Below are 57,397 nucleotides of genomic sequence, written 5' to 3'. Positions count from 1 at the left end.
ACTGTGACCACGCCCGTCGTCGCCATCGCCTACCACTCCGGCTTCGGCCACACCGCCGTCCTCGCCGAGGCCGTCCGCACCGGCGCCGCCGACGCCGGCGCCACCGTCCACCTGGTGAACGTCGCCGAGATCACCGACGCCGAGTGGGAGCTGCTCGACGCCTCCGACGCCATCGTCTTCGGCTCGCCCACCTACATGGGCACCGCCTCCGGCGCCTTCCACGCCTTCGCCGAGGCCTCCTCCAAGCGCTGGTTCACCCGTGCCTGGCAGGACAAGATCGCCGCCGGCTTCACCAACTCCGCCTCCAAGAGCGGCGACAAGCTGCACACGCTCCAGTTCTTCTCGGTGCTGGCCGCCCAGCACGGCATGCACTGGGTCTCCCTCGGCGCGCTCCCGGGCTGGAACAGCTCGACGGCCTCCGAGAACGACCTCAACCGCCTCGGCTTCTTCCTGGGCGCCGGCGCCCAGACCAACAACGACCAGGGCCCCGAGGGCGTGCACAAGGCGGACATAGCCACCGCCGAGCACCTCGGCCGCCGCGTGGCCGAGCAGACCCGCGTCTTCGTCGCCGGCCGCGCCGCCGCCTGACGGACGGCATGCCCGCCGCCCCCCGGCCGTGCGCCGGGGGGCGGCGGTGCTGTTCCCGCTCCTTGTTCTCCCGGGGTTGTCTCGTCAGTAGCCGAAGTCCTGGGTCCACCAGGGCCCGTTGCTCCCCTGGTGGACGCCGACGCCGATGCGCTTGTAGTCGCAGTTGAGGATGTTGGCGCGGTGGCCGCTGCTGCGCATCCAGGCATCCACCACGCTGCGGGGGTCGGGGTGGCCGCGGGCGATGTTCTCCCCGCCGAGGTTCCGGACGCCGCGCCGGGCGGCGCGGTCCCAGGGGGTGCGGCCGTCGGGGTCGGTGTGGTCGAAGAACTGCCGCCGGGCCATGTCGTCGCTGAACGACTGGGCGAGGCGGGCGAGCCCGGCGTCGGCCCGCAGCGGGCGGCAGCCGGCCTTGGCCCGTTCCGCGTTGACCAGGGCCACCACCAGGTGCGCCGCCGCCGACCGGCTGTCGGCGAGGGCGTGGACGGTGGCCGCCGATGCGTCGCTGTCGCCGTCCACGTGGGTGCGGGAGTGCCGGGCCGCGCCCTTGCGGGCGGCGGCCTCCCGGCCGGCGGCGGCCCCGGCGGCAGCGCCGGCGGCCCGTGCCGCCCGCGCCTCGGCCTTCGCCTCCGATTCCGCCTCCGCCCGGGCCGCCGCCTCCGCCTCCGCTTCCGCGGTGGCCTGGGCCGTGTCGGAGGCCGCCGCCCGGTCGGCGTTCCTGCCCGCCCGTGCGTCCTCGCGCACGGTGGCCGCGGCGGCCTCCATGTGCACGACGGTCTCGGTGCCGTCGCTCCCGTCCCCGGTCCCGTCGTCGTCCCGCCGCAGGCCCACCGTCGTACGGGCGGTCCCGGGGCGGCTGCCCGGGTGGTCGGTGGGCGTGGGCACGGCGGGCCGGGAGCGCTGGGGCGGTGTCTCGACGAGGCCGTCGGCGCGGACCTGGCCGCCCGTGCCGGGGCCGGGGACGGCACCCGGGCCGCCGGTGGTGAAGACCCCCGCGGGCAGCAGCCCGGAGACCATGGCCGCCGCGCTCATGGCGACGGCGGCCGAGGCCCCGAGGAGCCCGGCCCGGCGGGCGGGCGCCGGGATGCGCGGGCCGGCCTTGGGCAGGAGCTGGGTGCCGCCGGGCAGGGGGGCGGCGGTCGCGGCGGTCCCCTTGCGCCGCCGGGCGCCGCGGTGCGGGCTGCGGTGCCGGCCGGCGCCGGCGGGGCCGGGGCGGACGACGGGGAGGGGCTGGGTGACGGCTTCGGAGGGGTCGTCGGTGGGGGTCCCGGTGGGCTGGCTCGTCAGGGGGGCCCGGAGCGTCCGGGCGTTCGTCGCCGCCTCGTCAGCGGTCGCACGGGCAGAGCGTCGATGGCGACCCATCCGCTGTCTTCCTCACATGGTCGGGGCGGGTGCGAAGCAAAGAAGTCATGAAGGGTGAAGACCTGGAGTGTGAAGAGCTGGCCGTGAAGCGTGAAGAATCGTGAAATCTGCGAAGAAATACGAAAAGCCGCCGATGGCGCCACCCGGCGGGGGTGTCGTCACTCGTAAGGGGGGTCCTATTGCCGGGCGCGACTGTACGGCACGGGACACCGGGTCGATGTGCTGCTTATGCAATTGGCCGGTTAACGTGCAGACATGAACGAGAATGTCCGTCTCACGGCGTGGGTTCGTGGGCATGTGCAGGGTGTCGGCTTTCGTTGGTTCACTCGGGCCAACGCCTTGCGGATCGGTGGTCTGACCGGCTTCGCCTCGAACCTCGCGGACGGCCGGGTGCAGGTCGTGGCCGAGGGGGAGCGGGGGAACTGCGAACAGCTGCTCGACTGGCTGCGCAACGGCGACACGCCCGGCCGCGTGGACGGTGTCACCGAGATCTGGGACACACCCCGGGGTGGGTACGAGGGCTTCGAGACGCGCTGAGCGCGCACCCGGAAAACCGGAATGCGCCGCCGTTCCGGGCGGCGGAGGAGTACGGCGCATTCTTTTTTATATGCCGTTGGCATATGCGTCGTCCGGAAATTGCCTGATGGTTGCCAACCGCGCCGCGGCATGCAAGGCTGCCTGTCAACGGATGATCTCCACGAGACCCCCGGGCCCCGGGAGCGGAATGCGGCGCGGATTGCCCGCCCGCACCCCCGGGACGCCTGCCGATACGGGGTGTGATCGTGTTGACCGTCAAACCATTTGGTGAGACGCTGGAAGCCCCGCGCACCTTAGCTGTTTGGCATTGGAACACACCGTCGTGGCGATGGCAGACACCGCGGGTGCGAATCCCTCACGACCCACACCGCTTCGGTCGGTCACTCAGTGTGGAGGACCATCCATCATGGCAAAGGCGCTTCTCGGTTACGTCGGCGGCTCCGACCCCCGAGTCCTCGCCGAGATGCGACGGCTTCAGCAGCGTGTCCAGGACCTCGAATCCGAGCTCATCCGGATGCAGGCCGAGAACGACGCGCTGACTGCCGCCGCTCACCCCGGCGACTCGCTGCTCGACAGCATCGACGTATCCAAGGCGGAGCCTGCGCTCGCCTGACCGGGTCCGCCTCATCCCGGGGGCCCGGCGGGCTGCACCGTCAGCCGCAGAGAGCCGCAGCTGCTAGAGCTGCAAGGGACGCTCCGGCGTCCCTTCGTCGTATCCGCAGCAGCCGGCGCCTCCCGGCGGAGCACCCGGTCCTTCACCCGGTTCGCCGGACGGTCCCCGCGACCGCCGCGTCCTCTCCCCGTTTCCCCCCGGTTCTTCCGCTTTCACCCCGTCGTCGCCTTAACGCTTGATGTGCCCTGCCCTCTCCGGGATCAAACCCTGACGACGACCCGAAGGTGATCCCGAGCCGCACCGGAGCGGGCGCGGGGGCGGCGCGGCACGCCCGTACGCCCCGCGCACCCCGGCGGGCCGGGACCGGCCGGTAGAGTCCTCCTGCGTGCACCTCAAGAGCCTGACCCTGCGCGGGTTCAAGTCGTTCGCCTCCGCCACGACCCTGCGCTTCGAACCCGGCATCACCTGTGTCGTGGGCCCGAACGGCTCCGGGAAGTCCAACGTCGTCGACGCCCTCTCCTGGGTGATGGGGGAGCAGGGCGCCAAGTCGCTGCGCGGCGGCAAGATGGAGGACGTCATCTTCGCCGGCACCACCGGCCGTCCCCCGCTCGGCCGCGCCGAGGTGTCCCTCACCATCGACAACTCCGACGGCGCGCTGCCCATCGAGTACGCGGAAGTGACCATCACGCGGACCATGTTCCGCAACGGCGGCAGCGAGTACCAGATCAACGGCGACACCTGCCGCCTGCTGGACATCCAGGAGCTCCTCTCCGACTCCGGCATCGGCCGCGAGATGCACGTCATCGTCGGCCAGGGCCAGCTCGACTCCGTCCTGCACGCCGACCCCGCCGGCCGCCGCGCCTTCATCGAGGAGGCCGCCGGCGTCCTCAAGCACCGCAAGCGCAAGGAGAAGGCGCTCCGCAAGCTCGACGCGATGAAGGCCAACCTCGCGCGGGTCCAGGACCTCACCGACGAGCTGCGCCGCCAGCTGAAGCCGCTGGGCCGGCAGGCCGCCGTCGCCCGCCGCGCCGCCGTCATCCAGGCCGACCTGCGCGACGCCCGGCTGCGTCTGCTCGCCGACGACCTGGTCGGCCTCCGCGAGGCCCTGCGCGCCGAGATCGCCGACGAGGCCGCCCTCAAGGCCCGCAAGGAGGCCGCCGAGGCCGAGCTGCGCGCCGCCGCCCGGCGCGAGGCGGCGCTGGAGGAGGAGGTGCGGCGGCTCACCCCGCGCCTGGCCCGCGCCCAGGAGACCTGGTACGAGCTGTCCCGCCTGGCCGAACGCGTCCGCGGCACCATCGGCCTCGCCGACGCCCGGGTGACCAGCGCGACCAGCGCCCCCGCCGACGAGCGCCGCGGCCGCGACCCCGAGGACCTGGAACGGGAGGCCGCCCGCGTCCGCGAGCAGGAGGCCGAGCTGGAGGCCGCCCTGGAGGCCGCGTCCCGCGCCCTGGAGGACACCGCGCAGCACCGCGCCGACCTGGAGCGCCGGCTGGCCGAGGAGGAGCGGCGGCTGCGCGACGCCGCCCGGGCCCTGGCCGACCGCCGCGAACAGCTGGCCCGCCTCCAGGGCCGCGTCACCGCCGCCACCGGCCGGGCCGCCGCCGCGGAGGCCGAGGCCGTCCGGCTGGCCGCGGCCCGCGACGAGGCCCGGGAACGCGCCGCGACCGCCCAGGAGGAGTACGAGCGTCACGCGGCCGAAGCCGACGGCGCGGCGGCCGGCGACGCTGAGCTGGCCGCCCGGCACGAGGCGGCCAAGGCCGCCCTGGCCGCCGCCGACGCCGCCCTGACCGCGGCCCGCGAGGCCGCCACCGAGGCCGAACGCCGCCGCGCCGCCGTCACCGCCCGGCACGACGCCCTCGCCCTCGGCCTGCGCCGCAAGGACGGCACCGGCGCGCTGCTCTCGGCGAAGGAACGATTGGGCGGCCTGCTCGGCCCGGCCGCCGCGCTGCTCACCGTCGCCCCCGGCCACGAACTGCCCGTCGCCACCGCCCTCGGCGCGGCGGCCGACGCCCTCGCCGTGACCGGCCCCGCCGCGGCCGCCGAGGCCCTGCGGCTGCTGAAGAAGGAGGACGCCGGCCGCGCGGTGCTCCTGCTGGCGTCCGCGCCCGACGACACGCCCCGGCCCGTACCCGGCGGCCGGTACCGGCCCGCGGCCTCGCTGGTCCGCGGCCCGGACGAGCTCATGCCGGCGGTCCGCCGCCTGCTGCGCGACGTGGTCGTCGTGGACACCCTGGAGGACGCCGAGCAGGCCGTCGCCGCCGACCCGCGGCTCACGGCCGTCACCGCCGAGGGCGACCTGCTCGCCGCCCACCTCGCCCAGGGCGGTTCGGGCGGAGCGCCCAGCCTGCTGGAGGTGCAGGCCGCGGTCGACGAGGCGGCCGCGGAACGCCGCGCCCTGGACGCGCGGTGCACGGAGCTGGCCGCCGCGCTGGCCGGCGCGGCGGAGGAGCGGCGGGCCGCGGCCGCGCTGGCCGAGGAGCTGGAGGCCCTGCGCAGCGCCGCCGACCGGGAGAAGTCGCAGGCCGCCGGGGCGCTGGGCCGCCTCGCCGGCCAGGCCCGCGCCGCGGTGGGGGAGGCGGAGCGGGCCGGGGCCGCCGCGGCCCGGGCGAAGGAGGCGGCGGAGCAGGCCGGACGGGAGGCCGAGGAGCTGGCCGCACGGCTGGCCGCCGCCCAGGAGATGGGCGAGGAAGAGGACGACGGCGAGCCCGACGCGTCCGTCCGCGACCGGCTGTCCGCCGACGCCTCCAACGCCCGGCAGACCGAGATGGAGGCCCGGCTCCAGGTCCGTACGCACGAGGAGCGCATGAAGGCGCTGGCCGGGCGGGCCGACGGGCTGGAGCGGGCGGCGCGCGCGGAGCGCGAGGCGCGGGAGCGCGCCGAGCGGCGCCGTGCCCGGCTGCGGCACGAGGCGGAGGTCGCCTCGGCGGTGGCGGCCGGCGCCCGGCAGCTGCTGGCCCACGTCGAGGTCTCGCTGGCCCGCGCCGACGAGGAGCGGCGGGCTGCCGAGGAGGCGCGGGCCGGGCGCGAGCGCGAGCTCGCGGAGGGCCGGGAGGAGGCCCGCCGGCTCAAGACGGAGCTGGACAAGCTCACCGACTCGGTGCACCGCGGCGAGGTGCTGGGCGCGGAGAAGCGGCTGCGCATCGAGCAGCTGGAGGCGCGGGCGCTGGAGGAGCTGGGCGTCGAGCCGGCCGCGCTGGTCGCGGAGTACGGCCCCGACCAGCCCGTACCGCCGTCGCCGCCCGCGGAGGGCGAGGAGCTGCCCGACGACCCGGACCACCCGCGCAACCGGCCCGTGCCCTACGACCGGGCCGCGCAGGAGAAGCGGCTGCGGGCCGCGGAGCGCGCGTACCAGCAGCTGGGCAAGGTCAACCCGCTCGCGCTGGAGGAGTTCGCGGCGCTGGAGGAGCGGCACCGGTTCCTGTCCGAGCAGCTGGAGGACCTGAAGAAGACGCGCGCGGACCTCCTTCAGGTCGTGAAGGACGTCGACCGCAAGGTCGAGGAGGTGTTCACGGCGGCGTACCACGACACGGCGCGCGAGTTCGAGGGCGTCTTCTCGCGGCTGTTCCCCGGCGGCGAGGGCCGTCTGGTGCTCACCGACCCGGACGACATGCTGGCCACGGGCGTGGACGTGGAGGCCCGGCCGCCGGGCAAGAAGGTCAAGCGGCTGTCGCTGCTCTCCGGCGGCGAGCGCTCGCTGACGGCGGTCGCCCTGCTGGTGGCGATCTTCAAGGCGCGGCCGAGCCCGTTCTACGTGATGGACGAGGTCGAGGCGGCGCTGGACGACACGAATCTGCAGCGGCTGATCGGGATCATGAGGGAGCTCCAGGAGAGCTCGCAGCTGATCGTGATCACGCACCAGAAACGCACGATGGAGGTCGCCGACGCGCTCTACGGAGTGTCGATGCAGGGCGACGGAGTGTCGAAGGTGATCAGCCAGCGCCTGGGCCCCCGGCCATAACTTCAAGTATTGAACTCAATGCGAACCGAACAGGCCGGAAAGCTGCCGGATACTTCTTGGTCACAACCTATTGACTTAGAAAAATGAAGACATAGGGTTCCCCACGTTGCTGACGCCTTCACGTGGTGGCTCAATTGATCTTGTGGCCCGCGGAAAGCGTCCTCCCCCCACCCCCGGCGACGATGCCGGGTCCCAGGAGAAAACCTTGACCAGCTCTGCGACGGCGCAGCAGGTGGCGGAGGGCCGCAAGGCCCAGCCGGACCACCTCGGCCACGTCATCTTCATCACCGCGGCCGCGGCCATGGGTGGCTTCCTCTTCGGCTACGACAGCTCCGTGATCAACGGTGCGGTGGAGGGCATCCGCGGCAAGTACGACATCGGGTCCGCGGCCCTGGCGCAGGTCATCGCCATCGCGCTGATCGGCTGCGCCGTCGGTGCCGCCACCGCCGGCCGCCTGGCCGACCGCATCGGCCGCATCCGCGTCATGCAGATATCGGCCACGCTGTTCACCATCAGCGCCGTCGGCTCCGCCCTGCCCTTCGCCCTGTGGGACCTGGCCCTGTGGCGCGTCCTCGGCGGCATCGCCATCGGCATGGCCTCCGTCATCGGCCCCGCCTACATCGCCGAGGTCTCCCCGCCGGCCTACCGCGGCCGTCTCGGCTCCTTCCAGCAGGCCGCGATCGTCGTCGGCATCGCCGTCTCCCAGCTGGTCAACTGGGGCATCCTCAACGCCGCCCACGGCGAGCAGCGCGGCAAGCTCCTCGGCATCGAGGCCTGGCAGCTGATGCTCGGCGTCATGGTCGTCCCCGCCGTCCTCTACGGCCTGCTCTCCTTCGCCATCCCCGAGTCCCCCCGCTTCCTCATCTCGGTCGGCAAGACCGACAAGGCCAAGAAGGTCCTCGCCGACGTCGAGGGCTCCGGCATCGACCTCGACAAGCGCGTCGCGGAGATCGAGCTCGCCATGACGAGCGAGCAGAAGTCCACCTTCAAGGACCTCCTCGGCGGCAAGGCCGGCTTCCTCCCGATCGTCTGGATCGGCATCGGCCTCTCGGTCTTCCAGCAGTTCGTCGGCATCAACGTCGCGTTCTACTACTCCTCGACGCTGTGGCAGTCCGTCGGCGTCAACCCGGAGAGCTCGTTCTTCTACAGCTTCACCACGTCGATCATCAACATCGTCGGCACGGTGATCGCGATGGTCCTCGTCGACCGCGTCGGCCGCAAGCCGCTCGCCCTCGTCGGCTCCGCCGGCATGGCCCTCTCCCTGGCCCTCGAGGCCTGGGCCTTCGCCTCCAAGTCCGGTGACGGCACCCTGCCCACCACCCAGGGCACCGTGGCCCTCGTCGCGGCCCACGCCTTCGTGCTCTTCTTCGCCCTCTCCTGGGGCGTCGTGGTCTGGGTCTTCCTCGGCGAGATGTTCCCCAACCGCATCCGCGCCGCCGCCCTGGGCGTGGCCGCCTCCGCCCAGTGGATCGCCAACTGGGCCATCACGGCCAGCTTCCCCAGCCTCGCGGACTGGAACCTCTCCGGCGCGTACGTGATCTACGCGGTCTTCGCCGTGCTCTCGATCCCCTTCGTGATGAAGTTCGTGAAGGAGACGAAGGGCAAGGCGTTGGAGGAGATGGGCTAACCCCCCCGCCGCCCACTCCTCAAGAGGCGCTGCCCCGGCTCGACCACGAGCCGGGGCAGCGCCCTTTTGGTTCCCTCGGCGTCAGGCGCCGAGGCACTCGAGCAGACGACGGGCGGCCAGTCCCAGCTCCCGCATGTGCAGGACCGCCGAGCACAGGCCGGGACCCGGACCCCGCCCGAGCTCGTCCCGTGAACGGGCGATCACGCCCTCCAGGACGCACCAGTCGGTACTGTGCCTCGGGAGCTGGTCACGACAGCGCTCGGCATCGCGGACGAGGCCGTCCAGGTGCAGGACCAACGTGGCGGTGAGCTCGCGGACCTCGTCGCTACGAGGCAGAGCGGGCCGCTCCACAACGCCGTCGCCTGACGCAGCAGGAGTTCGGAGCGCTGATGGGCAAGTCCCGCCGGTGGGTCCAGGACCTGGAAGGCGGCCGGCGCCAGGCCGATCCGCGACTCTCCGTGCTGGAGAACGCCGCTCGCGTGCTGGGCGTCCCGCTGGAGCGCCTCCTGTCGGACTCCACGACGGGCGGCGACTGCGTGGACGCCGACGAGATCGAGGCGATCCGGTCCGCCCTGCAACGGCACGACGTCATCACTGGTACCTGCGACGAGAGCTGCGCCGACCCGGTGCCCCTCGGCGAGCTCCGCCGCCAGGTCTCCTACGGCAGGGCCGCCTTCCAAGCCGGTCACTTCGCGAGTCTCGGGCGGCTGGTGCCCGACCTGCTGATCGACACGACGCGTGCGGCCGCGTGGCACACCGGTGACGACAAGCTGGTCGCTCACCAGCTGCTCGCCTTGGTGCTGGAACTCGTCGAGGGGGCTGCCGTCAAGTACGGTGCCACGGACCTCGCCCTCCTCTCGGCCCACCGCGCGGTGACCGCTGCCGAAAGAAGCGGTGATGTCGTCACCATGGGCAGCGCGGCACGCCATCTCGCCGACGCGATGACCCACCACGGCCGGCCCCAGGCCGCCCACGACTTCGCTCTCGCTGCGGCCGCCCGCCTCGAAGAGGAGCTCCTGACCCGAGGGGCGGACGGTCTGAGCGTCCTCGGCATGCTCTACCTCAAAGCGGCGATGGCTGCCGCCGCCATCGGCGAGGGCGGCGGCCACCGCGCCGTCTCGGCTGCGGCTGATGTGCCCGTCCTTCTGGGCCGGGCCGGTGAACAGGCCACCCGGCTCGGTGCCGACGGGAACGCCCTCTGGACCGCGTTCGGCCCGACCAACGTCTCCCTCTATCGCGTCGCCGCGCACGTCCAGCTGTCCGAGGGCGCCGACGCCGTGGCCGCCTCGCGGGGCATTCCGGCACCGGCTCTGGCGGCCCTGCCGCGTGAACGCCGTGCCCACCACTTGGCGGACCTGGCTCGCGCCCATACTCTCGCCGGCCGCCGCACGGAAGCCGTCGACACGCTTCTCGACGCCGAGCGCGAAGCCCCCGAGGAGGTCCGCTGCCGCCCCCGCACCCGGCAGCTGATCGAGGACCTGTGCCTGCTCGGCGCCGGCCCGGCCGAGGGGCGGTTGCGGGCGCTGGCGGGGCGTTGTGGACTGCCCCGGTGACCACCAACCGAACGCTCTACCTGATCGCGTGCGCAGCGCCGCCCGCCCGCCGCCTCCACGTGCCCATTCGTGCCGCGCAGGCCATGGGCTGGGACGTCTGCGTCGTCCTCACCCCGTCCGCCCACCGGTGGGCCACCGAGGACGCCCCCGGTGGGACCGACGCGCTGCGCGAGCTCACCGGCCACCCCGTCCGCCACCAGTACAAGCTCCCCTCCCAGCCCGACGTCCTGCCGCCCCCGGACGCCCTGCTGGTCGCGCCGCTCACGGCCAACACGCTGAACAAGTGGGCGCTCGGCATCAGCGACACGCTCGCCCTGGGGCTCGTCACCGAGGGCATCGGCCTCGGGCTGCCCATCGTCGCGCTGCCGCACTGGAACGACGCCCAGCACCGGCACCCCGCCGTCGCCCGCAGCGTCGAAACGCTGCGGGCCGCCGGCGTGACCGTGCTCCTCGGCGCACCCGGGTTCGTACCGCACAAGCCCCAGCAGGGCGATCCCGACGCCTACCCCTGGCAGGCCGCCCTCGATGCCCTGCCCGCCTGACACAAGGAGGAGGGCCCCCGAAGGGGCCCTCCTCGAAACAACTGCCGGGTGCGGCGTTACGCCGGGACCTTCTCCGGCTCGCGCTCGCTCTGCGCGGCGCCCTCCGGCGCCGCCGTGGCCGTGCCCGTCTCGCGCGGGGTCGGCAGGACCGCCATCACCAGCGCCGAGATCACGATCGTCGCCGCCCAGCCCAGGCCGTACTTGCCGACGAACGTCGACGCCAGCGGGCCGGAGAACCAGGCGCACTCCGTGAAGCAGATGCCCGCCGCCAGCGCCACCGTCCAGGCCGTCATGGCCTGCCAGCAGAAGCCGCCCACGTACCAGTAGCGGCTGGTGGGGCCCGTGTCCATCAGGGCCTCCGCGTCGTAGCGCACGGCACGGGACCGGCGGCGGGCCATGTCCACCGCGTACACGCCGATCCACGCGGAGAACGACACCGCCAGCAGGATCAGGAACGTGATGAAGGAGCTCAGGAAGCTCTTCGCGACCAGCATCAGCAGCAGGCCGCCGACCAGGGAGATGATCGCGTTGATGCTCACGGCCATGGCGCGCGGCAGCTTGACGCCCATCGTCTGGGCGGTGAAGCCGGCCGAGTACATCGACAGGCTGTTGATCAGCAGCATGCCCACGATCGCCGTCACCAGGTACGGCACCGCCAGCCACGTCGGCAGGATGTCACCGAGGAACGACACCGGGTCCGGCGCCTCGGCCAGCTTGGGCGTGGCCACCGCCATCACGCCGCCCATCAGCACCATCGGCACCATGACCAGGCCCGCGCCCGACACCGTCGCGCCGACGATCTTCTTGCCGGAGGCCGCGTGCGGCAGGTAGCGGGCGAAGTCCGGGCCCGTGGGGACCCAGCTGATGCCGCCCGCCGCGATCGTGCCGATGCCGGCGATCATCATGGCCGTGGTGCCGGCCGGCTTGGAGAAGACCTCGCTCCAGTCGATGGTGGCGACCAGGTAGCCCAGCACCAGCACGCTGAAGACGCCGAACAGGTACGTCGACCACTTGTTGCAGACGTTGAGCGCCTTGCGGCCCATGCCGCTGACCAGGAACGTGCACGCGACGAACGCGAAGAGCGTGACGACGATCAGCGCCGTGTTGCTCTTCACACCGAGCACCAGGTCGAGAACGGTCAGCACGGCGTACGCGCCGGTGACCGCGTTGATCGTCTCCCAGCCGAAGCGGGCCACCCACAGGATCGCGCCCGGGAAGAGGTTCCCGCGCACGCCGAACGTGGCGCGCGAGAGCATCGCGCCCGGGGCGCCGCCCCACTTGCCCGAGACCGACAACACACCGACGAGGCCGAACGAGACCAGCGCGGCGCACGCCGCGACGATCAGCACCTGCCAGAAGTTGAGCTTGTTGAAGACGATCAGCGCCGCGCCCATCGTGAGCAGCAGCACGCTGATGTTGGCGGCGACCCAGGTCGGGAAGAGCTCGCGGACGCGGCCGTGCCGCTCGTGGTCGGGGACCGGCTCGATGCCGCGGGTCTCTATCGCGCCGTCGGTGGCGCTGCCGGCCACGTTGGCGCCATCGGCAGCGTGGTCCATGGTGGGGGCCATATCGGGGGCTCCGTGCAGGGGTGCAGGGCGGGAAGCCAAGCGGAAGCCCTGGACCCGCGCCGGTGGGGAGCCGGACGTGCCAGGGCAAAAACGGTCGTTGGGACTCTACGCGCGTCGCACAGCCCCACGCCATCGTACTTTGATCTAACTCTGGCCGTTTAGTGCCATTGGTCCTTGTGGCAACCCACAAACCGGCCAGGAGCGGCCAAGCCCTCCTGTCCCGGACCCACGGTGTCCGATACTGGGGGCGTTATGGAAATCGTCATCCTTGCTGTAGTCATCGCTGTGGTCGCGCTCGGCGCGATCAGCGGGCTCGTGGTGAGCAGCCGCAAGAAGAAGCAGCTGCCCCCTGCTCCGCCGAGCAGCCCGTCCGTCACTGCGCCGCCCGCCGAGCCGCACGTCGGCGAGGAGGCCGAGACCCCGCGGCCCGAGCCGCGCCGCACCGTCGAGGAGGTCGAGCTCCCGCCGGCCGAGGCCCCCGCCGCCGACGAGCCCGTCGTCGAGCCGGCCGCCCCCGAGGCCCCGGCCGCCGAGGAGCCCCGGCTCGAGGTGCCCGAGCCCACGGCCGGCCGGCTCGTCCGGCTCCGCGCCCGGCTCTCGCGCTCCCAGAACTCCCTGGGCAAGGGCCTGCTCACCCTGCTCTCCCGCGAGCACCTCGACGAGGACACCTGGGAGGAGATCGAGGACACCCTCCTCACCGCCGACGTCGGCGTCGCCCCCACCCAGGAGCTGGTGGAGCGCCTGCGCGAGCGCGTGAAGGTGCTTGGCACCCGCACCCCCGAGGAACTGCGCGCCCTGCTCCGCGAGGAGCTCGTCGCCCTCATCGGCACCGACGCCGACCGCACCGTCCACACCGAGCCGGGCGTGGGCGTCAACGGCGAGGAGAAGCCCGGCGTCGTCATGGTCGTCGGCGTCAACGGCACCGGCAAGACCACCACCACCGGCAAGCTCGCCCGCGTGCTCGTCGCCGACGGCAAGTCCGTCGTCCTCGGCGCTGCCGACACCTTCCGCGCCGCCGCCGCCGACCAGCTCCAGACCTGGGGCGAGCGCGTCGGCGCCCGCACCGTGCGCGGCCCCGAGGGCGGCGACCCCGCCTCCATCGCCTTCGACGCCGTCAAGGAGGGCATCGCCGAGGGCGCCGACGTCGTCCTCGTCGACACCGCCGGCCGCCTGCACACCAAGACCGGCCTCATGGACGAGCTCGGCAAGGTCAAGCGCGTCGTGGAGAAGCACGGCTCGGTCGACGAGGTGCTGCTCGTCCTCGACGCCACCACCGGCCAGAACGGCCTCACCCAGGCCCGCGTCTTCGCCGAGGTCGTGAACATCACCGGCATCGTGCTCACCAAGCTCGACGGCACCGCCAAGGGCGGCATCATCGTCCAGGTCCAGCGCGAACTGGGCGTACCCGTCAAGCTCGTCGGCCTGGGCGAGGGCCCGGACGACCTGGCCCCCTTCGAGCCCGAGGCGTTCGTCGACGCCCTCCTGGGCTGACCTCCCACCCGCCGGGCACCCGCCCCGCGCACGGAAAGGGCCCCTCCGCCGCTACGGCCGGCGAAGGGGCCCTTCGCATGTCCCGGCCCGGGGCTCCGCCGGCTCGCCTCCGCCGTACGCGTGCGCCTGCGCCCCCGTCCGCACATCCGCCCGTACCACCACGCGCCCCGGCCCGCGCCCCCGGGCGCGGCAGCACCGTACGCGCCCCCGGGTACGTCACAGCGCCCCGCGCCGCCGCCCGGTACGCCCCTGTCAGGGCGTCACCCCGCCCGACCGGTGGCACACGTACGCGAGCGTGCCCAGCAGCAGCCGGGCCTCCGGCGGGCGGCCCGCCGTGTCCAGCGCCGGGGGCAGCAGCCAGCGCATCGGGCCCAGCCCGGCGAAGTCCGACGGGGGCGCCGTGACGTGGTCGCCGGGGCCCAGGCCGCGCAGGTCCAGCCGGGCGTCGTCCCAGCCCATGCGGTAGAGGAGCTGCGGCAGCTCGGCCGCCGCGCCGGGCGCCACGAAGAACAGCGCACGGCCGTGCGGCGTCAGCGCCACCGGCCCCAGCGGCACCCCCATGCGCTCCAGCCGCGCCAGGGCGTGCCGCCCGGCGGCCTCGGCCACCTCCAGCACGTCGAACGACCGGCCCACCGGCAGCAGCACCGCGGCGCCCGGCACCTCGGCCCAGGCGGCGGCCGCCTCGTCCAGCGTCGCACCGGCCGGTACGGGCGGGACGAACGGGAGCGGGTGCGCACCGGGGGAGGGGCAGCCGGCGGCACCGCAGGAGCACGACACCCGGCCGCTCCGGGCGGCGCGGGCGCCGGGGACGACGTCCCACCGCCACAGGCCCGTGTACTCCGCGACCGCCGTCACGGTGTCCGACGCGCGGCCTCGGCGCCGAGAGCTCGAGCGAAGGTCCCGGATGCCGCCGATAGTGAAGCCCATGCCCCCTCCAACGGGTCTGCTCGCGGATGGTTACGTGTCGGAGTGTCTCGGACACGCAGGGTCGCGGACCTCTGCCGGGTGACGGCGCGACGGTGTGCGGGAGGTGGTGGGCGGGAGGGTCCGCGCCGTGGCGCGCACCAATCCACCGCCCCGGTGTTTGCCGACGGTCGTCCCGTGTCAAGTCAAGCGCGAAGAGGGGCGGACGAGTTCATACGTTGGGGTGGCGAATGGTGGCGTTTACTGGACTGCTCTCGCTCGACCGGTGATCGTAGGATTACTTTCGGTGCATGGACCCCGCCGGACGAGCGGCCGCAACGGGCGGCAGGCCGTGGGCGGTTCCGCAGAGTCTCGGATGGGGGCGTTCCCGTGAGCGGCAGTGTCAGCAGCACCACCGGTACCGGCAGGGCCGAGGCCGAAGGGGCCGCAGGCACCACCGACCCCACCGGTCGCAGCGGTTGCACCGACGGCGACGCGAAGGCCGGGGACAAGGCGGACGACAAGGCGGAGAAAGCCGAGAAGCGCCCCAACGAGCGGCTGAACTCGTGGTTCCTGCGCAGCGGCTGGTCCAAGGGCGAGCTGGCCCGTCAGGTCAACCGCCGCGCACGCCAGTTGGGCGCGCACCACATCAGCACCGACACCTCCCGCGTGCGCCGGTGGCTCGACGGCGAGCAGCCCCGCGAGCCCATCCCGAAGATCCTCTCCGAGCTGTTCTCCGAGCGGTTCGGCTGCGTGGTGGGCGTCGAGGACATCGGGCTCCGCCCCGCACACCAGTCGCCCTCCGCCGCCGGCGTCGACCTGCCGTGGGCCGGCCCGCAGACCGTGGAGATGCTCAGCGAGTTCTCCCGCAGCGACCTGATGCTGGCCCGGCGCGGCTTCCTCGGCACCGCGCTCGCCCTGTCCGCCGGCCCCTCGCTGATCGAGCCGATGCAGCGCTGGCTGGTGCCCACGCCCTCCGGCCGGGAGCGCGTCGCGGCCGCCGCGGACCGCGACCGCGTCCGCAGGCCGCGGCTGTCCGTGCCCGAGCTGGAGCTGCTCGAGTCGACCACCATGATGTTCCGCCAGTGGGACGCCCAGTGCGGCGGCGGTCTGCGCCGCAAGGCGGTCGTGGGCCAGCTGCACGAGGTCACCGACCTGCTCCAGGAGCCGCAGCCGGACGCCACGGGCAGGCGGCTGTTCAAGGTGGCCGCCGAGCTGGCCCAGCTGGCCGGCTGGATGAGCTACGACGTCGGCCTGCACCCCACCGCCCAGAAGTACTTCGTCCTCGCCCTGCACGCCGCCAAGGAGGCGGGCGACCGGCCGCTCGGCTCGTTCATCCTCTCCAGCATGAGCCGCCAGATGATCCACCTCGGCCGGCCCGACGACGCCCTGGAACTCATCCACCTCGGCCAGTACGGCTCCCGCGAGAACGCCACCCCGCGCACCCAGGCCATGTTGTATGCGATGGAGGCCCGCGCCTACGCCAACATGGGCCAGCCCGCCAAGGTCAAGCGCGCCGTCACCATGGCCGAGGACTGCTTCTCCGACTGCGCCCCCGGCGACGGCGACCCCGACTGGATCCGCTTCTTCTCCGAGGCCGAGCTCAACGCGGAGAATGCGCACTCCTTCCGCGACCTGGCCTATGTGGCCGGCCGCAGCCCCGCGTACGCCTCGCTGGCCCGGCCCAAGATGGAGCGCGCCGTGGAGCTGTTCGCCCAGGACGGCGAGCACCAGCGCTCGTACGCCCTCAACCTCATCGGCATGGCCACCGTCCACCTGCTGGAGGGCGAGCCCGAGGAGTCCACCGTCATGGCCGGCCAGGCGCTGCGGGTCGCCAAGCAGGTGCGCTCCGAGCGGGTGAACAACCGGCTGCGCAAGACCGTGGACAACGCCGCCCGCCAGTACGGGCGGCTCCCCGAGGTCCGTACGCTCACCGACCAACTCGCCGTCCAGCTGCCGGAATCCGCGGAGACCGGACAGGCGGTCTGACCCCACGCCCGACGCCCCACACCCGACGTCCCACGTCCCACGCCCACCCGGCCCCGGCACCCGGCCGCGGCGGCCTCCCCGGAACGAGCCCGACTCGGCTTCCCCACGCCAGGTCACCAGGGACACGGCCGCCGCGGCCGACTCGTGCGTTCACCCCCGCGTAACACGCCCGACGCCATCGTCACCGCCGTGAAACACCCCTCTGCACTGACCGAAACCCCGCTGCGTCAGCCTCGTGGCCACACCGCCCACAGCACCACCGCCCACCGGCCCCCGGCCCGCACGGGGAGCCGGGGCCGCCGCCGCGAGGAGACCGACGTGAATGGCGCAGACACCGCATTCGTCTTGATCAGTGCCGCGCTCGTGATGCTGATGACACCGGCCCTCGCCTTCTTCTACGGCGGCATGGTGCGGGTCAAGAGCGTCCTCAACATGCTGATGATGTCGTTCGTCTCGCTCGGCGTCGTCAGCGTGCTGTGGGTGCTCTACGGCTATGCGCTCGCCTTCGGCGACGACACCGGCGCCGGTCTCCTCGGCGACTTCGCGCACCTCGGCTTCAAGGGCATCACGCCCGAGACGCTCACCGGCGGCAAGGAGGGCATCCCGGTCTTCGCCTTCGCCCTCTTCCAGCTGATGTTCGCCGTGATCACCCCGGCGCTGATGAGCGGCGCCCTCGCCGACCGCGTGAAGTTCAGCGCCTGGACCCTGTTCATCACGCTGTGGGTGAGCGTCGTGTACTTCCCTGTGGCGCACTGGGTCTGGCAGGCCGACGGCTGGCTCTTCAAGCTCAAGGTCATCGACTTCGCCGGTGGCACCGCCGTCCACATCAACGCGGGCATCGGCGCCCTCGCCGCCGTCCTCGTCGTCGGAAAGCGCGCCGGCTTCGGCAAGGACCCCATGCGGCCGCACAGCCTGCCGCTGGTCGTGCTCGGCGCGGGGCTGCTGTGGTTCGGGTGGTTCGGGTTCAACGCCGGCTCCGCGCTCGCCGCCAACGGCACGGCCGCCAACATGGCCATGAACACGCAGGTCGCCACCGGCGCCGCCATGCTCGGCTGGCTCGCCTACGAGCGCATCCGGCACGGCGCCTTCACCACGCTGGGCGCGGCCTCCGGCGCCGTCGCCGGCCTCGTCGCCATCACGCCGTCCGGCGCGGCCGTCGACGCGTTCGGCGCGATCCTCATCGGCCTCGTCGCCGGCGCGCTCTGCTCCTGGGCGGTCAGCTGGAAGTTCCGGCTCGGCTACGACGACTCGCTCGACGTCGTCGGCGTCCACCTCGTCGGCGGTGTCGCCGGCACCCTCCTCGTCGGCCTCCTCGCCACCGACGGCGGCGGCCTGGTGCAGCTCGGCCGTCAGGCCGTCGGTGCCTTCTCCGTGATGGCCTACTCCTTCACCGTCTCCTGGCTGCTGGCCAAGCTGGTCGACCGCACCATCGGCTTCCGCGCCACCGAGGACGAGGAGACCGGCGGCGTCGACCAGGCGTACCACGCCGAGACGGCCTACGACTTCAGCGCCGTCGGCGCCCCGGCCGCCGCCCGCGCCTCGGCCGTCACCAGCACGCCGGTGATGTCCCGCAAGGCCGGCAAGGCCGGTACGACGAACAGCACCACCACCGACAAGAAGGTCGACGCATGAAGCTCATCACCGCCATCGTCAAACCGCACCAGGTCGAGGCGGTCAAGAACGCCCTGCAGAGCTTCGGCGTGCACGGCCTGACCGTCAGCGAGGCCAGCGGCTACGGCCGCCAGCGCGGCCACACCGAGGTCTACCGCGGCGCGGAGTACACGATCGACCTCGTGCCCAAGATCCGTATAGAGGTCCTGGCGGAGGACGCCGACGCGGACGACATCACCGACGTGATCGTCTCCGCCGCCCACACCGGGAAGATCGGCGACGGCAAGGTGTGGGTCGTCCCCGTCGAGACGGTCGTCCGCGTCCGCACGGGCGAACGCGGCCCCGACGCGCTCTGACGCCCCGCAGGCGCCCCCACCCCCACGCACAGCGGCCCGCCTCCCCACCCCCCACCACGAGGAGACCCGCCCTTGACCTCCAGCACGGCGGCTGATCCCTGCTCCGAGCCCGAGCCCGAGCCCGAGCCCGAACCCGGTCCCGGGCCCGGCGGTTACGCCGCCGCCCGGCTGCGCCTGCTGCACGAGGACGCCACGACCGGGCCCGCCCTGCGGGCCCGGCTCGCCGCCCTCACCGACCGGTGGCTCGCCGCCCTGCTCGGCCCCGCCGACGGCGTCGCCCTCGTCGCCGTCGGCGGCTACGGGCGCGGCGAACTCTCCCCCCGCAGCGACCTCGACGTCGTCCTCCTGCACGACGGCCGCATCCCCGCCCCGCACGTCGCCGCGCTCGCCGACCGGGTCTGGTACCCCGTGTGGGACATGGGTCTCGCCCTCGACCACTCCGTCCGCACCCCCGCGCAGGCCCGCAGGACCGCCACCGCCGACCTCCGCGCCCACCTCGGCCTGCTCGACGCCCGCCACCTCGCCGGCGACCCGCAGCTCACCGCCGCCGTACGCGCCACCGCGTACGAGGACTGGCGCGCCCAGGCCCCCGTGCGCCTGCCCGAACTGCGCGAGCTGTGCGAGGAACGCGCCCGCACCCAGGGCGAGCTCCGCTTCCTCCTCGAACCCGACCTCAAAGAGGCGCGCGGCGGGTTGCGCGACGCCACCGCCCTGCGCGCCGTCGCCGCCTCCTGGCTCGCCGACGCGCCCCGCGACGGCCTCGACGCCGCCCGCACCCGGCTCCTCGACACCCGCGACGCCCTCCACCTCGCCACCGGCCGCGCCACCGACCGGCTCGCCCTCCAGGAACAGGACCAGGTCGCCGCCCGCCTCGGCCACGACGGCGCCGACGGGCTGCTGCGCGACGTGTACGAGGCCGCCGGCACCGTCGCGTACGCCGCCGACGTCACCTGGCGCGAGGTCGGGCGCGTCCTGCGCTCCCGCACCGCCGGCCGGCCCCGGCTGCGCCGGGTGCTCGGCGGCCGCGGGGGCCGCGGCGGCTTCGTCGAGCCCCAGCGCATCCCCCTCGCCGAAGGCGTCGTCGAACAGGACGGCGAGGCCGTCCTCGCCCGCACCGCGCGCCCCGACCGCGACCCCGTGCTCCCCCTCCGCGCCGCGGCTGCCGCCGCACGCGCCGGCCTGCCGCTCTCCCCGCACGCCGTACGCCGCCTCCGGCACGCCGCACCCCTGCCCGAACCCTGGCCCGCCGAGGCCCGCGACCAGCTCCTCGCCCTCCTCGGCGCCGGCGAACCCGCCGTCGCCGTGTGGGAGGCCCTGGAGGCCGAGGGCATCGTCTCCCGGCTCCTCCCGGAATGGGCCCACGTCCGCTGCCGCCCCCAGCGCAACCCCGTGCACCGCTACACCGTCGACCGCCACCTCGTCGAGACCGCCGTACGCGCCGCCGCCCTCACCCGCCGCGTCGGCCGCCCCGACCTGCTGCTCCTCGCCGCCCTGCTGCACGACATCGGCAAGGGCCGGCCCGGCGACCACAGCGAGGCCGGCGCGGCGACCGCCCGTACCGTCGCCGCCCGCATCGGCCTCGACGCCGCCGACACCGGCGTCCTGACCACCCTCGTCCGCCACCACCTGCTCCTCGCCGAGACCGCCACCCGGCGCGACCTGGACGACCCCGCCACCGTCCATACCGTCACCGACGCCGTGCCCGACCCCGGCACGCTGGAGCTGCTGCACGCCCTCACCGAGGCCGACGCGCTGGCCACCGGGCCGGCGGCCTGGAGCACGTGGCGTGCCACGCTCGTCGACGGCCTCGTGCGCCGGGCCTCCGCCGCGTACGCCGGCGCACCCGTCACCGAGCGCCCCGAGCCCGCGCCGCCCGGCCCCGCCGAGCGCCGGCAGGCCGCCGAGGCTTTGCGCACCGGCGCCCCGGCCGTCGCCTACGGCCCGGCCGACGGGGACACGCTGGCCCTGACCGTCGCCGTCCCCGACCAGCCCGGCGTCCTCCCGGCCACCGCCGGCGTGCTCGCCCTGCACCGGCTCGCCGTCCGCGCCGCCGAGCTGCGCGGCCTGGCCGGCGTGCTGCTGCTGACCTGGCGGGTGGCCGCGCAGTACGGCTCGCCCCCGGACGCGGCCCGGCTCCGCAACGACCTGGTCCGCGCCCTGGACGGCACCCTCGACATCGAGGGCCGCCTCGCCGAACGCGAGGCCGCCCACGCCGGCCGCCGCCGCGGCGTCCCCCCGGCCCCGCCCCGCGTCACGGTCGCCCCCGGCGGCTCCCACGACGCCACGGTCCTGGAGGTCCGCGCCCACGACGCCCCCGGCCTCCTCCACCGCATCGGCCGCGCCCTGGAATCGGCGGGCGTGTGGGTGCGCAGCGCACACGTGAGCACGCTGGGGGCGAGCGCGGTGGACGCGTTCTACGTGACGGCGGGGGACGGGCGGCCGCTGACGGAGCCGGAAGCGGCGGCACTGGTGAAGGCGGTGGAGGGGGCGCTGGGGTGACGTCGCCGACGGCGAGGCGGTGAAGGTGATGTCCCCGTGCGAGCGGGGGTGGTCCGAACCTTCGGGGCAGGGGCCGCCTGTCCGGAGCGACCTCCCCGCGCGAGCGGGGGCGAGGGCCCCTGCCCGGCATCTTCGCCGGGCAGGGGCCCTCCTGCTTGCCCGGCCGGATACCCTGGAGGGCAATCCGTACTGCCCCCGACCTCGAGGACCGACGAGCGCCGTGTTCGATACCCTCTCCGACCGCCTCAGCGCGACCTTCAAAAACCTGCGTGGCAAGGGAAGGCTGAGCGAGGCGGACATCGACGCCACCGCGCGCGAGATCCGTATCGCCCTCCTCGAGGCCGATGTGGCCCTCCCGGTCGTCCGGGCCTTCATCAAGCAGGTGAAGGAGCGCGCCCTGGGCTCCGAGGTCTCCCAGGCGCTGAACCCGGCCCAGCAGGTCATCAAGATCGTCAACGAGGAGCTCGTCGGCATCCTGGGCGGCGAGACCCGCCGCCTGCGGTTCGCCAAGCAGCCCCCGACCGTGATCATGCTCGCCGGTCTCCAGGGCGCCGGTAAGACCACCCTCGCCGGCAAGCTCGGCCGCTGGCTGAAGAACCAGGGCCACGCCCCCCTCCTCGTCGCCTGCGACCTCCAGCGCCCCAACGCCGTCAACCAGCTCTCGGTCGTCGCCGAGCGCGCCGGCGTGGCCGTCTTCGCGCCGGAGCCGGGCAACGGCGTCGGCGACCCGGTGCAGGTGGCCAAGAACTCCATCGACCACGCCCGCACCCGCCAGCACGACATCGTCATCGTCGACACCGCCGGCCGCCTCGGCATCGACGCCGAGATGATGCAGCAGGCCGCCGACATCCGCGACGCGATCTCGCCCGACGAGATCCTCTTCGTCGTCGACGCGATGATCGGTCAGGACGCGGTCAACACTGCCGAGGCGTTCCGCGACGGCGTCGGCTTCGACGGCGTGGTCCTCTCCAAGCTCGACGGCGACGCCCGTGGCGGTGCCGCCCTGTCGGTCGCGCACGTCACCGGCAAGCAGATCATGTTCGCCTCCAACGGCGAGAAGCTGGACGACTTCGACGCGTTCCACCCGGACCGCATGGCGTCCCGCATCCTCGGCATGGGCGACGTGCTCAGCCTGATCGAGAAGGCCGAGCAGACCTTCAGCCAGGCCGAGGCCGAGAAGATGGCGGCCAAGCTGGCGAAGGGCCCCAAGGAGTTCACGCTCGACGACTTCCTGGCCCAGATGGAGCAGGTCCGCAAGATGGGCTCCATCTCCAAGCTCCTCGGCATGCTGCCGGGCATGGGCCAGTTCAAGGACCAGATCAACAACCTCGACGAGCGCGACGTCGACCGCACCGCCGCGATCATCAAGTCGATGACCCCGGCCGAGCGCCAGGACCCGACGATCATCAACGGTTCGCGCCGCGCCCGCATCGCCAAGGGTTCCGGCGTCGATGTCAGCGCCGTGAAGAATCTCGTCGAGCGGTTCTTCGACGCCCGCAAGATGATGTCGCGGATGGCCCAGGGCGGCGGCATGCCGGGCCTGCCGGGCATGCCCGGCATGGGCGGCGGCGCGGGCCGCAAGAAGAAGCAGCAGAAGCAGGGCAAGGGCAAGCGGCAGAGCGGCAACCCGATGAAGCGCAAGGCCGAGGCGGAGGCCGCGGCGGCGCGTCGCGAGCTGGGCCAGCCGGGCGAGGGCGGGAATGCGTTCGGCCTGCCGGCCGCCGGCCAGGACGGGAAGTTCGAACTTCCCGACGAATTCAAGAAGTTCATGGGCTGAGCCCGCTGCGGCAGGCCGAATACGGCCCCGGTGGCATCCGCCACCGGGGCCGTACGCGTAGGGCCGCTCCGCTAGCGGCGCCGGACCGTGACCCGCGCTATCAGATAGCGGAAGACATTCGGCATCCACACCGTTCCGTCGGCCCGCACGTACGGGTGAAGTGCTTCCACCAGTTCCTTGACGACCTGTTCCTCGTCGGTGGCGCGGGTGGCCGCGTCGAATGCGCCCGTCGACAGCAGGCCGCGCACGGCGCTGGCCAGGTCCGCGTACCCGTACGGGCACGCGACGCGCCCCGAGCCGTCCGGCACCAGGCCGGCGGCGCGGGCGATGTCCTCCAGGTCGTCCCGCCCGCTGGGCCGCCAGCGGGCCGGTGCGCACATCGGGTCGGCCAGCCGTGCCGCCACCCGGAGCGCCCCGGAGGCCGCGCAGCGCTCCTGCGGGCCCCAGCCGGCCAGCACCACCGGGCTGCCGGGCCCGGCGTGCGCCGCGGCCTCGGCCAGGGCCGGCGCGAGGTCGCGGGCGGTGCCGCCGGCCCGGAAGAGCGGGTCGAACGCCGTGATCACGTCGACCGCCGGCCCCGTGCCGGGGAGCACGGCCGCCGGGCCGCCCACTCCCAGCCGTGCCCCGGCCGCCGGCCCGTCGCCGCGCAGCAGCCGTTCGCGGGCGAGGGCCAGCCGTCGTTCGTCGCGGTCGACGCCGAGGACGGTGGCGCCGCGGGCGGCGGCCAGCAGGAGGGCCAGGCCGGAGCCGCAGCCGAGGCTGAGCAGACGGGTGCCGTCGCCGACTTCGAGGCGTTCGTACACGGCCTCGTAGAGCGGTACCAGCATCCGTTCCTGGATTTCCGCCCAGTCGCGGGCCCGTGACTCGGGCGAGGTCGAGGACGGCCGGTGCCGCCGCACGAGCGTTGGTGTCATCGAAGCTGCCCCATTCGCCGCGTGTGTTCCGCTTCCTGTTCCGCCCCCATGTGTTCGTGCAGGTGTGGGCGCGGCGTCCGCAGGCCGTGCGGTGCCGCGCGGGTGGTGCGGGTCGGTGCCGGGTGGTGCGGGGTCGTGCTCGGGCCGTGCGGGCCCGGGCCGTGTTCGGCCCGTGCCGGAAAACCCCCCTCATGTCAGGGAACAGCGCTTCCGGCCGCCAGTCCAGGGGTTCGCGCGAGTAGGGTTCGCGGGGCCGGGGACGGCGTGTGCCGGATATTCGATTCACACTCGGCCGTACGCGCCCCGTACCATTCCCACCATGGCAAAGGCTCCCATTCTCACCCCGCAGGCGGAAGACTTCCCGCGCTGGTACCAGGACCTGATCAACAAGGCCGAGCTGGCCGACAACGGCCCGGTGCGCGGCACCATGGTCATCCGACCGTACGGGTACGGGCTGTGGGAGCGCATGCAGCAGGAGATGGATGCGCGGATCAAGGAGGCCGGCGCGTCCAACGCCTACTTCCCGCTCTTCATCCCGCAGTCGTACCTCACCCGTGAGGCCGAGCACGTGGAGGGCTTCGCCCCCGAGCTCGCGGTCGTCACGCACGGCGGCGGCAAGGAGCTCGAGGAGCCGGTCGTCGTCCGCCCCACCTCCGAGACGATCATCAACGAGTACTTCTCGAAGTGGGTGCAGAGCTACCGCGACCTGCCCCTGCTGATCAACCAGTGGGCGAACGTGGTCCGTTGGGAGATGCGCCCCCGCGTCTTCCTGCGCACGAGCGAGTTCCTGTGGCAGGAGGGGCACACCGCCCACGCCACGTACGAGGACGCCCGCGACTACGCGGCGCGCATCCACCGCGACGTCTACTACGACTTCATGGTCAACGTGCTGGGCATCGACGTGGTGCTCGGCCGCAAGACCCCCAAGGAGCGCTTCGCGGGTGCCATCAACACCCTCACCCTCGAGGGCATGATGGGCGACGGCAAGGCGCTGCAGATGGGCACCAGCCACGAGCTCGGCCAGAACTTCGCCAAGGCGTTCAACACCTCCTACCTGTCGAAGGACGGGCAGCAGGAGCTGGTGTGGCAGACGTCCTGGGGTGTGTCGACCCGTATGGTCGGCGGACTGATCATGTCGCACGGCGACGACAACGGCCTGCGCGTGCCGCCGCGCCTGGCGCCGGTGCAGGCCGTCGTCCTGGCGATCAAGGGTGACGACGCCGTGATCGCCAAGGTGCGGGAGATCGGTGACGTCCTGAAGGCCGCCGGCGTGCGCGTGCAGGTCGACGACCGCACGGACACCCCCTTCGGCCGCCGCGCGGTGGACTGGGAGCTCAAGGGCGTCCCGGTGCGCATCGAGATCGGCCCGCGCGACCTGGAGAACGGCACCGCGATGCTGGCCCGCCGTATTCCGGGCGGCAAGGAGCCGGTGCGCATCGAGGAGCTGGCCGCGCTGCTGCCGAAGGTCCTGGAGGAGGACCAGGCGCTGCTGCTGCGCCAGTCGCGGGAGCGCCGTGAGTCGCGTACGAGCGATGTGGCCACGATCGACGAGGCCGCCGAGGCGGCGCTGGCCGGCGGCTGGGCGCGCATCCCGTGGGCGACGCTGGGCGCCGAGGGCGAGGCGAAGCTGGCGGAGCAGGCCGTGACGGTGCGCTGCCTGGTGAACGAGGACGGTTCGGTGCCGGCGGAGGACGACGCGCCGGGTGCGGTGGCGATCGTCGCGCGGGCCTACTGAGGCGTCGCTCCGACCCCAGGTGACAGGATCGGCCGGAACGGGCATCCGTTCCGGCCGATCCTGCGTGTTCGGGCGGTGTTCCGGCCCCGGGGCGGCGGCGGGTGGCCTAACGTCTCCGGGGTCGCTCCCGTGGGACGCCGGGCGTACGGGCCGGGTGCTGACGCGTGGGTCAGGTACGTCCCACCTTGCGAAGTGATGCGAAGAGTTGCGAACAGGTGCGCGAATCTTCCGCCTTCTCCGTGGTTCCTCCGTAGTTCTGCGCACCCGCCCTCGTCAGGACGTATGAGGCGGGAAACTGACTGGTACGTGCAAATTATTTGGGATGGCCCGGTATCGGAACACCGGGCCGTCCCGACTCGTTGTCACGACGTGAGCACGACACCACCTGTTCTCGCCGCAGAGCTGGCGCAGGCGTGGGCCGACATTCAGCGGTTCCACCCCGAGCTGCCGGATCTAGCCGCGCCCGAATCGTTGATCGGGGAGTCGTCGTCCGCCTGTGGCGCCGAGCTCTCCTTCGAAAGGCTGCTGCACGAGGCAGTGCACGGCATCGCGGCCGCCCGCGGTGTCCGGGACACCTCACGCGCCGGCCGCTACCACAACCGGCGGTTCCTGGCGATCGCCGAGGAGCTGGGGCTCGACCACAGCGATGAGCCGCATCCCAGCAGCGGCTTCTCGCTGGTCGTGCTCAACCCCGAGGCGCGCCGGCGCTACCGGCCGACGATCGAGAGACTGCAGCGTGCCCTCAAGGCGCACTCGGTCGCCACGACCGCCGACACCACGCGGACCTTCCGCGGCCCGGCGGCGCGGCACGGCTCCTCCGGTGGCGGGGTGCGGGTCAAGGCCGTCTGCCAGTGCGGGCGGAACGTCCGCGTGGTCCCGTCCGTGCTTGCCCAGGCGCCGATCATGTGCGGGGGCTGCGGCCAGCCGTTCCGGATCCCCGAGGCCGTCTCCGTCGGGAGCTGAGCGCGCCGGGCCCGGTCGTCCGGGCCCGGCCGTCCGGCCCGGTTCGGCGGCCCCGCCACGGTATGGCACAATGAGTGGCTGTACTCGACAGTCGCACAGGACCCCTCTCTCCTACGGCTGACGCGTCCATCGGGCACCCGAGTACCGCAACCCCACGTGGCATCTTGTTGTGCCCAACCACGTCAAGACCAGGAGACACCACTTCCGTGGCAGTCAAGATCAAGCTGAAGCGTCTGGGCAAGATCCGTTCGCCTCACTACCGCATCGTCGTCGCCGACTCCCGTACCCGCCGTGACGGCCGGGCCATCGAGGAGATCGGTCTGTACCACCCGGTGCAGAACCCCTCGCGCATCGAGGTCAACAGCGAGCGCGTCCAGTACTGGCTGGGTGTCGGCGCGCAGCCGACCGAGCCCGTTCTGGCCATCCTGAAGGTCACCGGCGACTGGCAGAAGTTCAAGGGTCTGCCGGCCCCGGCCCCGATGCTCGTCGCCGAGCCGAAGGCCGACTACCGTGGTCTCTTCGAGGCCGCCGTGAACGCCGCCGACGAGTCGAAGGGTGAGGCCATCACCCCGAAGGCGAAGAAGGCGGACAAGAAGGACGAGGCCGAGTCGGCCGAGTCCGCCGAGTCGACCGAGGCCTGACCGTGCTCGAGGAGGCCCTCGAGCACCTGGTGAAGGGCATCGTCGACAACCCCGACGACGTGCAGGTCGCCGCGCGTGACCTGCGTCGCGGGCGCGTGCTGGAGGTCCGGGTGCACCCCGACGACCTCGGCAAGGTGATCGGCCGCAACGGCCGCACCGCGCGGGCCCTGCGCACCGTCGTGGGCGCCCTCGGCGGACGGGGTGTCCGCGTCGACCTCGTCGACGTGGACCACGTGCGCTGAGAACAGTGAGCACCGGCACGAGGCCGGGGGTGGCATGCCACCCCCGGCCTCTGTCGCTCGTTGCGGCGGTGTCCTGGTGATCGGTCGATAATCGAAGGAGCGGGAGCCTCCCGGGACAGCACGGGGAGGCAGGGCCGCGAAAAGGGGATTGAAGGACGTGCAGCTCGTAGTCGGGAGAATCGGCCGCGCCCACGGCATCCGGGGCGAAGTCACGGTCGAGGTGCGGACGGACGAGCCCGAGCTGCGGCTCGGACCCGGCGCCGTACTGGCCACGGACCCCGCGGACCGGGGCCCGCTCACCATCGCGTCCGGCCGCGTGCACAGCGGGCGCCTGCTGCTCCGCTTCACCGGCGTGGACGACCGCAACGCCGCCGAGGCGCTGCGCAACACCCTCCTGGTGGCCGACGTGGACCCCGACGAGCGGCCCGAGGACCCCGAGGAGTTCTACGACCACCAGCTGATCGACCTGGACGTCGTCCTGACCGACGGCACGCCGGTCGGCCGGATCACGGAGATCTCCCACCTGCCGTCGCAGGACCTGTTCATCGTGGAGCGGCCCGACGGCAGCGAGGTGATGATCCCCTTCGTGGAGGAGATCGTCACCGGCATCGACCTCGACGAGCAGCGAGCCGTGATCGACCCGCCGCCGGGCCTGATCGACACCGAGCGCGCGGAGATCGCCTCCACGCGGGAGGACGGCGCCTGATGCGGCTCGACGTCGTCACGATCTTCCCCGAGTACCTGGAACCGCTGAACGTCTCCCTCGTCGGCAAGGCCCGTGCCCGCGGGCAGCTCGACGTCCGGGTGCACGACCTGCGGCAGTGGACGCACGACAAGCACAACACCGTCGACGACACCCCCTACGGCGGCGGGCCGGGCATGGTCATGAAGCCCGAACCGTGGGGCGAGGCCCTCGACGAGATCATCGCCTCCGGTGCGGAGGGACAGCAGCCGGTCCTGGTCGTGCCCACGCCCAGCGGCAAGCCCTTCACGCAGGAGCTGGCCGTCGAGCTGTCCGCGAAGCCGTGGCTGGTCTTCACGCCCGCCCGCTACGAGGGCATCGACCGCCGCGTCATCGAGGAGTACGCCGAGCACCTGGACGTGCGCGAGGTCTCCATCGGCGACTACGTCCTGGCCGGCGGCGAGGCACCCGTCCTCGTGATGGTCGAGGCCATCGCCCGGCTGCTGCCCGGCGTGCTCGGCAACGCCGAGTCGCACCGCGACGACTCCTTCGCGCCCGGCGCCATGGCCGACCTGCTGGAGGGCCCCGTCTACACCAAGCCGCCGGAGTGGCGCGGCCGGGGCATCCCCGACGTGCTGCTCAGCGGCCACCACGGGAAGATCGCCCGCTGGCGCCGGGACGAGGCGTTCCGCCGCACCGTCCAGAACCGGCCCGACCTCATCGAGCGCACCGACCCCGCGGCCTTCGACAAGAAGGACCGCGAGACGCTCTCCATCCTGGGCTGGGGCCCGCGCGAGGACGGCCGATTTGGGCGAGTGGCGCCCGACGTGGAAGAATGAGCCGTTGCCTTGCGTCCGGCGTGCGCCCCTGCCACAGGGGGAACGACGTACGCCCGACGCCCGGGGCACATCCCATCCTCAGCACGATTACCGCTGATGACCTGTGGCATCAGTGAGGAAGCAGACACTCATGTCTCACCTTCTCGACGGCGTCAACGCCGCCTCCCTGCGCACCGACGTCCCGGCCTTCCGTCCCGGTGACACCGTGAACGTGCACGTCCGCGTCATCGAGGGCAACCGCTCCCGCATCCAGCAGTTCAAGGGCGTCGTCATCCGCCGCCAGGGCGCCGGCGTGAGCGAGACCTTCACGGTCCGCAAGGTCTCCTTCTCCGTGGGCGTCGAGCGCACCTTCCCGGTGCACAGCCCGATCTTCGAGAAGATCGAGCTCGTCACCCGTGGTGACGTCCGCCGCGCCAAGCTGTACTACCTGCGCGAGCTCCGCGGCAAGGCCGCGAAGATCAAGGAGAAGCGCGACAACTGAGCCTCCCGCCGGAGTCCCGGACGGGCCGGATAGGCTCTCGGCCCGATGGACACCGACGCACAGCTTTCGGAGCGCGACCGCTCCTCCGCCCCCGACCCGGCACCGCCGGGAGGGGAACCGGAGGAGGGGTCGCGCTCCGCGCGTTCCCGGGGCCGGGGCTGGTGGCACGCCGTACGGGAGGCGGGGGCGGCGGCGCGTGCCTGGCCCGGGGGCGGCGGACCGCTGCGCCGGGCCGTCGTCCTGCTGACCGCCTGCATGGTCACCGTGCTGCTGGTCAGCAGCTACCTCGTCCAGCCGTTCCAGATCCCCTCGGGGTCGATGCGCGACACGCTCCGCGTCGGCGACCGGGTGCTCGTCAACAAGCTCGCCTACCGCTTCGGCGACCAGCCGCGCCGGGGCGACGTCGTCGTCTTCGACGGCACCGGCTCCTTCGTGCAGGACGAGCCGCCTGCGGAGAACCCCGTCACGGCGCTCATCCGCAAGGGCGCGTCGGCCGTCGGCCTGATGCGGCCGGGACGGACCGACTACGTCAAGCGCGTGGTGGGGGTGGGCGGCGACCGGGTCACCTGCTGCGACCGGCAGGGCCGGCTGATGGTCAACGGCCACCCGGTCGACGAGGAGTACCTCCTGCCCGGCGACGCGCCCTCCCGGGTGCCGTTCGACATCGTGGTGCCGGAGGGAAGGCTATGGGTCATGGGCGACCATCGCAGTGACTCGAGTGATTCCCGGGACCACTTGGGGGAACCCGGCGGGGGCACGGTCCCGGTGGACCGGGTCATCGGGCGCGCGGACTGGATCGGCTGGCCACTGGGCCGCATCAGCGGCCTGAAACGTACCCACGCCTTCGACGGCGTACCGGAGCCCGGACCGGCTCATGGGCCGGCCCATGCACCGGGCCATGAGCCGGGTCCGGCCGGCGGCCGGGGGGTGGGGCACTACGGGGGTGGGGGCTCGGATGGGTAGTAGGGGGCGCGTCGAAGCACGTACAGCGCGCACGGTGCGTGCGGCGCGTGCAGTGCGTACGCCGGACACCGGCCGGCCGGCGCCCCCGGACCATCCGGCGCCCGGAGCCCCCGTCACCGGGGGGCGCGCGGCGCGCCGGAAAGCGGCCCGGCGCCTGAAACGCCGCCGCAACCGGCGCTCGCTGATGAAGGAGATCCCGATCCTGATAGGCGTGGCCGTCCTCATCGCGCTGGTGCTGAAGACGTTCCTCGTCCAGGCGTTCGTGATCCCCTCCGGCTCGATGGAGGAGACGATCCGCATCGGCGACCGGGTGGTCGTCGACAAGCTCACCCCGTGGTTCGGCTCGCGTCCGCAGCGGGGCGACGTGGTGGTCTTCCGCGACCCCGGCGGCTGGCTGATCGGCGAGCAGGCGCACACGGGCCGGGACCCGGTGGTCGTCCGGCAGGGCAAGCAGCTCCTGGCCTTCATCGGCCTGCTGCCCTCGGCCGACGAGAAGGACCTGATCAAGCGGGTGATCGCGGTCGGCGGGGACACCGTCGCCTGCTGCGACAAGGGCGGCCGGGTCACCGTCAACGGCACGCCGCTCGACGAGCCGTACGTCCATCCGGGGAACCCGCCGTCCCGGATACCGTTCGAGGTGCGGGTGCCGCGGGGCCGGCTGTTCGTCATGGGCGACCACCGCTCCGATTCCGCCGACTCGCGTTACCACCTGGGCGAACCGGGGCAGGGGACCATTCCGGAGGACCTGGTGGTGGGGCGTGCCGTCGTCATCGCCTGGCCCTTCGGCCACTGGCGGCGCCTGGAGGAGCCGGACACGTTCGCCTCCGTGCGGGACGCGCCGACGGCGGACGCGCGGGCGGACGCTTCGCCGCATACTGTGTCCTCCATGGATCAAGACGGGTTGATCCGGCTCCCGACCCCTGCGGAACTCCCGCTCGTTATGGGAGTGGTGGGCCTGCGTCGTATGTACGACAGGCGGCAGTGTGGAGTAAGGAGTGGATGTGGGGGATTTGGCGGTCGGCGCGCGTTCCGGTCACGAAGAACCAGAGGAGCGGCCCGGGGTGCCCGCCGAGCCGCCCACGGACGGCGCGCGGGACTCGCGCCCGGACGCGGAGGGGCCGGGTGGTCCCGGTGGACCCGACGACCCGGACGGTCCGGGTGACGGGCGGCGGGGGCGCGGCGAGCGTCCCAAGTCCCGCTCCATCTGGGTCGAGCTGCCGATCCTCGTCGGCATCGCCCTGGTACTCGCGCTGCTGATCAAGACGTTCCTGGTGCAGGCGTTCTCCATCCCGTCCGAGTCGATGCAGAACACGCTGCAGCGCGGCGACCGGGTGCTGGTCGACAAGCTGACGCCGTGGTTCGGCGCCGAGCCCGGCCGCGGCGAGGTGGTCGTCTTCCACGACCCGGGCGGCTGGCTGGGCGAGAACCCCGCGAACGAGCAGGGGCCGGTGGCCAACGGCGTCCAGAAGGTGCTCAGCTTCATCGGCCTGATGCCCTCCGCGGAGGAGAAAGACCTGATCAAGCGGGTCATCGCGGTCGGCGGCGACACGGTGGAGTGCAAGGGCGACAACCAGCCGGTGGTCGTCAACGGCAAGCCGCTGAAGGAGCCCTACATCTTCCCCGGCAACACGCCGTGCAGCGACAAGCCCTTCGGCCCCATCAAGATCCCCAAGGGCCGGCTGTGGGTGATGGGCGACCACCGCCAGGACTCCATGGACTCGCGCTGGCACCAGGAGCTGGAGGGCGGCGGCACCATCTCCGTCGACAACGTGGTGGGCCGCGCCATCGTGGTGGCCTGGCCGATCGACCGCTGGTCGACCCTGCCCGTGCCGGACACCTTCGACCAGCCCGGCCTGAACGCGGCCGCCGCCGTCGCGCCGCCCGCCCTGGGCCTGGCGGGCGCGGTGCCGCTGGTGCTGTGGCGGCGCCGGCGGATCCTGCGCGCGGAGGACGCGACGCGGGTGGCGGCGACGGTGACCGGGGAGAAGTGAGCCGGGGCGCCGCCCCGGGTCCACGGTGGTGATCCAGGGGCGCCCCGAGGGGCTGACTGCCGTCCGTACCGCCGGGTAGGGTGCGGCTGCGTGCCGTGGGGCACGCGGATCCGACCGTCCGCGTGGGGCCGCCGCGCGGACCTCACCCGGCGGGGGACGGCATGGCCCGAACGCGACGCGACGACGACGGCCACGGCCGCGCGGGCAGAGTCCTGTCCGGGCTGGCCGTGGCCGTCGGCTGTGTCCTCTTCCTCGGCGGCTTCGCCTGGGCCGCGCTGCTCTACCAGCCGTACGCCGTGCCCACCGACTCCATGGAGCCCACCATCGCGCGCGGCGACCGCATCCTGGCGCAGCGCGTGGACGGCGACGAGGTGCGCCGCGGCGACGTCGTGGTCTTCCGCGACAAGCTGTGGGGCGACGTGCCGACCGTCAAGCGGGTCATCGGCGTCGGCGGCGACACCGTCGTCTGCTGCGACCGGCAGGGCCTGCTGACCGTCAACGGCAAGCCGGTCGAGGAACCGTACCTGCACTCCACGGGCCCCGCCTCGCCCACGCCGTTCTCCGCCACCGTGCCGAAGGACCGGCTGTTCCTCCTGGGCGACCACCGCGCCGACTCGCTCGACTCCCGCACCCACCTGACCGACGCCGGCCAGGGCTCGGTGCCACGCGGCGCCGTACGTGCCCGGGTGGACGCCACGGCGTGGCCCGCCTCCGGCTGGGGCATGATCGAACGGCCGGCGTCCTTCGCCGCGCTGCCCGGCGGCACGTCCCGGCCCGGCCCGCTGCCGCTGCTGGTGGGGTGCGTGTGCGCGGGAGCGGTGCTCATCCTGGGAGGTGCGGCGTACGGGCCGCTGTCGCGGCGGCCGGCGCGGAGCCGGGAGAAGCAGGAGAAGGGTGGCGGTGCGACGTGACCGGTGTTCCGGACGCCGGGGCGGGGGCCGGGGCGGCGGCAGGGGCGGGTGCCGGGCTGCGGCGGGCGGCGCGGGTGATCCTCCTGGACCCGGCCGACCGGGTGCTGCTCCTGCACGGCTACGAACCCGACGACCCCTCGGTGACCTGGTGGTTCACGCCGGGCGGCGGGCTGGAGGGCGACGAGACCTGGGAGGCGGCGGCGCGCCGCGAGCTGGCCGAGGAGACCGGGATCACACAGGTCGTCCTGGGCCCGGTGCTGTGGCTGCGCACCTGCTCCTTCCCCTTCGACGGGCGCCGCTGGGACCAGGAGGAACGGTACTTCCTGGCCCGTACGGCACAGGAGCCGCTGTTCACGGGCGGCGGGACGGAACTGGAACGGCGCAGTCTCACCGGGCTGCGGTGGTGGACGTGCGCGGAACTGCTCGCCACGCGTGAGACGGTGTACCCGACCAGGCTCGCCGAGCTGCTGCGTACGCTGCTCGACGAGGGACCCCCGGCTGCGCCAGTGCTCCTGGAGACCGAACGGGCCTGACGCACAATGGGGGGACGCACGGCTGAAGGGGAACATGCCATGAGCGCCGAGGACCTCGAGAAGTACGAGACCGAGATGGAGCTGAAGCTCTACCGGGAGTACCGCGACGTCGTCGGTCTGTTCAAATACGTGATCGAGACCGAGCGGCGGTTCTACCTCACCAACGACTACGAGATGCAGGTGCACTCGGTCCAGGGCGAGGTGTTCTTCGAGGTCTCGATGGCCGACGCGTGGGTGTGGGACATGTACCGGCCCGCGCGGTTCGTGAAGCAGGTGCGGGTGCTGACGTTCAAGGACGTGAACATCGAGGAGCTCAACAAGAGCGACCTCGACCTGCCGGGGACCTGAGACGACTGAACGGCCGTCAGGCCGTTCGCTGCTTATTTCACCCCTCCGGGTGACGAGGTTTTTCACAACCCGTCGGTTATCCACCAAGATCCAACACTTGGCGGCGGAGGCGTCACCGTGAGTGCCGGAGGTGGTGCTCATGAACGCCCGAGGGGGACTCGGCCGCTACGGAGAAGGGCTGGCGGCGCGCCGGCTGACCGAGGCCGGAATGACCGTGCTGGCCCGCAACTGGCGGTGCCGCGCGGGAGAGATCGACGTGGTGGCGCTCGACGGCGACGTCCTCGTGATCTGCGAGGTCAAGTCACGCCGCGCAGGACCGTATGAACACCCGATGCAGGCCGTCACCCCGGCGAAGACCGGCCGGCTGCGCCGGCTCGCCGGACACTGGCTCGACCGGCACGGCGGCGCCCCACCCGGCGGCGTGCGCATCGACGTCGTGGGCGTCGTCGTCCCCGACCGGGGCGCGCCCCGGGTCGAACACGTCAAGGGGGTGGCGTGATGGGGTTCGCGCGGACGTGCTCGGTGGCGCTGGTCGGCGTCGAGGGCGTGGTCGTCGAGGTCCAGGCCGACCTGGAACCGGGCGTCGCCGCCTTCACCCTGGTCGGGCTGCCGGACAAGAGCCTGATCGAGAGCCGCGACCGGGTACGGGCGGCCGTGGTCAACTCCGGCGGGGAGTGGCCGCAGAAGAAACTGACCGTCGGACTGAGCCCGGCCTCCGTCCCCAAGGGCGGCAGCGGCTTCGACCTGGCCGTGGCGTGCGCCGTCCTCGCCGCCGCCGAACGCATCGACCCACGGCGGATCGCCGACCTGATGATGATCGGCGAGCTGGGTCTCGACGGCCGGGTCCGGCCGGTGCGGGGCGTGCTGCCCGCCGTGCTCGCCGCCGCCGACGCCGGATACCGGCAGGTCGTCGTCCCCGAGCGCACGGCGGCCGAGGCCGCCCTCGTCCCCGGCGTCTCCGTGCTCGGCGTCCGCAGCCTCCGGCAGCTCATCGCCGTGCTGACGGACGAACCCGTCCCGGAGGAGGACGAGTCCGCCGACGCCGGCCGCCCCGACCCCCTGCTGGCCGGCCTGGCGGTGTCCGGCGCCGACGCCGGCACGGGGACCCGGGACCGCGACGGCGAGGCGTGCCCCGACCTGGCCGAGGTCGCCGGCCAGTTCACGGCCCGGCGCGCCCTCGAAGTAGCCGCCGCCGGCCGCCACCACCTGTATCTGCAAGGGCCGCCCGGCGCCGGCAAGACCATGCTGGCCGAACGGCTGCCCGGACTCCTGCCACCCCTCACACCCCAGGAATCACTGGAGGTGACAGCAGTGCACTCGGTCGCGGGGACCCTCCCCGCCGGACAGCCCCTGCTGGACCGGGCCCCCTACTGCGCACCGCACCACTCGGCGTCCATGCCCTCCCTGGTGGGCGGCGGCTCCGGCCTGCCCCGCCCCGGCGCCGTCTCGCTCGCCCACCACGGCGTGCTGTTCCTCGACGAGGCCCCGGAATTCTCCGGCCGCGTCCTCGACGCCCTGCGGCAGCCCCTGGAATCGGGACACGTCGTGGTGGCCCGCACCGGCGGCGTCATGCGGCTGCCCGCCCGGTTCCTCCTCACCCTGGCCGCCAACCCCTGCCCCTGCGGACGGCACGGCACCCTCGGCGAGGGCTGCGGCTGCCCACCCTCGGCCGTCCGGCGCTACCTGGGCCGCCTCTCCGGGCCCCTGATGGACCGGGTCGACCTCCGCGTCGCCGTCGAAGCCGTCACCCGCTCGGAACTGACCGGCACCCTGACCGGCGCCGAACCCACCGCCACCGTGGCCGCCCGGGTCCGGGAGGCCCGCGAACGGGCCGCCGCCCGCTACGCCGGCACACCCTGGCGCTGCAACAGCGAGATCCCCGGCCACGAACTCCGCACCCGCTGGCGCGCCGCACCCGGCGCGCTCGACGGCGCCGAGCGGGACATGGAACGCGGCCTGCTGACCGCCCGGGGCCTCGACCGCGTCCTGCGCGTCGCCTGGACGGTGGCCGACCTCGCCGGCCACCACCGGCCCGACATCGAGGACGTCGGACAAGCACTGGAACTGCGCACCGGCATCCAGCGCGGCGCCGTCCTCGCCGGAGGCTGGGCATGAGCGGCACGGCGGCGGGGGAGCGGCTGGCCCGGGCCGCCCTGAGCCGCCTCACCGAACCCGGCGACGAACGCGTCGGCCGGTGGCTGCGCACCATGGAGCCCGCAGAACTCGTCCGGGGACTCACCGGTACCGGGCCGCCGCCCCCGGGCGCCGGCGCGGAGCGGCTGGCCGGCTGCCGGGCCAGGGCCCGCACCCTCGACCCGGAGGGCGACCTGCGGGCCGTGGCCCGGCTGGGCGGACGGTACGTGTGCCCCGGCGACACCGAATGGCCCGCCCAGCTCGACGACCTCGGCGACGCCCGGCCCCTGGGACTGTGGGTGCGCGGCAGCCCCGACCTGCGGCTGTGGGCCCTGCGCTCGGTGGCCCTGGTGGGCGCCCGGGCCTGCACCGGCTACGGCTCCCACGTGGCGGCCCTGCTCGGCGGCGGCCTCGCCGAGCGCGGCTGGGTCGTCGTCTCCGGCGCCGCGTACGGCATCGACGGCGCCGCCCACCGGGGCGCGCTCGCGGCCGGCGGGGCCACCGTCGCCGTCCTCGCCTCCGGGCTCGACGTCGCCTACCCCCGCGGACACGCCGAGCTGCTCGGCCGGATCGGCGAACAGGGGATCGTCCTGACCGAGTTGCCACCGGGCGGACACCCCACACGCCACCGCTTCGTCCTCCGCAACCGCGTCATCGCCGCCCTCACCCGCGGCACCGTGGTCGTCGAGGCCGAATACCGCAGCGGCTCGCTGGTCACCGCACGCCACGCCCGGCGGCTCGGCCGGCACACCATGGGCGTCCCAGGGCCCGTCACCTCCGGCCTGTCGGCGGGCGTGCACGAACTGCTGCGCGAAGGCGCCTGCCTGGTCACCGACGCCGACGACGTCGTCGAGCTCGTCGGCGGCATCGGCGAGCTGGGCCCCGAACGCCGCGGGCCCGTCGTCCCCCGCGACCTGCTGCCCCCCACCGCCGCCCGCGTCCTGGAGGCCCTGCCCGGCCGGGGCGGTGCCCCCGTCGCACGCGTGGCGCACGACGCGGGCACCAGCGAGGAACGCGCGCTCGCCAGCCTGTACGAACTGCGGGCGCTGGGATTCGTGGAACGCCAGGGCGATCTCTGGCAGTTGGCTGACGGCTCGTCAACCTCGGTGGAGGCCAAGCCCCCGGACGGCACCCCCGTGTGCGGCGAGGCGGTGCTTGACCTGGGGTGATCGGGTGAAAGGGTTAAGGCGATGACCGCGGCGGCCGATACGGCGGGCCCTGCGCCTCGCTCACCGCAGCGCTCCGATCACGCTACGCTCACGGGATTCCATCCGTTCGTACCACCCGGTCCACGTCACACCAGAACGGCTCAGAACGACGAATGCCCCAGCACACCTCCGGGTCCGACCGCGCGGCGGCACCGCCCGCCGCGCGCGGCACCGTGCGCCCTCCCGCGCCCACGACGCTCGACGAGCTGTGGCGGTCGTACAAGACCTCGGGCGACGACCGGCTGCGGGAGCAACTGATCCTCCACTACTCACCCCTGGTGAAGTACGTGGCGGGGCGCGTCAGCGTAGGGCTGCCGCCCAATGTCGAGCAGGCCGACTTCGTCTCCTCGGGAATCTTCGGGCTGATCGACGCGATCGAGAAGTTCGACCCCGGCCGCTCGATCAAGTTCGAGACCTATGCGATCACCCGCATCCGCGGAGCCATGATCGACGAACTGCGGGCGCTGGACTGGATCCCCCGCTCCGTCCGGCAGAAGGCCCGCGCCGTCGAACGCGCCTACGCCACCCTCGAGGCCGCCCTCCACCGCACCCCCACGGAGGCCGAGGTCGCCGCCGAAATGGGCATCGGCCTCGACGAACTGCACGCCGTCTTCAGCCAGTTGTCCCTGGCCAACGTGGTCGCCCTGGAGGAGCTGCTGCACGGCGGCGAGGGCGGCGACCGGCTCAGCCTCATGGACACCCTGGAGGACACCGCCGCCGACGACCCCGTCGAGGTCGCCGAGGACCACGAGCTGCGCCGGCTGCTGGCCCGCGCCATCAACACCCTCCCCGAGCGGGAGAAGACCGTGGTCACCCTCTACTACTACGAGGGCCTCACGCTCGCCGAGATCGGCCACGTCCTCGGCGTCACCGAGAGCCGCGTCAGCCAGATCCACACCAAGTCCGTCCTCCAGCTGCGGGCCAAGCTCGCGGACGTCGGACGCTGACGTCGGGCGCTGACGGCGCTGAATCGTCCCTCCAGCGTCGTCTCCGGCGGGCCGGGTCCGTACAGTGGGAACGTGCCCAGGATTCGAGCGGCCTCAGTGGCCGAGCACCGGACGATGCAGCGCGACGCCCTGCTGGACGCCGCCCGCACCCTGCTGTCCGAAGGCGGTACCGAAGCACTCACCTTCCCCGCCCTCGCCGAGCGCACCGGGCTCGCGCGGTCCTCGGTGTACGAGTACTTCCGCTCCCGGGCCGCCGTCGTCGAGGAGCTGTGCGCCGTCGACTTCCCCGTCTGGGCCGCCGAGGTCGAGGCCGCCATGGCGGAGGCCGGCACGCCCGGCGCCAAGATCGAGGCGTACGTCCGCCGGCAGCTGGCCCTCGTCGGCGACCGCCGGCACCGCGCCGTCGTCGCCATCTCCGCCGGCGAGCTCGACGCGGGCGCCCGCGAGAAGATCCGCGCCGCACACGGCGCCCTGATCGGCATGGTCGTCGAGGCCCTCGCCGCCCTCGGCCACGACCAGCCCCGCCTCACCGCCACCCTCCTCCAGGGCATCGTCGACGCCGCCGTCCGCCGCCTGGAACTCGGCGCCGCCGAAGACCCGGCCCGCATCACGGAGGCAGCAGTAGCCATGGCCCTCCACGGCACCACGGGCTGACGTTCCCCCGGGGGCCTACCCCACCCCCACCCCCACCCTCCCCATGCCCCCAATGCGTGGCTGGGCGTGGGCACCAGCCTGTTGATCAACGAGAAGCCGAGGCCATGACCCAGAGCGATCACTGCTGCGCGGAGATGGCGCGTCGCGTGAACTGGCGCTGTGACCAGCACGACGACCCCTTCGCCTGCCCGGACGCCCTGGTGCGGTTCAGCGCGAGGTTCCAGGAGTACGGGCTGATCGTCCATGACGGCGGCACGTCGACTATCGGCATCACCTTCTGCCCTTGGTGTGGGCGGCGCCTGCCCGAGTCGCAGCGGGACCGCTGGTTCGACGAGCTGGAGCGCCGTGGGATCGATCCGTGGGAGGACGACGTTCCCGCCGAGTTCGAGGACGGGCGCTGGCTGTCCTTCCTCCGGTGACGTGCCGGCGGCGCTATGTCCCCACCAGCGGCAGCAGCCGTGACGGCCCTCCGCGCAGCATCCAGGGCGGGAGCAGGCTCAGCGGGTCGAGGTAGGTGTCGCCTCGCAGCAGGCCCCAGTGCAGGCAGGTGCCGGGGGCGCAGTGGGAGCCGTTGGGTTCCAGGACGCCCACGACGTCGCCTGTCATGACCCGGTCGCCCTCGTGGACCGTGGCGTGCACCGGTTCGTACGTCGTACGGAGCGGTGGGCTGCCTGTGCCCGTGAGCTCGACGGAGACGATGCCGCGGCCGGCGATCGCTCCGGCGTACGAGACCGTGCCGGGCGCGGCCGCCCGTACCGGCTGCCCGGGGCCCGCGCGGAGGTCGACGCCGCGGTGCCCCGCCAGCCAGGGCGCCGGCGGTGGCGCCCACGTCCGTACGACGCGGGGCCGGGCCCTCCGGGTCCCGGCGACGGGCCACGCGGGGTCGCCCCGGTCGCGTGGGCGGGCTGCCGCCCCGTACGAGGCCTGGGCCACCGCGTCCGGCGGCACTGTCGCCGGCACCCACAAGGCCATGATCACAAGAGCGAGCAGGGGCGTGGGCAGGGCGCATGCGCGCCGTGCCGGTGCTCTGTCCCGCGGTCGAGGTCGTCGCATGGCCGTAGCGTGCCCGGGGGCCGGGTGAGCGGGGGGATCTTGGCCGTGGGCTGTGGACAAGTGGGGGCTTGTGGACAACGCCGTCACCCGTCGGGTCGGCGGTCCCGTACACTTCTCCTGGCGATCCGGGTCACCGGATCGACTTCGCACGCCCCGCCACCGGCGCGTCAGACCCTTTCGGGCAGCACGGTGGCCGTGTCCCTCGGTCCATGGACTGCACCGCAAAGCGCAATCCGTGGCGGACGCGCGGGGCGTCAGGCGCGGCGGCCGCCCGGCCGTCGTGGAAACCGAGTATTTCAAGGAGCGCGGCCATGGCCGTCGTCACGATGCGGGAGCTGCTGGAGAGCGGCGTCCACTTCGGTCACCAGACCCGTCGTTGGAACCCGAAGATGAAGCGTTTCATCTTCACGGAGCGCAACGGCATCTACATCATCGACCTGCTGCAGTCGCTGTCCTACATCGACCGCGCCTACGAGTTCGTGAAGGAGACCGTCGCGCACGGTGGCTCCATCATGTTCGTGGGTACGAAGAAGCAGGCCCAGGAGGCCATCGCCGAGCAGGCGACCCGCGTCGGCATGCCGTACGTCAACCAGCGCTGGCTGGGCGGCATGCTCACCAACTTCTCGACCGTCTACAAGCGCCTGCAGCGCCTGAAGGAGCTCGAGGAGATCGACTTCCAGGATGTGGCCGCCTCCGGCCTCACCAAGAAGGAGCTCCTGGTCCTCGAGCGCGAGAAGACCAAGCTGGAGAAGACCCTCGGCGGTATCCGCGACATGCAGAAGGTGCCCAGCGCCGTCTGGATCGTGGACACCAAGAAGGAGCACATCGCCGTCGGCGAGGCGCGCAAGCTGCGCATCCCGGTCGTCGCGATCCTCGACACCAACTGCGACCCCGACGAGGTCGACTACAAGATCCCGGGCAACGACGACGCGATCCGCTCCGTCACCCTGCTCACCCGCGTGATCGCCGACGCCGTCGCCGAGGGCCTCATCGCCCGCTCCGGTGGCGCCGGTGAGGGCAAGGGCGAGAAGGCCGCCGGCGAGCCCCTCGCCGAGTGGGAGCGCGACCTGCTCGAGGGTGAGAAGAAGGCCGAGGAGCCGGCCGCTGCCGCCGCCGAGGCCGAGGCCGAGAAGCCGGCCGCGGACGCCGAGCAGGCCTGACGCCCCGCCCTGCCGGGCGGCGGGGGGAGCCCGTGCCGGCTCCCCCCGCCGTCACCCGGTGGATCCAGTGCCGGCCCCGTCAGCGGGACGGGAGCCGGCCGCTGTGGTGACCTCAAGACGGACCAGCCCTGACCGGCGCCCGCACAAGGCCCGGGCTCGGCGTAGTGCACGAGAAGGATTGAAGGATGGCGAACTACACCGCCGCTGACGTCAAGAAGCTCCGCGAGCAGACCGGCGCCGGCATGATGGACTGCAAGAAGGCGCTCGAGGAGGCCGAGGGCAACCTCGAGAAGGCCATCGAGATTGTCCGCGTCAAGGGCCTCAAGGGCGTCGCCAAGCGTGAGAGCCGCACCACCGAGAACGGTGCCGTCGTCTCCATCATCGCCGACGACAAGACCTCCGGTGTCCTGGTCGAGCTGAAGTGCGAGACGGACTTCGTCGCCAAGGGCGAGAAGTTCATCGAGGTCGCCGACGCGCTGGCCGCCCACATCGCCGCCACCTCCCCGGCCGACGTCGCCGCCCTGATGGCGTCCGAGATCGAGGCCGGCAAGACCGTCCAGGCGTTCGTGGACGAGGCCAACGCCGTCCTCGGCGAGAAGATCGTCGTCGACCGCTTCGCCAAGTTCGACGGTGCCTTCGTGGCCAACTACATGCACCGCACGGCTGCCGACCTGCCCCCGCAGGTGGGTGTCCTCGTCGAGCTCGACAAGGAGAACGCCGAGGTCGCCAAGGACGTCGCGCAGCACATCGCCGCCTTCGCGCCGAAGTTCCTCTCCCGCGACGAGATCCCCGCCGAGGTCGTCGACAACGAGCGCCGCATCGCCGAGGAGACCGCTCGCGAGGAGGGCAAGCCCGAGGCCGCCCTGCCGAAGATCGTCGAGGGTCGCGTCACCGGCTTCTTCAAGGAGCAGGTGCTGCTCGACCAGCCGTTCGCCAAGGACAACAAGAAGACCGTCCAGAAGGTCCTCGAGGAGGCCGGTGTCACGCTGAAGCGCTTCGCGCGCATCCGCGTCGGCGCCTGAGCCCCGTCCGAAGGCAGCGTTTGACCTGCGACCCGCTAGGGTCGTAAGCAGCCGGCCGTACACCGGTCGGCCGCTGATGTGACGAGGAGGCCATTGCCGCAGAAGGAACCGCAAGGATCCATCCGGCAGTGGCCTTCTTCGTATGTGCACGAGGAGAACTCCAATGAATCAGGGTGCGGGCGCCAAGCAGGCCGCCGACGACAACACAGCCGGCCAGGGCAAGCGCCGCCGGTTCCTGCTGAAACTGTCCGGCGAGGCCTTCGCCGGTGGCGGCGGTCTCGGAGTCGACCCCGATGTCGTGCACGCCATTGCTCGCGAGATCGCGGCCGTGGTCCGGGAGGGCTACGAGATCGCCGTGGTCATCGGCGGCGGCAACTTCTTCCGCGGCGCCGAACTCCAGCAGCGCGGCATGGACCGCGCCCGCTCGGACTACATGGGCATGCTCGGCACCGTGATGAACTCCCTCGCCCTCCAGGACTTCCTCTCCAAGGAAGGCGTGGAGACCCGGGTCCAGACCGGCATCACCATGGGCCAGGTCGCGGAGCCGTTCATCCCGCTGCGCGCCGTGCGCCACCTGGAGAAGGGCCGCGTCGTGATCTTCGGCGCGGGCATGGGCATGCCCTACTTCTCCACCGACACCACCGCTGCCCAGCGCGCCCTGGAGATCCACGCCGAGGCGATCCTCATGGGCAAGAACGGCGTCGACGGGATCTACGACTCGGACCCGAAGAAGAACCCCGACGCGGTGAAGTTCGACGCCCTCGAGTACGGCGAGGTGCTGGCCCGCGGCCTGAAGGTCGCCGACGCCACCGCCATCAGCCTGTGCATGGACAACAAGCTCCCGATCCTCGTCTTCGAGCTGCTGGCCGAGGGGAACATCGCCCGCGCCGTGAAGGGTGAGAAGATCGGGACGCTCGTGAGCGACCAGGGCACGCGGGCCTGACCGCCCGCACCTGTCGTCCGCGACGGCCCCGCGCCGCCGCGGACGGCAACACCGTGCCGTGGGAAGACCTCGGCACGGGGATGGACAACCGCCTGCCGGTCGGACACCGTGCAGGAGAAGACGCGCGCAGGGGCGAGGCTCTGCTTACTGATAACACCAGGAGCAAGTGGTGATCGAAGAGATCCTCCTCGAGGCCGAGGAGAAGATGGAGAAGGCCGTTGTGGTCGCCAAGGAGGACTTCGCGGCGATCCGCACCGGGCGTGCGCACCCGGCGATGTTCAACAAGATCGTGGCCGACTACTACGGTGCACTGACGCCGATCAACCAGCTGGCGTCGTTCTCCGTGCCGGAGCCGCGCATGGCGGTCGTCACGCCGTTCGACAAGAGCGCGCTGCGCAACATCGAGCAGGCGATCCGCGACTCCGACCTGGGCGTCAACCCGAGCAACGACGGCAACATCATCCGGGTGAACTTCCCCGAGCTCACGGAGGAGCGCCGCCGGGAGTACGTCAAGGTCGCCAAGACCAAGGCCGAGGACTCCAAGGTCTCGATCCGCTCCATCCGCCGCAAGGCCAAGGACGCCCTCGACAAGCTCGTCAAGGACAAGGAGTCCGGCGAGGACGACGTCCGCCGCGCGGAGAAGGAGCTCGACGACACCACCGCGAAGTACGTCGCGCAGGTGGACGAGCTGCTCAAGCACAAGGAAGCCGAGCTGCTCGAGGTCTGATGAACGACGCATCCTGGGGAGCACCGCCACGCGCCGGCCACTGGGGCGCCACCGACGGGTCCGCCCCCGGCCACCCCCGGTACGGGGTTCCGTCCTCGGCGGGTCCTGTGCACGAAGAGGCCCTGGCGGCGCAGACTCGCCCCATGCCCATCGTGCCCGGAGCTGGTGGATACCAGGACGACAGCGACGACCGTGACCAGGGGGCCGCGCACCTCGGCGGCCCCCTGTTCCGCGATGAACAGGAGCCCGGCATGCGGCCGCAGGAGCCGGCCGCCCCGCGGGCGGCCAAGGCGAAGAAGAGCGCGGGTCGCGACCTGCGGGCCGCGATAGGGGTGGGCGTCGGCCTCGGCGCGGTCATCCTCGCCTCCCTGTTCGTCTACAAGCCCGTCTTCCTCGGCGTGATCGTCCTCGCCGTGGTCGTCGGGCTGTGGGAGCTGACCTCCCGGCTCGCCGAGCGCAAGGGCATCAAGGCCCCCCTGGTGCCGCTGGCCATCGGTGGCGCCGCCATGACCGTCGCCGGGTACGTCGACGGCGCCGAGGGCGCCTGGGTGGCCATGGCCTTCACCGCCCTGGCCGTCCTGGTGTGGCGCATGACCGAGCCGCCGGACGACTACCTCAAGGACGTCACGGCGGGCCTCTTCGCCGCCTTCTACGTGCCGTTCCTCGCCACCTTCGTCGCCCTGATGCTCGCGGCCGACGACGGCGCCTGGCGGGTGCTGACCTTCCTGATCCTCACCGTGGTCAGCGACACCGGTGCGTACGCCGTCGGCTGGCGGTTCGGCAAGCACAAGCTCGCCCCGCGCATCAGCCCCGGCAAGACCCGCGAGGGCCTGGCCGGCGCCGTGCTGTTCGCCATGGTCGCGGGCGCCCTGTGCACCCAGTTCCTGATCGACGACGGCGTGTGGTGGCAGGGCGTGCTCCTGGGCCTCGCGGTCGCGGTCAGCGCCACCCTCGGCGACCTCGGCGAATCCATGATCAAGCGGGACCTGGGCATCAAGGACATGGGCTCCCTGCTGCCGGGCCACGGCGGGATCATGGACCGGCTCGACTCGCTGCTGCCCACGGCCCCCGTGGTGTGGCTGCTCCTGGTGGCCTTCGTAGGGTCGTAGCCGGGTCCCGACGGTCTCCGGCCGCCGTCGCGATCACCGGCCCCACCTGCGCCTTCTTCTCCCAGGGGGCCCGTCGTCCACAGGGCGGCGGGCCCCCTGCGCACTTCTGCGACACTGGTAGGACCATGCCTAAGCCCGGAGAACTCACTTTCGTCGCCCCGCGCGGAGCCAAGCTGCCCCCGCGGCACCTCGCCGACCTCACCCCCACCGAGCGCCGCGAGGCCGTGGCCGCGATCGGCGAGAAGCCGTTCCGCGCCAAGCAGCTGTCCCAGCACTACTTCGCGCGGTACGCGCACCAGCCGGAGGCGTGGACGGACATCCCGGCCGCGGCCCGCACCAAGCTGGCCGAGGAGCTGCTGCCCGACCTGATGAGCGTGGTGCGGCACATCTCGTGCGACGACGACACCACCCGCAAGACGCTGTGGCGGCTGCACGACGGCAAGCTCGTCGAGTCCGTCCTCATGCGGTACCCCGACCGGGTGACCATGTGCATCAGCTCGCAGGCGGGCTGCGGCATGAACTGCCCCTTCTGCGCCACCGGCCAGGCCGGCCTGGAGCGGAACCTGTCGACGGCCGAGATCGTGCATCAGATCGTCGACGGCATGCGCGCCCTGCGCGACGGCGAGGTGCCGGGCGGCCCCGCCCGCCTGTCGAACATCGTCTTCATGGGCATGGGCGAGCCGCTCGCCAACTACAAGCGGGTCGTCGGCGCCATCCGCCGGCTCACCGACCCCGAGCCGGACGGCCTGGGCCTGTCCCAGCGCGGCATCACCGTCTCCACCGTCGGCCTGGTCCCGGCGATGCTGCGGTTCGCCGACGAGGGCCTCAAGTGCCGGCTGGCCGTCTCGCTGCACGCCCCCGACGACGAGCTGCGCGACACCCTCGTGCCGGTCAACACCCGCTGGAAGGTCCGCGAGGTCCTCGACGCGGCCTGGGAGTACGCCGAGAAGTCCGGGCGCCGCATCTCCATCGAGTACGCGCTGATCCGCGACATCAACGACCAGGCGTGGCGGGGCGACCTGCTCGGCCGGCTGCTCAAGGGCAAGCGGGTGCACGTCAACCTGATCCCGCTCAACCCCACCCCCGGCTCCAAGTGGACGGCGTCGCGGCCCGAGGACGAGAAGGCGTTCGTCGAGGCCATCGCCTCGCACGGCGTGCCCGTCACCGTCCGTGACACCCGCGGCCAGGAGATCGACGGGGCCTGCGGCCAGCTGGCGGCGGCCGAGCGCTGAGCCGGGCGCCGAGCACCGCGCGCCCGGGGGTGCGGGGAGGGCCCTGGTACGGTTCTCCCGCACCCGCGCATGTCGCACATGAATGCGGACATGCGCACAAATGAACATCCGACAGGGGAGCGCACACAGCGCTGAGAGTGCGGCCCGGCCCGCAGACCCTCGGACCTGATCCGGTTAGTACCGGCGTAGGGAGTCAGCACCACCATGAACACCACCCTTCGGCGTGCCGTCGTCGCGACGGCCGCCGTGGCCCTCGGCCTGCCCGCCCTCGCCGCCTGCGGCGGCTCCGGCGACAGCGCGGCCGGCAGCGGCAGCGGCGACGGCGACAAGACCGTCCGGCTCGTCTCGCACGACTCCTTCGTGGCGTCGAAGGACGTCCTGGACGAGTTCACCAAGGAGACCGGCTACAAGGTCCAGGTGATCAAGGGCGGTGACGCCGGCGCGGCCGTCAACCAGGCCATCCTCTCCAAGAGCCACCCGCAGGGCGACGTCTTCTTCGGCGTCGACAACACGCTGCTGTCGCGGGCGCTCGACAAGGACCTGTTCACGCCGTACGAGGCCAAGGGCCTCGACCGCGTCCCCGCCCGGCTCCAGCTGGACGCCGGCAAGCACCGCGTGACGCCCGTCGACTTCGGCGACATCTGCGTCAACTACGACCGCGCGTACTTCGCCGACAAGAAGCTCGACCCGCCGCGCACCTTCGCCGACCTGGTCAAGCCCGAGTACAAGGACCTCCTCGTCACGGAGAACGCCAAGACCTCCTCGCCGGGCCTCGCCTTCCAGCTGGGCACCATCGCCGCCTACGGCGACGACACGTGGCAGGACTACTGGAAGCAGCTCAAGGACAACGGCGTCGAGGTCGTCGACGGCTGGGAGCAGGCGTACAACAGCCGCTTCTCCGGCTCCGCCGCCGGCCGCAAGGCGGGCGGCGACAAGCCGCTCGTCGTCTCCTACGCCTCCAGCCCGCCCGCCGAGGTCATGGGCGTCACGCCCGCGCCCGCCGAGGCGCCCACCGGCGTCGCGACCGGCACCTGCTTCCGGCAGATCGAGTTCACCGGTCTGCTGAAGGGCGCCAAGAACACCAAGGGCGGCCAGGCGCTGATCGACTTCCTCCTCGGCAAGCGGTTCCAGGAGGACATGCCGCTGCAGATGTTCGTCAACCCGGCCGCCCAGGACGCGCGCCTGCCCGAGCTGTTCACCAAGTACGGCGCCGCGATCCCCGAGCCCGGCACGATGGACCCGCAGCGGATCGCGGAGCACCGCGACGAGTGGATCAAGAAGTGGTCCTCCCTCGTCCTGAAGTGACGGCCTGGAGCGACGACCCCGACGTGACGACCTCGACGTGACGACCCCGACGTGACGACCCCGACCCGCCGGCGCAGCGCCGCCGTCCGGCTCGGCCTGATGGCCCTGCCGCTCGCCTTCTTCGCGCTGTTCTTCGCCTACCCCGTCGCCGCGATCACCGGCCGCGGCCTGAAGGAGGACGGCCAATGGCAGCTCGGCCGGGTCGGTGACGTGCTCACCGACCCGGCCATCGGGCACGTCCTGTGGTTCACCACCTGGCAGGCCGCGGCCTCCACGGCGCTCACGCTGCTGGTCGCGCTCCCCGGCGCGTACGTCTTCGCGCGCCTCGACTTCCCCGGCAAGGGGGTCCTGCGGGCCGTCGTCACCGTGCCGTTCGTGCTGCCCACCGTGGTCGCCGGCTCCGCGTTCCTCGCGCTGCTCGGCCGCGGCGGGCTGCTCGACCAGCTGTGGGGCGTCCGCCTGGACACCACCGTCTGGGCCATCCTCCTCGCGCACGTCTTCTTCAACTACGCCGTCGTCGTCCGTACCGTCGGCGGCCTGTGGGCGCAGCTCGACCCGCGCCAGGAGGAGGCGGCGCGCGTGCTCGGCGCGAGCCGTCTGCGCGCCTGGCGCACGGTGACGCTGCCCGCGCTCACCCCGGCCGTGGCCTCCGCGGCCCTCATGGTCTTCCTCTTCACCTTCACCTCCTTCGGCGTCGTGCAGATCCTCGGCGGTCCGCGCTACGCCACGCTGGAGGTCGAGATCTACCAGCAGACCGCGCAGCTGCTGGACCTGCCCACGGCCGCGGTGCTCACCCTCGTCCAGTTCGCCGCCGTCGGCGTGCTGCTGGCGGTGCACGCCCGGACCGTGCGCCGGAGCGAGGCGACGCTCCGGCTCGTCGACCCGGCGCACACCGCGCACCGCCCGCGCGGCGCCGCCCAGTGGGCGCTGCTGTGCGGCGTGCTCGGCACGGCCCTGCTGCTCGTCGTCGTGCCGCTGGCGGTGCTCGTGCAGCGGTCCCTCGACGGGCCCGGCGGCGACGCCCTCGCGTTCTACCGCGCCCTCGGCTCCGCCGAGTCCGGCGGCGGCACGTTCACCGTGGCGCCGCTGGAGGCCGTCGGCAATTCGCTGGAGTACGCCCTGGCGGCCACCGCCGTCGCGCTGCTCGTGGGCGGGCTCGCCGCCGCCGCGCTCACCCGGCGGGCCGGCCGCCTCGCCCGCGGCTTCGACGCGCTGCTGATGCTGCCGCTGGGCACCTCGGCCGTCACCGTCGGCTTCGGCTTCCTCATCGCCCTCGACGAGCCGCCCCTCGACCTGCGCTCCTCCTGGCTGCTGGTGCCGCTCGCGCAGGCACTGGTGGGCGTGCCCTTCGTCGTACGGACCATGCTGCCCGTGCTCCGCGCCGTGGACGCGCGGCTGCGCGAGGCCGCGGCGGTCCTCGGCGCTTCGCCGCTCCGCGTCTGGCGCGAGGTGGACCTGCCGCTCGTGGGCCGCGCCGTGGCCGTCGCCGCCGGTTTCGCGTTCGCCGTGTCGCTGGGCGAGTTCGGCGCGACGGTCTTCATCGCCCGGCCCGACAGCCCCACGCTGCCCGTGGCCGTGGCACGGCTGCTGGCCCGGCCGGGCGAGTCCACGTACGGGCAGGCGATGGCCCTGAGCACGGTGCTGATGCTGGTGTGCGCCGCCGCGCTGCTGGTTCTGGAACGGGTACGGGTGCGGGTCCGCACCGACGGCGGGAGTGAGTGGTAGATGACCATGCTGCGGCTGGAGGACCTCACCGTCCGCTTCGGTGGGCAGGCCGTGCTCGACGCGGTCGACCTCGCGGTCGGCGAGGGCGAGATCGTGTGCGTGCTGGGCCCGAGCGGCAGCGGCAAGTCCACGCTGCTGCGCGTGGTCGCCGGGCTCCAGCGGGCCGAGGCCGGCCGGGTGCTGCTCGGCGGCCGCGACCAGGACGGGGTGCCCACGCACCGCCGTGAGGTCGGCCTGATGTTCCAGGACCACCAGCTGTTCCCGCAGCGGGACGTCGCCGGCAACGTCGCCTTCGGGCTGCGCATGCGCGGCGCCGGCCGCGCCGAGACTGCCGCCCGCGTCGCGGAGCTGCTCGACCTGGTGGGGCTGCCGGGGGCCGGCGCCCGGCCCGTACGGGAGCTGTCCGGCGGTGAGCAGCAGCGCGTGGCCCTGGCGCGGGCCCTGGCCCCCGGCCCGCGGCTGCTCATGCTCGACGAGCCGCTCGGCCAGCTCGACCGGAGCCTGCGCGAACGCCTCGTCGTCGAGCTGCGCACGCTGTTCCGGCGGCTGGGCACGACGGTGCTGGCGGTCACGCACGACCAGGGCGAGGCGTTCGCGCTCGCCGACCGCGTCGTGGTGATGGGGGAGGGGCGCATCGCCCAGGCCGGTACGCCGCTGGAGGTGTGGCGCCGCCCGGCGTCGGAGTTCGTGGCGCGGTTCCTGGGCTTCGAGAACGTGGTCGCGGCGACCGTGCGGGGCGCTGTCGCGGAGACGGTGTGGGGCCCGGTGCCGGTGCCGTCGGGTACGGCGGAGGGGGCGTGCCGGGTGCTCGTACGGCCCGGGGGTGTCCGCATCGCGCCGGACGGTCACCTGGCGTGTGTGGTGGCGGGGCGGACGTTCCGGGGGGACCACGTGGTGGTGCGGTTGCGGCCGGAGGGCGGGCCGGAGCTGGACGCGGCGTGCGCGCTTGCGGTTGCGCCGGAGGTGGGGGCTTCGGTGCGGGTGGGGTTCGCGGCTGAGGACGTGGTGGTTCTCCCCTGACCTTCAAACGCCGGACGGGCTGAAATTCAGCCCGTCCGGCGTTTGAGGACACCCGCGCGGTAGCGCGGGGACCTAGCGGACCTGTGCCGGTTCCGGCGCCGGCTCCGTCGGCGCAGCCGCATGCGCGTCCGGTTCGCCGAACCAGGCCACCGCCACCGCGCCCGCCACGGCCATGAGGAAGCCGAGGACCGCGACCCAGGCGAAGCCGGCGCGGGAGGCGTCGCCGAGCCAGAGGACGCCGATGATGCCCGGCAGGACCGTCTCGCCGACCACGAGGGCCGCCGTGGCGCCGTTGACCGAGCCGATCTGGAGGGCGACCGTGTGCAGGTACATGCCGATCGCGCCGGAGATGAGGATGGCGTACAGCGCCGGGTCGGCGAGGAGCGTCGGCAGGTCGAAGGGGCTGAGGCCGTCGAGGATGCGGACGCCGACGCCGATGGCGCCGAAGCCGAGGCCGGAGAGCAGGCCGGCGAGGATGGCGGCGCGGGAGCCGAGCATGCGGACGGCGACGGTGCCGCCGCCCATCAGGACGACGGAGATGGCGAGCAGCCACCAGTGCGTGGAGCGGGCGGTGTCGCCGCTGCCCTCGTGGCCGGCGGCCGTGGCCAGCAGCACCAGCGCGGAGCAGACGACGCCGATGGAGGCCCACTCCTTGCCGTTGAGGCGGATGCCGAGCAGCTTGATGCCGAGCAGGGCCGTGATGATGAGGTTGGCGCTGATGACGGTCTGGGAGAGGAACAGCGGCAGCAGGCGGGCGGCGAGCGCGCCGAGCCCGAAGCCGACGAAGTCGAGGACCGTGCCGACCATGAACTCCCACGTCACGGCGGCCTTCGCCGTGGAGGACAGGCTGGGGCCGCCGTGCTGGGTGGTGCCGTTCGTGGTGGTGCCCGTCGCGGAGGCCGCCGCGGCCTCCCGCCGGGCCGATTTGCGCGACCCGACGGCCTGCAGGACCGAACCTGTGCCGTAACACGCCGAGGCCGCGACAGCCGTGACTAGGCCGATGATCACCGAGAAGCTCCGTTCACCTGAAGGTCCGCGTGCCGCGTGAGCGGACGCACCTTCTCAGCAGACGTCGATTCCGGCTCCGGAGTTGCCTGTCGGTCAAGAAAAGGTCAAGAACGGTTGAGCGGGAGGACGGTGAGTTCCGCCACCACCCAGGTCAGCGGGGCCAGGACGAGCAGCAGCACGCCGGTGCGCACGGCGGCCGCGCCGCGCAGCAGCGAGGCGGGGATGCCCAGCCGTTCCAGGGCCGCGACGGTGCGGTGGCGGGCGTGCCGGGTGTCCAGGGACGCGGTGATGGCCGTGGCTGTGACGCACGCCATCACCACCGCCGCGCCCAGCCCGGTGAGGGGGCCGAACGGGCGGGCGCCCCCGCCGTCCCACCCGGCGCCGTACAGCTCGGCGGCGGCGAGGGCGCCCGAGGCGACCGCGCACAGCACGCCCAGCGGCCGGCCGATGCGCCGTGCGGCGTCCTGCAGTATCCGGCCGGCGAGCAGCCGTACGGGGCCGGGGCGGCCGGCGGCCAGGAGGGTGCCGGACCAGTGGGTGATGCCCGGGCCGGCCAGGACCACGCCGAGGAGGGCCAGCAGCCAGCCGCCGAGCAGCCCCGGCGACGTACCGCCGCCCTGGCCGGGCAGGGTGAGCAGGGCGTGGGGTTCGGGGGCGGGGCCGTGGCCGGTGTACGCCTCCAGGGCGAACCCGCAGGCGGTGAGGGCCACGCCCCAGGGCAGGCCGGTGTAGGCGGGGCGGGGCTCCTGGGGTACGCCGGGCACGGCCGGGGCGGTGTCGCCGGCGGCGTGCCGGGCGCCGCGCCGCCGTTCGCCGCGCGGGTACAGGAGCAGGAGGCAGGCGGCGGCGGACAGTGCCGGGGCCAGGCCGAGCAGGGTGACGGTGGCACCCCAGGGCAGGGGGGTGCCGGCGTCGAGCAGGCCGGCGGCGCGGCCGCTGAGCGGGGTGCCGCCCAGGTCGCCGCGGAGTTCGAGGTACGCGGGCAGGGCGAGGGCGCTGCCCAGCGCGCAGCACACGGCCGAGGTGGTGGCGGCGAGGGCCGCCATCCGGGCGGGGCCGAAGCCGAGGGCGTCGAGGCCGTCGCGGGGCCGGGTGGCGGGGTCGCCGCGGGCGACGGTGACGGCGAAGTGGACGACGGCGGCGAGCGGCACGGCGCACCACAGCAGGCGGACGAGGGCCTCCTGCCCGGCCTTGGGGTGGGCGGTGGCGAAGCCCAGGGCGCTGAGCAGCAGGAAGCCGGCGGCGGCGGAGGCGAGGGCGACGAGCAGCCGCCGCAGCAGGACGAGCGGGTGCGCGCCGCGCGTCAGGCGGAGACTGAGCACGCGGCCCTGCCTTCCCCTCCGGGCGCGTCCGGGAACGGGATGCCGCCGCCGCGCCGGCCGTCGGCGAGGGCGACGGTCCGGTCGGCCAGGGCGGCGCTCTCGTCGTCGAGGGTGGCCAGCACCACGGTGAGGTGGTGGGAGCGGGCGGCGGTGGTGAGGGTGCGCAGCACCTGCGCGCGGTCGGCGCTGTGCAGGGGGGCGGTGGGTTCGTCGGCGAAGACGACGGTGGGTTCGGCGGCGAGGGCGCGGGCGATGGCGACGCGCTGCCGCTGGGCCTGGAGGAGGGCGGCGGGTCGGCGGCGGGCGCAGTCGCCGACGTCGAGGCGTTCGAGCCATTCGAGGGCGGCCTGTTTGGCGGCGCGCCGGCCGGTGCCGCGGACGAGGAGGGGGAGGGCGGCGTTCTCCCAGGCCGTGAGTTCGGGGACGAGGTGGGGTTCGCTGTCGATCCAGCCGAACCGGTCGCGGCGCAGACGTTCGCGGGCGGCGCGGGTGAGGGTGTGGACGGGGGCGCTGTTGAACCACACCTCGCCGGGGTCGGGCAGGAGCTGGCCGGAGAGGCATTTGAGCAGGGTGGACTTGCCCGAGCCGCGGGGGCCGGTCACGGCGAGGATCTCGCCCTCGCGGACGCCGATGGACACCCCGGTCAGCGCGGGAGAGCCGTTGTAGGAGTAGTGCAGGCCGCGTGCCCAGAGCACGTCGTTGTCCGGCGGAGCCACCATTTCGAGCACCTCGGATCGCTGAGAGGGTCCGTTCCCCTGTCCGGGCGAACGAACAAGGAGGCCATTGGGTCACTGGCACCGTACGGAACCGGGATCCTAGCCTCCGTCCAGGCTCGGCGCTGGAGGGCCTCACTTTCCTTCCATCGGGCTCATGCCCGCGCCGTCCTCCGGCGGGGCGTCAGATCGCGGCCCAGGCCTCGGTCAGGACGTGGCGGAGGATCTGCTCGATCTCGTCGAAGACGTCCTGGCCGGCGATGAGCGGGGGAGCGAGCTGCACGACGGGGTCGCCGCGGTCGTCGGCGCGGCAGTACAGGCCGTTCTCGAAGAGCTTCTTCGACACCAGGCCGTACAGGAGGCGTTCGCACTCCTCGGGTGTGAAGGTCTCCTTGGTGGCCTTGTCCTTGACCAGTTCGATGCCGTAGAAGAAGCCGTTGCCGCGGACGTCGCCCACGATGGGCAGGTCGTGCAGCCGCGAGAGGGTGCCCAGGAATGCGGCCTCGTGGTCGAGGACGTGCTGGTTGAGGCCCTCGCGGTCGAACAGGTCGAGGTTGGCGAGGGCGACGGCGGCGGAGACGGGGTGGCCGCCGAAGGTGTAGCCGTGCAGGAAGGTGGTGTCGCCGCGGTAGAAGGGCTCGGCGACGCGGTCGGAGACGATGGCGGCGCCGATGGGGGAGTAGCCGGAGGTCATGCCCTTGGCGCAGGTGATGATGTCGGGCACGTAGCCGAACTTCTCGCAGCCGAACGTGGTGCCGAGCCGGCCGAAGGCGCAGATGACCTCGTCGGAGACGAGCAGCACGTCGTAGGTGTCGCAGATCTCGCGGACGCGGCGGAAGTAGCCGGGCGGGGGCGGGAAGCAGCCGCCGGCGTTCTGCACGGGTTCGAGGAAGACGGCGGCGACGGTGTCGGGGCCCTCGAAGAGGATCTGCTCCTCGATCCGGTCGGCGGCCCAGCGGCCGAACGCCTCGGGGTCGTCGCCGTGCACGGGGGCGCGGTAGAGGTTGGTGTTGGGCACCTTGTGCGCGCCGGGGACCAGGGGCTCGAAGGGGGCGCGGAGGGCGGGCAGGCCGGTGATGGACAGGGCGCCGTGCGGGGTGCCGTGGTAGGCGACGGCCCGGGATATCACCTTGTGCCTGCCGGGCCGGCCCATGAGCCTGTGGTACTGCTTGGCGAGCTTCCAGGCGGTCTCGACGGCCTCGCCGCCGCCGGTGGTGAAGAAGACCTTGTTCAGGTCGCCGGGCGCGAGGTGGGCCAGCCGCTCGGCCAGTTCGACGGCCTTGGGGTGGGCGTAGCTCCACACGGGGAAGAAGGCCAGTTCCTGCGCCTGCTTGGCGGCGGCCTCGGCGAGCTCGGCGCGGCCGTGGCCGGCCTGGACCACGAACAGGCCGGCGAGCCCGTCGAGGTAGCGGCGGCCCCGGTCGTCGTAGATGTGGACGCCCTCGCCGCGCACGATGGTCGGCACGGGGGCGTGTTCGTACGACGACATGCGGGTGAAGTGCATCCACAGGTGGTCGTACGCGGTCGAGTGCTGATCGTGCTTCGGGGCGGTGTCCTTCTGGCCGGTGGTCTCGGTGTCGGTGCTCACGACTATCGGGTTCCCCACGTATAGGTCTGTTTGCGGAGCTTGAGGTAGACGAAGCTTTCGGTGGAGCGGACGCCGGGCAGGGTGCGGATGCGCTTGTTGATGGTCTCCAGGAGGTGCTCGTCGTCCTCGCAGACGATCTCGATGAGCAGGTCGAAGGAGCCGGCGGTGCAGACGACGTACTCCACCTCGTCCATGGCGGTCAGGGCGTCGGCGACGGGGTCGAGGTCGCCCTCGACGTTGATGCCGACCATGGCCTGGCGGCGCAGGCCCACGGTGAGCGGGTCGGTGACCGCGACGATCTGCATCACGCCCTGGTCGAGCAGCTTCTGCACGCGCTGCCGGACGGCGGCCTCGGACAGCCCGACGGCCTTGCCGATCGCCGCGTAGGGCCGGCGGCCGTCCTCCTGGAGCTGCTCGATGATCGCCAGGGAGACTGCGTCGATCGGCTGCGGCGTGCCCGGCACGCCCTTCGGGTCTGGGTTACGACTGGCCACGGAATTCACTGTGCATGAGGAGTCAGCGGCCTGGCAAGCAGGAATCGATGAAATCCGTAGCGAACTGGTGCAGGAAGTACTGATTCCGTCGTTCTTCGAAGTTGGGTATGTCGAAAGCGTGACTTCCCTGGCTAGGCTGAGCGTCCCGGCCACCGGACGCCCCACCGCAGGGTGTCCGGCCGTGACGCCGGGAGACCGAAGAATCTTCACCGTTCCGCCGACCGACAGAAGGGGTGGCACCACGTGACCACCGAGCCGCGCCGCCTGCGCAACTACATCGCCGGGGAGTTCCGGGACGCCGCCGACGGGCGGACCACCGAGATCGTCAATCCGGTCACCGGCGAGGCCTACGCCACCGCCCCGCTGTCGGGTGCGGCGGACGTCGACGCCGCCATGGCCGCGGCCGCCGCCGCCTTCCCCCACTGGCGGGACCTCGTCCCCGCCGAGCGCCAGAAGGTTCTGCTGAAGATCGCCGACGCCTTCGAGGCGCGGGCCGAGGACCTCGTCGCCACCGAGTCGGAGAACACCGGCAAGCCCCTCGCGCTCACCCGCAGCGAGGAGGTCCCCCCGATGGTGGACCAGATCCGCTTCTTCGCCGGCGCCGCCCGCATGCTCGAGGGCCGCTCGGCCGGCGAGTACATGGAGGGCATGACCTCGATCATCCGGCGCGAGCCGGTCGGCGTCTGCGCCCAGGTCGCGCCGTGGAACTACCCGATGATGATGGCCGTGTGGAAGTTCGCCCCGGCGCTCGCCGCGGGCAACACGGTCGTCCTCAAGCCCTCGGACACCACCCCCGCCTCCACCGTCCTCATCGCCGAGATCATCGACGGCGTGCTGGAGGAGCTCGGCCACCCCAAGGGCATCTTCAACGTCCTGTGCGGCGACCGCGAGACCGGCCGCCTCATGGTCGAGCACCAGGTGCCCGCCATGGCCTCCATCACCGGCTCGGTGCGCGCCGGCATGCAGGTCGCCGAGTCGGCCTCGCGCGACCTCAAGCGCGTCCACCTGGAGCTCGGCGGCAAGGCGCCCGTCGTCGTCTTCGAGGACGCCGACCTGGCCAAGGCCGCCGAGGACATCGCCGTCGCCGGCTTCTTCAACGCCGGCCAGGACTGCACCGCCGCCACCCGCGTCCTGGTGCACGCCTCCGTCCACGACGAGTTCGTCACCGCCCTGGCCAAGGCCGCCGCCGAGACCAAGACCGGCCTGCCCGACGACGAGGACGTCCTCTACGGCCCGCTCAACAACGCCAACCAGCTCGCCCAGGTCGCCGGCTTCATCGAGCGGCTGCCCGGGCACGCCACCGTCGAGACCGGCGGCCACCGCGTCGGCGACAAGGGCTTCTTCTACGCGCCCACCGTCGTCACCGGCCTGAAGCAGGACGACGAGATCGTGCAGAAGGAGGTCTTCGGCCCCGTCATCACCGTCCAGTCCTTCACCGACGAGGACCAGGCCGTCGAGTACGCCAACGGCGTCGAGTACGCGCTCGCCTCCTCCGTCTGGACGAAGGACCACGCCCGCGCCATGCGGATGTCGAAGGCCCTCGACTTCGGCTGCGTCTGGATCAACACGCACATCCCGCTCGTCGCCGAGATGCCCCACGGCGGCTTCAAGAAGTCCGGCTACGGCAAGGACCTGTCCGCCTACGGCTTCGAGGACTACACGCGGATCAAGCACGTGATGACCTCGCTGGGCTGATCTCCCCCAGCTACCGCTGGGAGGTGCCCCCCGCGCCGGACGGGCCCACGGGCCCGTCCGGCGCGCCCGCGCCCCGGTATCATCGGCCGCCGTTCCCCGAACACCCCTCCGAGCGAGGCCGAGAG

At 72.9% G+C, this 57,397-nt stretch carries 52 protein-coding genes, 1 pseudogene and 1 riboswitch; of the genes and pseudogenes, 42 read left to right on the top strand and 11 right to left on the bottom strand.

What is annotated here, in order from left to right; all coding sequences use genetic code 11:
- Positions 1–3: 3 nt before the first annotated feature.
- Entirely contained in the window at positions 4–588 is a 585-nt protein-coding gene (locus IE305_RS16690) for a flavodoxin family protein (RefSeq protein WP_190130406.1), read from the top strand.
- Between the two features lie 84 nt (positions 589–672).
- On the opposite strand, the gene IE305_RS16685 is transcribed toward IE305_RS16690, so the two are convergent.
- On the bottom strand, positions 673–1,947 hold the full coding sequence (locus IE305_RS16685; protein WP_229891075.1) for a CAP domain-containing protein: 1,275 nt from the start codon (positions 1,945–1,947) through the stop codon (positions 673–675).
- 255 nt (positions 1,948–2,202) lie between these two features.
- Here IE305_RS16685 and IE305_RS16680 point away from each other — a divergent pair, with 255 nt between their 5' ends.
- From IE305_RS16680 to IE305_RS16665, 4 genes are all read left to right on the top strand, one after another.
- Entirely contained in the window at positions 2,203–2,484 is a 282-nt protein-coding gene (locus IE305_RS16680) for an acylphosphatase (RefSeq protein ID WP_190130405.1), read from the top strand.
- A gap of 406 nt (positions 2,485–2,890) precedes the next feature.
- Positions 2,891–3,097, top strand: coding sequence for a hypothetical protein (locus IE305_RS16675; protein ID WP_190130404.1), 207 nt, complete (start codon positions 2,891–2,893; stop codon positions 3,095–3,097).
- Between the two features lie 385 nt (positions 3,098–3,482).
- A complete protein-coding gene (gene smc, locus IE305_RS16670) occupies positions 3,483–7,055 on the top strand; it encodes a chromosome segregation protein SMC (RefSeq protein WP_190130403.1) in 3,573 nt (1,190 codons plus the stop codon).
- A gap of 205 nt (positions 7,056–7,260) precedes the next feature.
- Positions 7,261–8,682, top strand: a complete 1,422-nt coding sequence (locus IE305_RS16665) for a sugar porter family MFS transporter (protein WP_190130402.1) — start codon at positions 7,261–7,263, stop codon at positions 8,680–8,682.
- Positions 8,683–8,763: 81 nt separating this feature from the next.
- On the opposite strand, the gene IE305_RS16660 is transcribed toward IE305_RS16665, so the two are convergent.
- A complete protein-coding gene (locus IE305_RS16660; protein ID WP_190130401.1) occupies positions 8,764–9,033 on the bottom strand; it encodes a DUF6415 family natural product biosynthesis protein in 270 nt (89 codons plus the stop codon).
- Between the two features lie 38 nt (positions 9,034–9,071).
- Here IE305_RS16660 and IE305_RS16655 point away from each other — a divergent pair, with 38 nt between their 5' ends.
- Both IE305_RS16655 and IE305_RS16650 read left to right on the top strand, forming a co-directional pair.
- Positions 9,072–10,235 (top strand): XRE family transcriptional regulator, encoded by a 1,164-nt coding sequence (locus IE305_RS16655; protein ID WP_190130400.1) that lies wholly within the window; start codon positions 9,072–9,074, stop codon positions 10,233–10,235.
- Positions 10,232–10,777, top strand: a complete 546-nt coding sequence (locus tag IE305_RS16650) for a flavoprotein (protein WP_190130399.1) — start codon at positions 10,232–10,234, stop codon at positions 10,775–10,777. Before IE305_RS16655 ends, IE305_RS16650 begins: the two co-directional genes overlap by 4 nt.
- Before the next feature lie 56 nt (positions 10,778–10,833).
- Here the strand turns inward: IE305_RS16650 and IE305_RS16645 are convergent, their stop codons facing one another.
- The gene (locus IE305_RS16645; protein ID WP_190130398.1) at positions 10,834–12,345 is read right to left on the bottom strand and encodes a purine-cytosine permease family protein; all 1,512 of its coding nucleotides are present in this window, start codon (positions 12,343–12,345) and stop codon (positions 10,834–10,836) included.
- A 252-nt stretch (positions 12,346–12,597) separates the two neighbouring features.
- Here IE305_RS16645 and ftsY point away from each other — a divergent pair, with 252 nt between their 5' ends.
- Positions 12,598–13,836: a signal recognition particle-docking protein FtsY gene (ftsY, locus tag IE305_RS16640; protein ID WP_190130397.1), complete on the top strand. Its 1,239-nt coding sequence runs from the start codon at positions 12,598–12,600 to the stop codon at positions 13,834–13,836.
- A 252-nt stretch (positions 13,837–14,088) separates the two neighbouring features.
- On the opposite strand, the gene IE305_RS16635 is transcribed toward ftsY, so the two are convergent.
- Positions 14,089–14,763 (bottom strand): bifunctional DNA primase/polymerase, encoded by a 675-nt coding sequence (locus IE305_RS16635; RefSeq protein WP_190130396.1) that lies wholly within the window; start codon positions 14,761–14,763, stop codon positions 14,089–14,091.
- A gap of 534 nt (positions 14,764–15,297) precedes the next feature.
- On the opposite strand from IE305_RS16635, the gene nsdA reads away from it, so the two are divergent.
- The 5 genes from nsdA to ffh all read left to right on the top strand — a co-directional run bounded on the left by nsdA (position 15,298) and on the right by ffh (position 22,971).
- Positions 15,298–16,728, top strand: coding sequence for a transcriptional repressor NsdA (gene nsdA / locus IE305_RS16630; RefSeq protein WP_190130685.1), 1,431 nt, complete (start codon positions 15,298–15,300; stop codon positions 16,726–16,728).
- 318 nt (positions 16,729–17,046) lie between these two features.
- A complete protein-coding gene (locus tag IE305_RS16625; RefSeq protein ID WP_190130395.1) occupies positions 17,047–18,360 on the top strand; it encodes an ammonium transporter in 1,314 nt (437 codons plus the stop codon).
- On the top strand, positions 18,357–18,695 hold the full coding sequence (locus IE305_RS16620) for a P-II family nitrogen regulator (RefSeq protein ID WP_190130394.1): 339 nt from the start codon (positions 18,357–18,359) through the stop codon (positions 18,693–18,695). The genes IE305_RS16625 and IE305_RS16620 overlap by 4 nt, the downstream gene beginning before the upstream one ends.
- A gap of 72 nt (positions 18,696–18,767) precedes the next feature.
- Positions 18,768–21,194, top strand: a complete 2,427-nt coding sequence (locus tag IE305_RS16615) for a [protein-PII] uridylyltransferase (protein ID WP_190130393.1) — start codon at positions 18,768–18,770, stop codon at positions 21,192–21,194.
- A 220-nt stretch (positions 21,195–21,414) separates the two neighbouring features.
- Complete coding sequence (ffh, locus tag IE305_RS16610; RefSeq protein WP_190130392.1) at positions 21,415–22,971, top strand: signal recognition particle protein; 1,557 nt, start codon at positions 21,415–21,417, stop codon at positions 22,969–22,971.
- A gap of 71 nt (positions 22,972–23,042) precedes the next feature.
- Here ffh and IE305_RS16605 read toward each other — a convergent pair whose 3' ends face one another.
- Entirely contained in the window at positions 23,043–23,885 is an 843-nt protein-coding gene (locus IE305_RS16605; protein ID WP_190130391.1) for a class I SAM-dependent methyltransferase, read from the bottom strand.
- 319 nt (positions 23,886–24,204) lie between these two features.
- Here IE305_RS16605 and proS point away from each other — a divergent pair, with 319 nt between their 5' ends.
- The 19 genes from proS to IE305_RS16510 all read left to right on the top strand — a co-directional run bounded on the left by proS (position 24,205) and on the right by IE305_RS16510 (position 39,575).
- Entirely contained in the window at positions 24,205–25,620 is a 1,416-nt protein-coding gene (gene proS / locus IE305_RS16600) for a proline--tRNA ligase (RefSeq protein WP_190130390.1), read from the top strand.
- Between the two features lie 369 nt (positions 25,621–25,989).
- Positions 25,990–26,583, top strand: coding sequence for a hypothetical protein (locus IE305_RS16595; protein ID WP_190130389.1), 594 nt, complete (start codon positions 25,990–25,992; stop codon positions 26,581–26,583).
- A 206-nt stretch (positions 26,584–26,789) separates the two neighbouring features.
- Positions 26,790–27,224 carry a 30S ribosomal protein S16 gene (gene rpsP, locus IE305_RS16590; protein ID WP_190130388.1) on the top strand — a complete coding sequence of 145 codons (435 nt, stop codon included), beginning with the start codon at positions 26,790–26,792 and terminating at the stop codon, positions 27,222–27,224.
- 2 nt (positions 27,225–27,226) lie between these two features.
- The gene (locus tag IE305_RS16585; RefSeq protein ID WP_190130387.1) at positions 27,227–27,466 is read left to right on the top strand and encodes an RNA-binding protein; all 240 of its coding nucleotides are present in this window, start codon (positions 27,227–27,229) and stop codon (positions 27,464–27,466) included.
- Positions 27,467–27,623: 157 nt separating this feature from the next.
- Entirely contained in the window at positions 27,624–28,172 is a 549-nt protein-coding gene (gene rimM, locus IE305_RS16580) for a ribosome maturation factor RimM (RefSeq protein ID WP_190130386.1), read from the top strand.
- Complete coding sequence (gene trmD, locus IE305_RS16575) at positions 28,172–28,987, top strand: tRNA (guanosine(37)-N1)-methyltransferase TrmD (protein ID WP_190130385.1); 816 nt, start codon at positions 28,172–28,174, stop codon at positions 28,985–28,987. Before rimM ends, trmD begins: the two co-directional genes overlap by 1 nt.
- A gap of 130 nt (positions 28,988–29,117) precedes the next feature.
- Positions 29,118–29,468 carry a 50S ribosomal protein L19 gene (gene rplS, locus IE305_RS16570; protein ID WP_190130384.1) on the top strand — a complete coding sequence of 117 codons (351 nt, stop codon included), beginning with the start codon at positions 29,118–29,120 and terminating at the stop codon, positions 29,466–29,468.
- A gap of 45 nt (positions 29,469–29,513) precedes the next feature.
- On the top strand, positions 29,514–30,431 hold the full coding sequence (gene lepB, locus IE305_RS16565; RefSeq protein WP_190130383.1) for a signal peptidase I: 918 nt from the start codon (positions 29,514–29,516) through the stop codon (positions 30,429–30,431).
- The gene (lepB, locus tag IE305_RS16560) at positions 30,424–31,593 is read left to right on the top strand and encodes a signal peptidase I (RefSeq protein WP_229891073.1); all 1,170 of its coding nucleotides are present in this window, start codon (positions 30,424–30,426) and stop codon (positions 31,591–31,593) included. The genes lepB (IE305_RS16565) and lepB (IE305_RS16560) overlap by 8 nt, the downstream gene beginning before the upstream one ends.
- On the top strand, positions 31,493–32,422 hold the full coding sequence (gene lepB, locus IE305_RS16555) for a signal peptidase I (protein ID WP_229891071.1): 930 nt from the start codon (positions 31,493–31,495) through the stop codon (positions 32,420–32,422). Before lepB (IE305_RS16560) ends, lepB (IE305_RS16555) begins: the two co-directional genes overlap by 101 nt.
- Before the next feature lie 161 nt (positions 32,423–32,583).
- Positions 32,584–33,333: a signal peptidase I gene (gene lepB, locus IE305_RS16550; RefSeq protein ID WP_190130382.1), complete on the top strand. Its 750-nt coding sequence runs from the start codon at positions 32,584–32,586 to the stop codon at positions 33,331–33,333.
- A complete protein-coding gene (locus IE305_RS16545) occupies positions 33,330–33,866 on the top strand; it encodes an NUDIX hydrolase (protein ID WP_190130381.1) in 537 nt (178 codons plus the stop codon). Before lepB (IE305_RS16550) ends, IE305_RS16545 begins: the two co-directional genes overlap by 4 nt.
- A gap of 39 nt (positions 33,867–33,905) precedes the next feature.
- Entirely contained in the window at positions 33,906–34,214 is a 309-nt protein-coding gene (locus IE305_RS16540) for a DUF2469 domain-containing protein (RefSeq protein ID WP_071965846.1), read from the top strand.
- Positions 34,215–34,353: 139 nt separating this feature from the next.
- Complete coding sequence (locus tag IE305_RS16535; protein ID WP_190130380.1) at positions 34,354–34,713, top strand: YraN family protein; 360 nt, start codon at positions 34,354–34,356, stop codon at positions 34,711–34,713.
- The gene (locus IE305_RS16530; RefSeq protein ID WP_190130379.1) at positions 34,713–36,329 is read left to right on the top strand and encodes a YifB family Mg chelatase-like AAA ATPase; all 1,617 of its coding nucleotides are present in this window, start codon (positions 34,713–34,715) and stop codon (positions 36,327–36,329) included. The genes IE305_RS16535 and IE305_RS16530 overlap by 1 nt, the downstream gene beginning before the upstream one ends.
- Entirely contained in the window at positions 36,326–37,516 is a 1,191-nt protein-coding gene (dprA, locus tag IE305_RS16525; RefSeq protein ID WP_190130378.1) for a DNA-processing protein DprA, read from the top strand. Before IE305_RS16530 ends, dprA begins: the two co-directional genes overlap by 4 nt.
- Before the next feature lie 152 nt (positions 37,517–37,668).
- A complete protein-coding gene (whiG, locus tag IE305_RS16520; RefSeq protein WP_190130377.1) occupies positions 37,669–38,502 on the top strand; it encodes an RNA polymerase sigma factor WhiG in 834 nt (277 codons plus the stop codon).
- Between the two features lie 114 nt (positions 38,503–38,616).
- Entirely contained in the window at positions 38,617–39,156 is a 540-nt protein-coding gene (locus IE305_RS16515; protein ID WP_190130683.1) for a TetR/AcrR family transcriptional regulator, read from the top strand.
- A 104-nt stretch (positions 39,157–39,260) separates the two neighbouring features.
- Complete coding sequence (locus IE305_RS16510) at positions 39,261–39,575, top strand: DUF6980 family protein (RefSeq protein WP_190130376.1); 315 nt, start codon at positions 39,261–39,263, stop codon at positions 39,573–39,575.
- A gap of 13 nt (positions 39,576–39,588) precedes the next feature.
- Here the strand turns inward: IE305_RS16510 and IE305_RS16505 are convergent, their stop codons facing one another.
- Positions 39,589–40,209, bottom strand: a complete 621-nt coding sequence (locus IE305_RS16505) for a M23 family metallopeptidase (RefSeq protein WP_229891069.1) — start codon at positions 40,207–40,209, stop codon at positions 39,589–39,591.
- A gap of 311 nt (positions 40,210–40,520) precedes the next feature.
- Here IE305_RS16505 and rpsB point away from each other — a divergent pair, with 311 nt between their 5' ends.
- From rpsB to IE305_RS16460, 9 genes are all read left to right on the top strand, one after another.
- Positions 40,521–41,369: a 30S ribosomal protein S2 gene (gene rpsB, locus IE305_RS16500; RefSeq protein WP_190130375.1), complete on the top strand. Its 849-nt coding sequence runs from the start codon at positions 40,521–40,523 to the stop codon at positions 41,367–41,369.
- Positions 41,370–41,554: 185 nt separating this feature from the next.
- The gene (gene tsf / locus IE305_RS16495) at positions 41,555–42,391 is read left to right on the top strand and encodes a translation elongation factor Ts (protein ID WP_190130374.1); all 837 of its coding nucleotides are present in this window, start codon (positions 41,555–41,557) and stop codon (positions 42,389–42,391) included.
- 163 nt (positions 42,392–42,554) lie between these two features.
- Positions 42,555–43,334 (top strand): UMP kinase, encoded by a 780-nt coding sequence (pyrH, locus tag IE305_RS16490; RefSeq protein WP_190130373.1) that lies wholly within the window; start codon positions 42,555–42,557, stop codon positions 43,332–43,334.
- 169 nt (positions 43,335–43,503) lie between these two features.
- Positions 43,504–44,061: a ribosome recycling factor gene (gene frr, locus IE305_RS16485; RefSeq protein WP_190130372.1), complete on the top strand. Its 558-nt coding sequence runs from the start codon at positions 43,504–43,506 to the stop codon at positions 44,059–44,061.
- Positions 44,061–45,170 (top strand): phosphatidate cytidylyltransferase, encoded by a 1,110-nt coding sequence (locus IE305_RS16480; protein WP_190130371.1) that lies wholly within the window; start codon positions 44,061–44,063, stop codon positions 45,168–45,170. Before frr ends, IE305_RS16480 begins: the two co-directional genes overlap by 1 nt.
- Positions 45,171–45,295: 125 nt before the next feature.
- Positions 45,296–46,402, top strand: a complete 1,107-nt coding sequence (rlmN, locus tag IE305_RS16475) for a dual-specificity RNA methyltransferase RlmN (RefSeq protein ID WP_190130370.1) — start codon at positions 45,296–45,298, stop codon at positions 46,400–46,402.
- 103 nt (positions 46,403–46,505) lie between these two features.
- Positions 46,506–46,611: riboswitch (TPP riboswitch) on the top strand.
- Positions 46,607–47,707 carry a thiamine ABC transporter substrate-binding protein gene (locus tag IE305_RS16470; RefSeq protein ID WP_190130369.1) on the top strand — a complete coding sequence of 367 codons (1,101 nt, stop codon included), beginning with the start codon at positions 46,607–46,609 and terminating at the stop codon, positions 47,705–47,707. (Overlaps the previous riboswitch by 5 nt.)
- 99 nt (positions 47,708–47,806) lie before the next feature.
- Positions 47,807–49,432, top strand: coding sequence for an ABC transporter permease (locus IE305_RS16465; RefSeq protein WP_190130681.1), 1,626 nt, complete (start codon positions 47,807–47,809; stop codon positions 49,430–49,432).
- Entirely contained in the window at positions 49,433–50,452 is a 1,020-nt protein-coding gene (locus IE305_RS16460; protein ID WP_190130368.1) for an ABC transporter ATP-binding protein, read from the top strand.
- Positions 50,453–50,524: 72 nt separating this feature from the next.
- On the opposite strand, the gene IE305_RS16455 is transcribed toward IE305_RS16460, so the two are convergent.
- The 5 genes and pseudogenes from IE305_RS16455 to IE305_RS16435 all read right to left on the bottom strand — a co-directional run bounded on the left by IE305_RS16455 (position 50,525) and on the right by IE305_RS16435 (position 55,577).
- Positions 50,525–51,460 carry a DMT family protein gene (locus IE305_RS16455; protein ID WP_190130367.1) on the bottom strand — a complete coding sequence of 312 codons (936 nt, stop codon included), beginning with the start codon at positions 51,458–51,460 and terminating at the stop codon, positions 50,525–50,527.
- A 104-nt stretch (positions 51,461–51,564) separates the two neighbouring features.
- Positions 51,565–52,782 (bottom strand): hypothetical protein, encoded by a 1,218-nt coding sequence (locus IE305_RS16450; RefSeq protein ID WP_190130366.1) that lies wholly within the window; start codon positions 52,780–52,782, stop codon positions 51,565–51,567.
- Positions 52,764–53,417: pseudogene (locus IE305_RS16445) on the bottom strand (ABC transporter ATP-binding protein); the annotation flags it as partial. The gene IE305_RS16450 and the pseudogene IE305_RS16445, both read right to left, overlap by 19 nt.
- A gap of 262 nt (positions 53,418–53,679) precedes the next feature.
- Positions 53,680–55,101 carry an aspartate aminotransferase family protein gene (locus IE305_RS16440; RefSeq protein ID WP_190130364.1) on the bottom strand — a complete coding sequence of 474 codons (1,422 nt, stop codon included), beginning with the start codon at positions 55,099–55,101 and terminating at the stop codon, positions 53,680–53,682.
- A complete protein-coding gene (locus IE305_RS16435; RefSeq protein WP_190130363.1) occupies positions 55,086–55,577 on the bottom strand; it encodes an Lrp/AsnC family transcriptional regulator in 492 nt (163 codons plus the stop codon). The genes IE305_RS16440 and IE305_RS16435 overlap by 16 nt, the downstream gene beginning before the upstream one ends.
- A 243-nt stretch (positions 55,578–55,820) precedes the next feature.
- On the opposite strand from IE305_RS16435, the gene IE305_RS16430 reads away from it, so the two are divergent.
- A complete protein-coding gene (locus tag IE305_RS16430; RefSeq protein WP_190130362.1) occupies positions 55,821–57,272 on the top strand; it encodes a gamma-aminobutyraldehyde dehydrogenase in 1,452 nt (483 codons plus the stop codon).
- The last annotated feature ends 125 nt before the right edge of the window (positions 57,273–57,397 follow it).

This window comes from Streptomyces mashuensis, assembly GCF_014654785.1.
In the GTDB taxonomy this organism is placed as follows: Bacteria; Actinomycetota; Actinomycetes; order Streptomycetales; family Streptomycetaceae; genus Streptomyces; species Streptomyces mashuensis.
Note: the sequence above shows the minus strand (reverse complement) of the source record. Positions and strands in the feature narration are given on the sequence as shown.

Coding starts and splice junctions, on each gene's coding strand:
- IE305_RS16620 (WP_190130394.1), top strand. CDS start 18,357: ATGAAGCTCATCACCGCCATCGTCAAACCGCACCAGGTCGAGGCGGTC.
- lepB (WP_229891073.1), top strand. CDS start 30,424: ATGGGTAGTAGGGGGCGCGTCGAAGCACGTACAGCGCGCACGGTGCGT.
- IE305_RS16535 (WP_190130380.1), top strand. CDS start 34,354: ATGAACGCCCGAGGGGGACTCGGCCGCTACGGAGAAGGGCTGGCGGCG.
- IE305_RS16645 (WP_190130398.1), bottom strand. CDS start 12,345: ATGGCCCCCACCATGGACCACGCTGCCGATGGCGCCAACGTGGCCGGC.
- IE305_RS16480 (WP_190130371.1), top strand. CDS start 44,061: ATGAACGACGCATCCTGGGGAGCACCGCCACGCGCCGGCCACTGGGGC.
- IE305_RS16655 (WP_190130400.1), top strand. CDS start 9,072: ATGGGCAAGTCCCGCCGGTGGGTCCAGGACCTGGAAGGCGGCCGGCGC.
- lepB (WP_190130382.1), top strand. CDS start 32,584: ATGGCCCGAACGCGACGCGACGACGACGGCCACGGCCGCGCGGGCAGA.
- IE305_RS16510 (WP_190130376.1), top strand. CDS start 39,261: ATGACCCAGAGCGATCACTGCTGCGCGGAGATGGCGCGTCGCGTGAAC.
- tsf (WP_190130374.1), top strand. CDS start 41,555: ATGGCGAACTACACCGCCGCTGACGTCAAGAAGCTCCGCGAGCAGACC.
- IE305_RS16465 (WP_190130681.1), top strand. CDS start 47,807: ATGGCCCTGCCGCTCGCCTTCTTCGCGCTGTTCTTCGCCTACCCCGTC.
- IE305_RS16680 (WP_190130405.1), top strand. CDS start 2,203: ATGAACGAGAATGTCCGTCTCACGGCGTGGGTTCGTGGGCATGTGCAG.
- trmD (WP_190130385.1), top strand. CDS start 28,172: ATGCGGCTCGACGTCGTCACGATCTTCCCCGAGTACCTGGAACCGCTG.
- pyrH (WP_190130373.1), top strand. CDS start 42,555: ATGAATCAGGGTGCGGGCGCCAAGCAGGCCGCCGACGACAACACAGCC.
- IE305_RS16635 (WP_190130396.1), bottom strand. CDS start 14,763: ATGGGCTTCACTATCGGCGGCATCCGGGACCTTCGCTCGAGCTCTCGG.
- IE305_RS16540 (WP_071965846.1), top strand. CDS start 33,906: ATGAGCGCCGAGGACCTCGAGAAGTACGAGACCGAGATGGAGCTGAAG.
- rpsB (WP_190130375.1), top strand. CDS start 40,521: ATGGCCGTCGTCACGATGCGGGAGCTGCTGGAGAGCGGCGTCCACTTC.
- IE305_RS16515 (WP_190130683.1), top strand. CDS start 38,617: ATGCAGCGCGACGCCCTGCTGGACGCCGCCCGCACCCTGCTGTCCGAA.
- dprA (WP_190130378.1), top strand. CDS start 36,326: ATGAGCGGCACGGCGGCGGGGGAGCGGCTGGCCCGGGCCGCCCTGAGC.
- ftsY (WP_190130397.1), top strand. CDS start 12,598: ATGGAAATCGTCATCCTTGCTGTAGTCATCGCTGTGGTCGCGCTCGGC.
- IE305_RS16685 (WP_229891075.1), bottom strand. CDS start 1,947: ATGGGTCGCCATCGACGCTCTGCCCGTGCGACCGCTGACGAGGCGGCG.
- IE305_RS16470 (WP_190130369.1), top strand. CDS start 46,607: ATGAACACCACCCTTCGGCGTGCCGTCGTCGCGACGGCCGCCGTGGCC.
- rplS (WP_190130384.1), top strand. CDS start 29,118: ATGTCTCACCTTCTCGACGGCGTCAACGCCGCCTCCCTGCGCACCGAC.
- lepB (WP_190130383.1), top strand. CDS start 29,514: ATGGACACCGACGCACAGCTTTCGGAGCGCGACCGCTCCTCCGCCCCC.
- IE305_RS16605 (WP_190130391.1), bottom strand. CDS start 23,885: ATGACACCAACGCTCGTGCGGCGGCACCGGCCGTCCTCGACCTCGCCC.
- proS (WP_190130390.1), top strand. CDS start 24,205: ATGGCAAAGGCTCCCATTCTCACCCCGCAGGCGGAAGACTTCCCGCGC.
- whiG (WP_190130377.1), top strand. CDS start 37,669: ATGCCCCAGCACACCTCCGGGTCCGACCGCGCGGCGGCACCGCCCGCC.
- IE305_RS16505 (WP_229891069.1), bottom strand. CDS start 40,209: ATGCGACGACCTCGACCGCGGGACAGAGCACCGGCACGGCGCGCATGC.
- rlmN (WP_190130370.1), top strand. CDS start 45,296: ATGCCTAAGCCCGGAGAACTCACTTTCGTCGCCCCGCGCGGAGCCAAG.
- IE305_RS16675 (WP_190130404.1), top strand. CDS start 2,891: ATGGCAAAGGCGCTTCTCGGTTACGTCGGCGGCTCCGACCCCCGAGTC.
- IE305_RS16530 (WP_190130379.1), top strand. CDS start 34,713: ATGGGGTTCGCGCGGACGTGCTCGGTGGCGCTGGTCGGCGTCGAGGGC.
- IE305_RS16460 (WP_190130368.1), top strand. CDS start 49,433: ATGACCATGCTGCGGCTGGAGGACCTCACCGTCCGCTTCGGTGGGCAG.